At 59.5% G+C, this 57,046-nt stretch carries 55 protein-coding genes and 1 tRNA gene (2 of these 56 cut by a window edge); 40 read left to right on the top strand and 16 right to left on the bottom strand.

Annotation, left to right across the window (positions count from 1 at the left end):
* The 3 genes in view from AU074_RS28730 to AU074_RS28720 are tightly spaced (each overlapping or abutting the next) and all read right to left on the bottom strand, a layout consistent with a single transcriptional unit that may run on beyond the window.
* Positions 1-1,149: the 5' portion of an LTA synthase family protein gene (locus AU074_RS28730; protein ID WP_076017563.1), read on the bottom strand. It extends 870 nt beyond the left edge of the window; only the first 1,149 of its 2,019 coding nucleotides appear in the window; its start codon is at positions 1,147-1,149; its stop codon lies beyond the left edge, outside the window.
* A complete protein-coding gene (locus tag AU074_RS28725) occupies positions 1,149-1,748 on the bottom strand; it encodes a hypothetical protein (protein WP_076017562.1) in 600 nt (199 codons plus the stop codon). Before AU074_RS28725 ends, AU074_RS28730 begins: the two co-directional genes overlap by 1 nt.
* Entirely contained in the window at positions 1,748-3,016 is a 1,269-nt protein-coding gene (locus AU074_RS28720; RefSeq protein WP_076017734.1) for an exo-alpha-sialidase, read from the bottom strand. Before AU074_RS28720 ends, AU074_RS28725 begins: the two co-directional genes overlap by 1 nt.
* A 180-nt stretch (positions 3,017-3,196) precedes the next feature.
* On the opposite strand from AU074_RS28720, the gene AU074_RS28715 reads away from it, so the two are divergent.
* On the top strand, positions 3,197-3,859 hold the full coding sequence (locus AU074_RS28715; protein ID WP_076017561.1) for a response regulator: 663 nt from the start codon (positions 3,197-3,199) through the stop codon (positions 3,857-3,859).
* Positions 3,856-5,229 carry a sensor histidine kinase gene (locus AU074_RS28710; protein WP_076017560.1) on the top strand — a complete coding sequence of 458 codons (1,374 nt, stop codon included), beginning with the start codon at positions 3,856-3,858 and terminating at the stop codon, positions 5,227-5,229. The genes AU074_RS28715 and AU074_RS28710 overlap by 4 nt, the downstream gene beginning before the upstream one ends.
* 38 nt (positions 5,230-5,267) lie before the next feature.
* On the opposite strand, the gene AU074_RS28705 is transcribed toward AU074_RS28710, so the two are convergent.
* Genes AU074_RS28705 through AU074_RS28695 form a run of 3 tightly spaced genes read right to left on the bottom strand, consistent with a single transcriptional unit; the run spans position 5,268 to position 7,289 of the window.
* Positions 5,268-5,891: a DUF3916 domain-containing protein gene (locus AU074_RS28705; RefSeq protein WP_076017559.1), complete on the bottom strand. Its 624-nt coding sequence runs from the start codon at positions 5,889-5,891 to the stop codon at positions 5,268-5,270.
* 40 nt (positions 5,892-5,931) lie between these two features.
* Positions 5,932-6,156, bottom strand: a complete 225-nt coding sequence (locus AU074_RS28700; protein WP_076017558.1) for a hypothetical protein — start codon at positions 6,154-6,156, stop codon at positions 5,932-5,934.
* Positions 6,153-7,289: a colicin E3/pyocin S6 family cytotoxin gene (locus tag AU074_RS28695; RefSeq protein WP_076017557.1), complete on the bottom strand. Its 1,137-nt coding sequence runs from the start codon at positions 7,287-7,289 to the stop codon at positions 6,153-6,155. The genes AU074_RS28700 and AU074_RS28695 overlap by 4 nt, the downstream gene beginning before the upstream one ends.
* A gap of 255 nt (positions 7,290-7,544) precedes the next feature.
* Between AU074_RS28695 and AU074_RS28690 the strand changes: the two genes are divergently transcribed.
* Complete coding sequence (locus tag AU074_RS28690) at positions 7,545-9,299, top strand: hypothetical protein (protein WP_076017556.1); 1,755 nt, start codon at positions 7,545-7,547, stop codon at positions 9,297-9,299.
* 105 nt (positions 9,300-9,404) lie between these two features.
* Here the strand turns inward: AU074_RS28690 and AU074_RS28685 are convergent, their stop codons facing one another.
* Positions 9,405-9,773: a PH domain-containing protein gene (locus tag AU074_RS28685; RefSeq protein ID WP_003210321.1), complete on the bottom strand. Its 369-nt coding sequence runs from the start codon at positions 9,771-9,773 to the stop codon at positions 9,405-9,407.
* 157 nt (positions 9,774-9,930) lie between these two features.
* Here AU074_RS28685 and AU074_RS28680 point away from each other — a divergent pair, with 157 nt between their 5' ends.
* Positions 9,931-10,566 carry a LysE family translocator gene (locus AU074_RS28680; protein ID WP_076017555.1) on the top strand — a complete coding sequence of 212 codons (636 nt, stop codon included), beginning with the start codon at positions 9,931-9,933 and terminating at the stop codon, positions 10,564-10,566.
* Positions 10,567-10,574: 8 nt separating this feature from the next.
* Here AU074_RS28680 and AU074_RS28675 read toward each other — a convergent pair whose 3' ends face one another.
* Positions 10,575-10,904, bottom strand: a complete 330-nt coding sequence (locus tag AU074_RS28675; RefSeq protein ID WP_076017554.1) for a hypothetical protein — start codon at positions 10,902-10,904, stop codon at positions 10,575-10,577.
* A 94-nt stretch (positions 10,905-10,998) separates the two neighbouring features.
* Positions 10,999-11,083 (bottom strand) — tRNA-Leu (locus tag AU074_RS28670).
* 108 nt (positions 11,084-11,191) lie between these two features.
* Between AU074_RS28670 and queA the strand changes: the two genes are divergently transcribed.
* From queA to AU074_RS28640, 6 genes are all read left to right on the top strand, one after another.
* Complete coding sequence (gene queA / locus AU074_RS28665; RefSeq protein ID WP_008438293.1) at positions 11,192-12,241, top strand: tRNA preQ1(34) S-adenosylmethionine ribosyltransferase-isomerase QueA; 1,050 nt, start codon at positions 11,192-11,194, stop codon at positions 12,239-12,241.
* Positions 12,242-12,246: 5 nt separating this feature from the next.
* Positions 12,247-13,362, top strand: coding sequence for a tRNA guanosine(34) transglycosylase Tgt (tgt, locus tag AU074_RS28660; RefSeq protein ID WP_003210314.1), 1,116 nt, complete (start codon positions 12,247-12,249; stop codon positions 13,360-13,362).
* Positions 13,363-13,405: 43 nt separating this feature from the next.
* Complete coding sequence (yajC, locus tag AU074_RS28655; RefSeq protein WP_076017553.1) at positions 13,406-13,744, top strand: preprotein translocase subunit YajC; 339 nt, start codon at positions 13,406-13,408, stop codon at positions 13,742-13,744.
* A 62-nt stretch (positions 13,745-13,806) separates the two neighbouring features.
* A complete protein-coding gene (gene secD, locus AU074_RS28650) occupies positions 13,807-15,675 on the top strand; it encodes a protein translocase subunit SecD (RefSeq protein WP_076017552.1) in 1,869 nt (622 codons plus the stop codon).
* A 9-nt stretch (positions 15,676-15,684) separates the two neighbouring features.
* A complete protein-coding gene (gene secF / locus AU074_RS28645) occupies positions 15,685-16,599 on the top strand; it encodes a protein translocase subunit SecF (protein WP_003210311.1) in 915 nt (304 codons plus the stop codon).
* A 123-nt stretch (positions 16,600-16,722) separates the two neighbouring features.
* On the top strand, positions 16,723-17,271 hold the full coding sequence (locus tag AU074_RS28640) for a glycine zipper 2TM domain-containing protein (RefSeq protein ID WP_003210309.1): 549 nt from the start codon (positions 16,723-16,725) through the stop codon (positions 17,269-17,271).
* Positions 17,272-17,322: 51 nt separating this feature from the next.
* Here AU074_RS28640 and suhB read toward each other — a convergent pair whose 3' ends face one another.
* Positions 17,323-18,138, bottom strand: coding sequence for an inositol-phosphate phosphatase (gene suhB / locus AU074_RS28635; RefSeq protein WP_003175971.1), 816 nt, complete (start codon positions 18,136-18,138; stop codon positions 17,323-17,325).
* A 145-nt stretch (positions 18,139-18,283) separates the two neighbouring features.
* Here suhB and trmJ point away from each other — a divergent pair, with 145 nt between their 5' ends.
* The 21 genes from trmJ to AU074_RS28525 all read left to right on the top strand — a co-directional run bounded on the left by trmJ (position 18,284) and on the right by AU074_RS28525 (position 37,165).
* Positions 18,284-19,054, top strand: coding sequence for a tRNA (cytosine(32)/uridine(32)-2'-O)-methyltransferase TrmJ (gene trmJ, locus AU074_RS28630; protein ID WP_076017551.1), 771 nt, complete (start codon positions 18,284-18,286; stop codon positions 19,052-19,054).
* 2 nt (positions 19,055-19,056) lie between these two features.
* On the top strand, positions 19,057-19,842 hold the full coding sequence (cysE, locus tag AU074_RS28625; protein ID WP_076017550.1) for a serine O-acetyltransferase: 786 nt from the start codon (positions 19,057-19,059) through the stop codon (positions 19,840-19,842).
* A gap of 303 nt (positions 19,843-20,145) precedes the next feature.
* Complete coding sequence (gene iscR, locus AU074_RS28620; protein ID WP_003210305.1) at positions 20,146-20,637, top strand: Fe-S cluster assembly transcriptional regulator IscR; 492 nt, start codon at positions 20,146-20,148, stop codon at positions 20,635-20,637.
* A gap of 50 nt (positions 20,638-20,687) precedes the next feature.
* Positions 20,688-21,902, top strand: coding sequence for an IscS subfamily cysteine desulfurase (locus AU074_RS28615; RefSeq protein WP_076017549.1), 1,215 nt, complete (start codon positions 20,688-20,690; stop codon positions 21,900-21,902).
* Between the two features lie 102 nt (positions 21,903-22,004).
* The gene (gene iscU / locus AU074_RS28610; RefSeq protein WP_003209682.1) at positions 22,005-22,391 is read left to right on the top strand and encodes a Fe-S cluster assembly scaffold IscU; all 387 of its coding nucleotides are present in this window, start codon (positions 22,005-22,007) and stop codon (positions 22,389-22,391) included.
* Positions 22,392-22,419: 28 nt separating this feature from the next.
* On the top strand, positions 22,420-22,743 hold the full coding sequence (iscA, locus tag AU074_RS28605) for an iron-sulfur cluster assembly protein IscA (RefSeq protein ID WP_003209680.1): 324 nt from the start codon (positions 22,420-22,422) through the stop codon (positions 22,741-22,743).
* A gap of 8 nt (positions 22,744-22,751) precedes the next feature.
* Complete coding sequence (hscB, locus tag AU074_RS28600) at positions 22,752-23,273, top strand: co-chaperone HscB (protein ID WP_008438289.1); 522 nt, start codon at positions 22,752-22,754, stop codon at positions 23,271-23,273.
* 51 nt (positions 23,274-23,324) lie between these two features.
* Positions 23,325-25,187 carry a Fe-S protein assembly chaperone HscA gene (gene hscA / locus AU074_RS28595; protein ID WP_076017548.1) on the top strand — a complete coding sequence of 621 codons (1,863 nt, stop codon included), beginning with the start codon at positions 23,325-23,327 and terminating at the stop codon, positions 25,185-25,187.
* A 3-nt stretch (positions 25,188-25,190) separates the two neighbouring features.
* Positions 25,191-25,532, top strand: a complete 342-nt coding sequence (fdx, locus tag AU074_RS28590; RefSeq protein WP_076017547.1) for an ISC system 2Fe-2S type ferredoxin — start codon at positions 25,191-25,193, stop codon at positions 25,530-25,532.
* Positions 25,533-25,546: 14 nt separating this feature from the next.
* The gene (iscX, locus tag AU074_RS28585; RefSeq protein WP_076017546.1) at positions 25,547-25,747 is read left to right on the top strand and encodes a Fe-S cluster assembly protein IscX; all 201 of its coding nucleotides are present in this window, start codon (positions 25,547-25,549) and stop codon (positions 25,745-25,747) included.
* A gap of 91 nt (positions 25,748-25,838) precedes the next feature.
* Complete coding sequence (gene ndk, locus AU074_RS28580) at positions 25,839-26,264, top strand: nucleoside-diphosphate kinase (protein WP_003175956.1); 426 nt, start codon at positions 25,839-25,841, stop codon at positions 26,262-26,264.
* A 30-nt stretch (positions 26,265-26,294) separates the two neighbouring features.
* A complete protein-coding gene (gene rlmN / locus AU074_RS28575; protein ID WP_003209670.1) occupies positions 26,295-27,443 on the top strand; it encodes a 23S rRNA (adenine(2503)-C(2))-methyltransferase RlmN in 1,149 nt (382 codons plus the stop codon).
* 12 nt (positions 27,444-27,455) lie between these two features.
* Complete coding sequence (pilW, locus tag AU074_RS28570; RefSeq protein ID WP_076017545.1) at positions 27,456-28,214, top strand: type IV pilus biogenesis/stability protein PilW; 759 nt, start codon at positions 27,456-27,458, stop codon at positions 28,212-28,214.
* Complete coding sequence (locus AU074_RS28565; RefSeq protein ID WP_076017544.1) at positions 28,214-29,203, top strand: RodZ family helix-turn-helix domain-containing protein; 990 nt, start codon at positions 28,214-28,216, stop codon at positions 29,201-29,203. Before pilW ends, AU074_RS28565 begins: the two co-directional genes overlap by 1 nt.
* A gap of 4 nt (positions 29,204-29,207) precedes the next feature.
* Positions 29,208-30,317, top strand: a complete 1,110-nt coding sequence (gene ispG / locus AU074_RS28560; protein WP_017478664.1) for a flavodoxin-dependent (E)-4-hydroxy-3-methylbut-2-enyl-diphosphate synthase — start codon at positions 29,208-29,210, stop codon at positions 30,315-30,317.
* A gap of 21 nt (positions 30,318-30,338) precedes the next feature.
* Entirely contained in the window at positions 30,339-31,628 is a 1,290-nt protein-coding gene (hisS, locus tag AU074_RS28555; protein WP_076017543.1) for a histidine--tRNA ligase, read from the top strand.
* A gap of 40 nt (positions 31,629-31,668) precedes the next feature.
* The gene (locus AU074_RS28550; protein ID WP_010176862.1) at positions 31,669-32,310 is read left to right on the top strand and encodes a tetratricopeptide repeat protein; all 642 of its coding nucleotides are present in this window, start codon (positions 31,669-31,671) and stop codon (positions 32,308-32,310) included.
* Positions 32,303-33,454, top strand: coding sequence for an outer membrane protein assembly factor BamB (gene bamB / locus AU074_RS28545; protein WP_063032991.1), 1,152 nt, complete (start codon positions 32,303-32,305; stop codon positions 33,452-33,454). The genes AU074_RS28550 and bamB overlap by 8 nt, the downstream gene beginning before the upstream one ends.
* A 205-nt stretch (positions 33,455-33,659) precedes the next feature.
* Positions 33,660-35,129: a ribosome biogenesis GTPase Der gene (gene der / locus AU074_RS28535; protein WP_076017541.1), complete on the top strand. Its 1,470-nt coding sequence runs from the start codon at positions 33,660-33,662 to the stop codon at positions 35,127-35,129.
* A 108-nt stretch (positions 35,130-35,237) separates the two neighbouring features.
* Positions 35,238-36,386, top strand: a complete 1,149-nt coding sequence (locus tag AU074_RS28530) for a pyridoxal phosphate-dependent aminotransferase (protein WP_076017540.1) — start codon at positions 35,238-35,240, stop codon at positions 36,384-36,386.
* A complete protein-coding gene (locus AU074_RS28525; RefSeq protein ID WP_076017539.1) occupies positions 36,374-37,165 on the top strand; it encodes an amidohydrolase in 792 nt (263 codons plus the stop codon). Before AU074_RS28530 ends, AU074_RS28525 begins: the two co-directional genes overlap by 13 nt.
* Before the next feature lie 202 nt (positions 37,166-37,367).
* Here the strand turns inward: AU074_RS28525 and leuA are convergent, their stop codons facing one another.
* The 4 genes from leuA to AU074_RS28500 form a co-directional block, all read right to left on the bottom strand.
* Positions 37,368-39,047, bottom strand: a complete 1,680-nt coding sequence (leuA, locus tag AU074_RS28520) for a 2-isopropylmalate synthase (protein WP_076017538.1) — start codon at positions 39,045-39,047, stop codon at positions 37,368-37,370.
* Between the two features lie 320 nt (positions 39,048-39,367).
* Complete coding sequence (locus tag AU074_RS28510) at positions 39,368-40,189, bottom strand: peptidoglycan DD-metalloendopeptidase family protein (RefSeq protein WP_076017537.1); 822 nt, start codon at positions 40,187-40,189, stop codon at positions 39,368-39,370.
* 3 nt (positions 40,190-40,192) lie between these two features.
* Positions 40,193-41,572: an exodeoxyribonuclease VII large subunit gene (gene xseA / locus AU074_RS28505; protein ID WP_076017536.1), complete on the bottom strand. Its 1,380-nt coding sequence runs from the start codon at positions 41,570-41,572 to the stop codon at positions 40,193-40,195.
* Between the two features lie 10 nt (positions 41,573-41,582).
* Complete coding sequence (locus AU074_RS28500; protein WP_076017535.1) at positions 41,583-42,473, bottom strand: LysR family transcriptional regulator; 891 nt, start codon at positions 42,471-42,473, stop codon at positions 41,583-41,585.
* A 98-nt stretch (positions 42,474-42,571) separates the two neighbouring features.
* Here AU074_RS28500 and AU074_RS28495 point away from each other — a divergent pair, with 98 nt between their 5' ends.
* The 4 genes from AU074_RS28495 to guaA all read left to right on the top strand — a co-directional run bounded on the left by AU074_RS28495 (position 42,572) and on the right by guaA (position 47,429).
* On the top strand, positions 42,572-43,339 hold the full coding sequence (locus AU074_RS28495; RefSeq protein ID WP_076017534.1) for a sulfite exporter TauE/SafE family protein: 768 nt from the start codon (positions 42,572-42,574) through the stop codon (positions 43,337-43,339).
* A gap of 161 nt (positions 43,340-43,500) precedes the next feature.
* Positions 43,501-44,049, top strand: a complete 549-nt coding sequence (locus AU074_RS28490; protein WP_003209647.1) for a hypothetical protein — start codon at positions 43,501-43,503, stop codon at positions 44,047-44,049.
* Positions 44,050-44,299: 250 nt separating this feature from the next.
* Complete coding sequence (gene guaB / locus AU074_RS28485) at positions 44,300-45,769, top strand: IMP dehydrogenase (RefSeq protein ID WP_076017533.1); 1,470 nt, start codon at positions 44,300-44,302, stop codon at positions 45,767-45,769.
* An 82-nt stretch (positions 45,770-45,851) separates the two neighbouring features.
* Positions 45,852-47,429, top strand: coding sequence for a glutamine-hydrolyzing GMP synthase (gene guaA, locus AU074_RS28480; RefSeq protein WP_076017532.1), 1,578 nt, complete (start codon positions 45,852-45,854; stop codon positions 47,427-47,429).
* A gap of 235 nt (positions 47,430-47,664) precedes the next feature.
* Here guaA and treR read toward each other — a convergent pair whose 3' ends face one another.
* Complete coding sequence (treR, locus tag AU074_RS28475; protein WP_003209636.1) at positions 47,665-48,369, bottom strand: trehalose operon repressor; 705 nt, start codon at positions 48,367-48,369, stop codon at positions 47,665-47,667.
* A gap of 236 nt (positions 48,370-48,605) precedes the next feature.
* On the opposite strand from treR, the gene treP reads away from it, so the two are divergent.
* The 5 genes from treP (at position 48,606) to AU074_RS28450 (ending at position 56,102) form a co-directional block, all read left to right on the top strand.
* Positions 48,606-50,048: a PTS system trehalose-specific EIIBC component gene (gene treP / locus AU074_RS28470; RefSeq protein ID WP_076017531.1), complete on the top strand. Its 1,443-nt coding sequence runs from the start codon at positions 48,606-48,608 to the stop codon at positions 50,046-50,048.
* A gap of 118 nt (positions 50,049-50,166) precedes the next feature.
* Positions 50,167-51,813 carry an alpha,alpha-phosphotrehalase gene (gene treC / locus AU074_RS28465; RefSeq protein WP_076017530.1) on the top strand — a complete coding sequence of 549 codons (1,647 nt, stop codon included), beginning with the start codon at positions 50,167-50,169 and terminating at the stop codon, positions 51,811-51,813.
* 71 nt (positions 51,814-51,884) lie between these two features.
* Entirely contained in the window at positions 51,885-53,105 is a 1,221-nt protein-coding gene (locus tag AU074_RS28460) for a carbohydrate porin (protein WP_076017529.1), read from the top strand.
* Positions 53,106-53,266: 161 nt separating this feature from the next.
* Positions 53,267-55,798, top strand: coding sequence for a phosphoenolpyruvate--protein phosphotransferase (gene ptsP, locus AU074_RS28455; RefSeq protein ID WP_076017528.1), 2,532 nt, complete (start codon positions 53,267-53,269; stop codon positions 55,796-55,798).
* A 1-nt stretch (position 55,799) separates the two neighbouring features.
* Complete coding sequence (locus AU074_RS28450; protein WP_076017527.1) at positions 55,800-56,102, top strand: PTS transporter subunit EIIB; 303 nt, start codon at positions 55,800-55,802, stop codon at positions 56,100-56,102.
* Positions 56,103-56,241: 139 nt separating this feature from the next.
* On the opposite strand, the gene mltF is transcribed toward AU074_RS28450, so the two are convergent.
* Positions 56,242-57,046, bottom strand: the 3' portion of a protein-coding gene (gene mltF, locus AU074_RS28445; protein WP_076017526.1) for a membrane-bound lytic murein transglycosylase MltF. Its footprint extends 656 nt past the window's final position; only the last 805 of its 1,461 coding nucleotides appear in the window; the start codon falls outside the window, past its right edge — the gene reads right to left on this strand; its stop codon occupies positions 56,242-56,244.

Below are 57,046 nucleotides of genomic sequence, written 5' to 3'. Positions count from 1 at the left end.
GCCGCCGATCATGTAGAGCTTCTGATACTCCTCGAACGCATTGATCAAGGTGTGTTGCCGGGTGATCAACGGGTTGCGGGTCGCGGTCTCCTGGCGCGTGACGTCGGGCACGCCGGTGATGCTTGCCCATACGGTTTTGGCGGTGCCGGTGACGGGCACGTAGAAGTGTTTGAAGAACCAGCTGTCCTTCGCCAGCTTATCGAGGTTCGGCGTGGGGTTCAGCGGGTTGCCGTAGGCGCCCACAGCGCTGGTGCCGAGGGATTCGAGCATCACGAAAATCACGTTCGGCGGGCGCTCAGCCTTGAGCCGATAAGGCTGCACGGCTTGTTCGCGGGCGAAGCTCAATTGCTCGGGATCGGGTTGGCTGACACCCAGGTAATCGGCAACTTGCGGATAATGCTCGCGCACCCGCGCCTCATCGAATTGCGACTGGCCAACCTTGAGGGTGTCGTACAAAAACAGCACCGGGTTGAGGCCCACGGCGGCGATCTGGTTATTGCCGGAAAAGAACGCGTCGCTCCAGCGCAGGGGCACCGGGTTTTCGAGATTGAGGTTGGCGACGCGGCCGAGCAGGGCCAGCAAGATCGCAATCACGCCGAGGGTGGCCACGGATGCAATGGTCAGCTTGCCGATGGGTTTGCGTTCGTCATCCAGGGTGATGCGTTCAAGGCGAACCAGTGCATAGGTCCACAGGCCGACTGCGGTAAGCCAACTCAAGGTTATCCACAGCACCGGGTAGGTTTCCCACACCATCTGCTGGGAAATCTGCGCGTCTTCCAGATAACGCAGCACCGTGGCGTTGATGCGCACACCGAGGTAGGCGTAGTGGCCGAAGTCGATGATGTACACCAGCCCGACGATGCCCAATGCCAGCAGCAGATAACCCCGTGCCAGCCAGCGCAATGCCGGCACAGTCAGCAGGTTCCAGCGCGGTAGCCAGGCAAGCAGTGCCAGCGGTAACAGGATCAGCACCGCCAGGCGCAGGTCGAAACGCAGGCCGATGCCGAGGGTTTCCAGCAGTGCATCTTCCCGGAGATCGACTCCGGAAAACGCCAGTACAAACACCAGCCGCAGTGCGGCCAGCAACGCAAATACCAAACCGATCGCGCCCACGCCGTAGCGCAGGCGGCGCGAGTACAACCATCCCATCATTGACCTCTGTGCAGTTTTAAAAGAGGGCGCCAGGCAGCCAGCGCCAGCATCCACAACCCGGCCACCAGGCAGTAGCCCGTCAGCAGTGGGTCGATCAGATAGTCCCAGTAGTTTTCCGAGGCCTTGAGCCGCAGCGCAAAAGCCAAAGTGCCCGCCGCGAGCATCCACACGGCCAAGGTATTACGCAGCCAGAGCATCAACAGCGCTGCCATGCCGATCAGCACAATCATCGGCCGGGGATTGAAACCCCAGCGGTACGGATCGAAGTAGGTCAGGCCCATCGTCGCGGGGTACAGCGCCAGGCTGAGTGCGCCAAACAGCAGCAACAACTGGACCTTCTGCGGGCGCTGGAGCGGCTGCACCACGCCCAAACGGCACAGGCTGACCCACGCCAACAACACCAGGGTGCTGATGGCCAGGTCGTCGGTGAAGCTGCGCACATACGCCGCCAGCGGCAGTTCGTTGACCGGGATAAAACTTACCACCACCAACACCGGCAGCAACCACGGCCGCCAGGGCGCGGTCACGCGCAACAGGCTGAGCAGTACAAAACCCAACAACACAAAACTCAAATGCGCTTGCCATATAGAAAACATCACAGGCGCTCCGACAGCCAGGCTTCGTTGAAGCTGACATGTTTGATAAAGGTGTTATTCCACGAGTACACCAGGTGGTACATGCCGTCCGGGCTGCGGCTGAAGTACGGGTACTCGTATTCGAAATCGCAGCCACGGGGTTTGCACACCCGGTAATCCAGGCTGCTGAGGAAGCGTTGCTCCAGCGGCAGGCGCCGGGCACCGCTGGATTCGCGGAAGCCTTCGCCGATGATTTCTTTGTAGGCCGCGGGGGAGAACGGCTGCCCCAATGGGTCGGGGGATTGGTCCAGTTCCACCACCGTGCGCCAATGGTTGAGATTGGCATCGGTGCCGTACAGGCTGAGCTTGAAGCGGCCGTCCTGCAGGTCGTTGAGGGCCACCAGCAAACCGTCGCCTTCGGTGCTGACTGCCGCCAGCGAGGAGTTGGGATTGGAGGGCTCCAGCGGATAAGGCTCGCTCCAGGTTTGCCCGGCGTCTTCGGTGCGGCTGGCGAGCACGCGGTGATGGGTTTCGCCGGCGTAACGCAACATGGCGATGGCGCGCTGGCCGTCCTGCGGGACGATGGTCGGTTGCAGCGAGTTTTTCCCACGGCTGATACGGAATTTATCGATCACCGCACCGTCGGCGCTCAAGTACAGGTACTCGGCGAATTTGCCCATGAACTCGTGGTACACCGGCAGGCCGATGGAGCCGTCGGCATGGAACACCGGTGCGGCGCGCACCAGGGTGCTGATGTTGAAGAAAGGCGAGGTGATCAGTTGGCGAGGTGCCGACCAGTTTGTGCCGAGGTCGTCCGAGACCATCACATTGATCGCGCTGGTGGCCCAGCCGCCCACCGATACCGAGACGTAGAACATCCACAGGCGATTGTCCGGTGCCAGGGCGATCACCGGGTTGCCCAACTTACGGATGTAGCGGTGGGTGCCGTCGCGGGTGCTTTCGCGGGTGGCGAGTACTTGCTCCGGGCCCCATTCGGCGCTTTTCGCGTCAAAGCGCGCGGTGCGTACCTGCACATCGGCGGCACCTTCGCGGGAACCGGCAAACCACACGGCCATCAGGTCGCCGCCGGGCAGGGCAGTGACCGAGGAGGAGTGCACAAAGTCATTGAGCTGCGAGGAGACGAAGCGGCTGCTGTATTGTGGGGCGGCCGCCGCGGGGGACGTGTCCTTGCCAGCTTGGGCAAACGGCGCCAGCACGTGGGGCGGGTGACTGGTCCAGGCAGCTAGAAACACCAGTAGCAGACTGCAGATCGTTAAAGGCGCGCGTATCGAAAACGTGTCGGAAAAAGGCTTGTTGCGCACAGAAACACTCTCAACAGGCATAGGAGGTTTCACTGTGCAAAACCAACCTTAGCGAAAGCTTAGTTGGCAACGACCCGTAACATCTTTCCGGGAATAGACTTCGGCAGAACCCTGCATGATGCGGCCGGTTTCTACAGAGAATCTCTCATGCGCCTGCTGCTGGTAGAAGATGATCGTGCCCTCGCCCAAGGTATCCGCGTGGCCCTTAGCGCCGAAGGCTACACCCTGGACTGGCTGCAAGACGGCGTCAGTGCCCTGCACGCGTTGCGCAGCGAAAGCTTCGATCTGCTATTGCTCGACCTCGGCCTGCCGCGCCTTGACGGCCTCACACTGCTGCAAACCCTGCGCGCCGAGCAATATGACCTGCCGGTGATGATCCTCACCGCCCGCGACGACACCACCGAACGTATCGCCGGCCTGGATGCCGGCGCCGACGACTACCTGGTCAAACCCTTCGACGTCGAAGAGTTCAAGGCACGCGTCCGCGCCCTGTTGCGCCGCAGCCAGGGCCGCGCGCAGCCGTTGCTGGAGCATGCGGGCGTCAGCCTGGACCCGGCGACCCAGCAGGTCAGCTATCAGGGCCAGGACATTGTGGTCACGCCGATGGAATACCAACTGCTGCATCAACTGATGGTGCGCCCCGGCAAAGTCGTCACCCGCGAACGGCTGTCCCGCGCGCTTTATGGCTGGCAGGACCGCGTCGAAAGCAACACCCTCGAAGTCCTTATCCACAACCTGCGCAAAAAACTCTCCACCGAACTGATCCGCACCGTGCGCGGCGTTGGCTACGTGGTGGAACTCAAGGCATGAACTCGGTCCGCGCGCGCATCCTCATCCCGGTACTGGTGTTGATCCTGTTGGGCGATGGCCTGATCAGCTGGCTCGTCCTGCGGGACAGCCACCACGAAATCGAAGAAGTCTACGACGCCCAACTCGCCCAAAGTGCCCGTTTATTGCAAGGCGTATTGCGCCAGCGCGACCCCGGCGATGCCGACTTGGACCGCCTCTACCAGGCTTTCGACCAGGCCATGAGCCGCGTCGGCGAAGACGGCGCTGCGCACCCTTATGAAACTCGCCTGACCTTCCAGGTATGGCGCACCGATGGCCAACTGCTGGTGCGCTCCACCGACGCGCCGATCCTCAACACACCGCCCACCACCCTCGGGGCTCACGACCTGATGGAGAACGGCAACGACTGGTGCGCGTTCATGCTTGCCGACATGCAACAAGGCCTGCTGATCTGGGTGGGCGAGCGCGACGACATTCGCCAGGACGTGATCCAGCGCATCATTCGCCACACCCTCTGGCCGATCCTGATTGGCGTCCCGCTGCTGGCGGTGTTGATCTGGCTGACCATCGGCTGGGGCCTCAAGCCCCTTCGCGCCATGGCCCAGGCAATACGCGGGCGGGATAGCGAGACATTGCGCCCGCTGCAACTTGAACCGTTGCCGGCGGACCTGGAACCAATGCAAACCGCGCTGAACCGCCTGCTGGTGCAGGTGGATGAGTTGCTGGAGCGCGAGCGACGGTTTATTGCGGATGCGGCCCACGAGCTGCGCACGCCGTTGGCGATATTGCGCATCCATGCACAAAACGCCCAGAGCGCCGGGACATTGGAACAGCGTCAGGAAGCGCTGGATTTCCTGGTGAGTGGCGTGGACCGCGCGACTCGGGTCGGCAGTCAGTTGCTGACCATGGCGCGGATCGAGCCGCAGTTGAACAACACCGTTCGCGTTCGTGTGCCTCTGACGGAGTTGGTACGCGAAGAACTTGCGGAACTGACGCCCCTGGCGATGGAGAAGGGCGTTGAACTGGTGTTGGAAGGGGATGAGGAATGCTGGATTGAAACGGATCCGGTAGCGTTGGCGATTGCTTTGCAGAACCTGGTGACCAATGCGCTGAATTTCTCGCCGGCGGGGAGCGAGGTGCGGGTGTTGGTGCGGGGGACGGATTCGGGAGGGGTGCAGCTGTGTGTGGAGGATGCGGGGCCTGGGATTGATGAAGGGGAGATTGGGCGGTTGTTCGAGCGGTTTTATAGTCGCGGGAATGCGAATGGAGCGGGGTTGGGGCTGGCGATTGTGCAGATGATCGTGGGGAAGATTGGGGGGCGGTTGGAGTTGTATAACCGGGAGGTGGGTGGGTTGTGTGCGCGGTTGAGTTTTAGCGACAGGGCGGTTTGAAAAAGGCCGTCGTTAGCAGCACAGCTGTTAAGGCAAGACTATGTTGTCGTGCTGAATAAATGCGGATGCTCTGTCTGGAATGCTTTGAACGTCTTGTACTTCCAGCGATCGCCGCCTGGATCTTCATCCGATGAACTGACCTCGCCGAAATACCAATGCTCTGACTCAAACTGTTCTCCGTCCTCATCTTCGTGGGTGAAGTGAAAGCCCACCTCTTGTAGGCCTGGGGGGATGATCAATCCCCACTCGCTTGCAAGGCTTCTGCCCGTTATTCGGGTTTGGCGGAAGTAGTCGTAGTCGAAGGGCAGGGTGGAGCCGAGGTAGCGGTTTTTGTCGATGTAGACGCAGACTTCGCTTGAGAACATGTCGGGCACCAGAATGGCTGCCACGACCCAGCATTCAGGTGTGTCATCGGGCCGGGCTTGAATCAAGTGAGCGGCGGCGTTGATCAATTGTTGGGCGCAGTGTGCCTGGATCGCCGGGGTGGTTTGCTTGCCTTCGACCAGGGTTTCTATGACGGGAATTTTGAAGTTTTCAAACCCTCGCCTCACCGGGAAGTGTTCTAAAAACCAGCCTTCGAAATTGTCTGCCCATCGGCTGATTGCGCGCAGGCGCCTGGGGATGTTGCGGAGTTTTTTGTCTGACAGTGCAAGACGACGCATGAGCTATGACCTTCTGTTATTTCTAATGTTGAGATTGGTTTCACTCGTCACAGGCGAGGTAGAGCGACGCTTTTTTTGGAAAAACCTGTGAAGTGAGGTCTTCAATGTCTTTGATCTGTTTCGCTGTAAGCAGATAGTCGTAGAGGCCGTCACTCTCTGTTTGCCAGCCTATGATGGGTCGCAAATCTTCAGCTTTCACATTGAGGGGGATTTCAGCCGAGATTTCGTCGCTTCCAGTGGGTACCACATATATCAAGTGCCTCATGGCTCTATCCTTCGCGTGTCGTCTGCGTCTTTGGTTTGTTCGCCTGTTATCGGGTCGAATTCGCCCAAGTGTTTCCCTCGGTGGTTATATTTTTCGACCTTTCCTCGTTCGAAGTCCCATTCATAAATGTAGCTATTGGCCTCTTTCCATCGAGGCCTAAGTCCTCCGCCACCCTTTATTGGCGTCTTGGCTTTAGCACGAACAGTATTAGGAAAAGCGGGCAGGAATTTTGGTTTTGGGTGGTACATATGATCACCCGGCCGAACGCTAACAACCACATACAGCGGCCGAACCCCCGACTCCACCGGAAACACCAGAATAAAATCCCGATACTCCGGCGGATAAATCGGGTTCACCAAAATCTGTTTGGCCGCCTCAGTCGGCGGATAAATCCACATCACTGGTGCTTGCGGTGCAGCCTCCAATGCCGGTATGCCAAGGGTGTCGCCAGGATTAATGGCCGGCGTCCAAATCAGCTCCACACCCTCGCCAAGATCCGCAACGAACTGACTGTCACGACTCTGAAACTGCACCACATCGATCATCTGCCAGTCGGTATTTTTATCGGTGTAAAACCCATACCCCTTCAGCGTCCCATCGCCGCGTTGCTCGATATGCAAACGCATCCGCGAGCGGGCTTTTTGCAGGTGACGAAGTTGTTCTTCGCTATAGAGCGCACTGTCGCCAAGCTCCGACGGCCAGGCCAGCGCCACCAGCCCTGCAAGCAAACCCCCAGCGGCGGCACCTACCGCCGCAGCCGCGGATTCCAACACGGCTGTGCGCAATACAAGCTGGCCAAGCCCAGCGGGCAGGGCACTGCCACTGATCTTCCTGAGGGACACGCCGCCGTGGCTGTCGACCTCCCGTCCGCCTAACAGCGTGAAGTGGCCGTAGTCCTTGATCAGCTCAAGCGGCACATAACCGGTGGGGTTGTTGTAGCTGATGATCCCGTCGGGCAACTGGCACGACTTGGCGAATACATGGCCTGGAATCCTAGCGGGTTCAGGCGATGGCGGGGGAGGCGCTTCATACAAATCAATAAACGGTGAATACGGCACTCGCATCGGCTGCGGAGTCAGGATTCGCCGCTTCAGCTGCTCTTCTTCAGTAATTGGATACGCGCGCTCTGTCATGACGGCTCACTTCCCTGTGCAAGGAAGCGAGCCTATGAGAGCGGAGGCGAACCTGAAATTCCCGTTGTTCGATGGTGTGCGTGGGAAAACTCACTTTCTGAACGGGTGCTCACCTCCTAATCAGGTGTAGGAAGCTTCCAGTTCGTGTGCAGGCGTCGAAAAACCGGTGTGTCGATATGCTACGGTCGTGCGCCATAAACGATAGGGATAAGGCGAGTGCCTGCCCTCAGTGGAAATTGGACAGGACGCCAGTTGATGATTTATGAAGATGTAGACCCGCAACTACTCGCCTTTTTGCATAACCCTATGGCGAACACGACTGCCCTCCCGCCAGCTGGCAAACGCCTCACCTGGCGCAGTCGAATGATTTACAAAATACCCGCACTGCGTCGGCTGATTTGTCCCGAACAGGTTCAGGCAATACTCTGGGAAAAACTTAAGGCAAACCTGGAACAGGCTCGACAATCGCTGCCGCAGTATCTCTTCGAAGACAACACACCGCTCAACCCTAATACGGTGCACCGGTTCACAGATCAACTGGGCAGCTATTTCAGAATTGAGGTGGCGTCTGCAGGTCATGGTGCGTCATCAGCGCCGGGAAGTGATACGTACGCTGATTTTAGTAAGGCCTACACATGGGCGGCGCTTGAATATACGTGCAACAGGATTGCCGAAAACCTGCAGCTGCGAGCCGTACATAACTTATCCATCCTGAAGAATGCTAACTTGTGGTTGTGTTATTACCTGAGTGAAATCTATTTTCTTATGGGGCATGGACTTCTGACAGCCAGGTTGGTTGGCCGTACTCTCCATATTGTACCTACTGCTAAACTACAGCGACGGATCAAGGGATATTGGCTGGCGGAGGTTACTGAGGCTAATTCTAAAATCAGTGACACACGCACACTGTATGACATGGCGGAGCTGTTGCAGAAACATGGCCGTTTGACTCCGGCTTTGCGTGGGCTTTTGGTGGATCAGACTATCGATAAGTGCCTGTCTATACATTCGGAGTACTTGTCCGCCGCCATGACCCGGCATCCCAAGTATCATTACTTGCGAGAAATAGTCGATTTTGCCGTTCACCTGGAGCTGCGTGTGATGTCGGGCGAACGTACAACCGACGAAGCTTACCTGAGGACTATTGTCAGTCCTGCCACGGTGGATATGATCAACAGTGCCTTGGCCGGACGCGCACCAACGTTGGACTCCGCCAGCAGTTTCATAGAATACAAGGGCGGCATGTATGTGCGGGGAGCGCTAAACTTTAAGTATGGGTTGAGAAAGTTCGTCAGGTATTTGCTGGGTACGGCAACCGTCAACGGAAAAGAGGCGGACTTTGGCCAATTGCTCGGAGCCGGCTTCGAAAAAGACTACGTTTTAAATTACATTAAAAAACTTAATGACCCGCGCCTGGAAGTGTTTGGGGAGTTCAAGCCGGGCAATAATGCGAAAATCAAGGGGTATGATATTGATTTGATAGTTCGGGACGTGGAGGATGATATTTATTACTTTATTCAGGTTAAATATCAATTGTCGGAAATTCCAACCTATCTTTCGGAGCAGTGCCAGCTATTTCTAAATGCTAATTTTCGTACCGGATTCGTCAGACAGTTGGCCGTGCTCAGGGACACTCTTTCCGACGAAAGTATTCGCCAGAAACTGAGCCAGCATGGCTTGGCCGGTGCTCATGCGGGTAATAGTCACTTCGTGTTGTTGCACAATATCCCCTTCCTGAACTTTTATGAGCTGGATGGTATTTTCTTTTATGAGTGGAACCTGCTTCGGAATATTCTCCGTGATGGGCGGGTGCAGGTTCGAAAAGATCAACACATTACCGAAGAGCGAGTGTTGAGCAAGCCACGGATGCACCGGCCTCAGGAGATGGTAGACGCTTACTTCAACGAGTCGCAGAGCGGAAGGCAGATGATCGAGCACTATGATGTCTATTGCAGGGCTAATACGCGCTTTGTTTTCGATGAGCTGGACGTGATCTGCAAACTGTTATGAGGTCCAGTGGTTTGCCCCTGAGCAGGCGTGATTGTTTACGTCCAATCACGGGCAAGGCTGGCTCCTTCAATGGTTTTTTCAGGTAGTCCTGAGCAGGGTATTAGCTCAGAGCACATGCCTTGAAATCACCCTCGATATCTCAACAATCGACGTCTTCCCCGTGAACTCAAACTTCACTTTCCCCACCGCCGAAAAGTAAATCTCCAGCTCCGAATCCAGATCAAACGTCCCGGACGTTTCCACTGAATACGCGACGATGTTTTTGTACGGCAGGGAGGTGAAATCCTTCTTGCTGCCGGTAATCCCTTGCACGTTCACCGCGATGATGCGCTTGGTGGTGAACACCACCCCATCGCGCATGGCCTTGTAGGAATCGATGACCTGCTCATCATCCAGCAGCAGGGACGAAACGCGTTCGGCGTATTCGTTGTTTTGTTTGAGTTTGAAGAAGCCTTTGTTGTTGAAGTCGATCATTTGCCTTTCCTTGGGTGAGCGGTGCGGTAAACGTACGCGCCGGTGTATGACGTTTTGCTCGCGGATCTGTATCTAACGGCCTTCCTTTTATCGCCCTACCATGGCGCCAACAACCCGCAGGCCATTACAAAGTTTTACGTCGCCAAGGAGTTACACCATGCCCGAGATGTCCAGTCTGCTCGCCTACGGCCTGATTTCGCTCGGCATGGTACTGACGCCCGGCCCGAACATGATTTACCTCATTTCGCGGTCGATCTGCCAGGGCCGAATGGCCGGGCTGATTTCCCTGGGCGGCGTTGCATTGGGGTTTGTCGTTTATATGTTCTGCGCGGCATTGGGCATCACGGCGTTGGTGATGGCGGTTCCCTATGCCTACGACGCGCTGCGACTCGGCGGGGCGTTGTATCTGGTGTACCTGGCCTGGCAGGCAGTCAAACCAGGCGGCCGTTCGCCGTTCCAGATTCGCGACCTGCCCAAAGACAGCCCGCGCAAGCTGTTCATGATGGGCTTTGTCACCAACCTGCTGAACCCCAAAGTGGCGGTCATGTATTTGTCGTTGCTGCCTCAGTTTATCGACCCTGACGGCCACGCCAGTGTGCTCTCGCAATCCCTGGTATTGGGCTTTACGCAGATCATGATCAGCGTGAGCGTCAACGCGCTGATCGCCGTTATGGCGGGCTCGATTGCGGGGKTTTTCATCCGCAAACCCGTTTGGCAAACCGTGCAGCGCTGGTTGATGGGCTCGGTGCTGATGGGCCTGGCCGTGCGCATGGCGGTCGAAGGGCGACGCTGACTCGCGCGTTACAGAATGGCTTTCAGGTAATCCTTGAGTGCGTTGAGCGGAGCATTGAGTGCTTCGAGTGTCGTCGCTTGGCGCACATCCACCGCGAGCCGTTGCAGCTCGCGGCCCATCACGGTGTGTGCACCGCCCAGAGATTCGAGTGCCAATGCCAGGCACTCGTCGATTTTTTGCTGGATGGCCTTGATATCGCCCTTGCGCACCAGCAAGCCAAACACTTCCCGCTCATAGCCGTCCATGACCAGGTCGTCCCGCAGAATCGGGCTCGCGCCTTCGGTCTCATGCACCAGCTTGAGCGCAAAAAGCGCAACAGCTTCCAGCGTCAGTTCCATGGTCAAGGTTCCTCTTCTCTCGCGTTCGCCCGCCCATCATCACTTTCCTGCAGGCGAAAAAAAAGACCTTGAATTTCAAGGTCTTTTTTTAAGATGGTGCCCCGAGGGAGACTCGAACTCCCACTCCTTTCGAAAACGGATTTTGAATCCGCCGCGTCTACCAATTCCGCCATCAGGGCTCAATGGCGGCGAAGTATAGAGATGAGATTACCGTTGGTCAATCACGTTTCATGGTCAATTTTCACTATTTCCGCTAGACTTCCCGGCCCTGCTAGACGAACCCCATCATGCGCGTTGCTGACTTTACTTTTGAGCTCCCTGATTCGCTGATCGCTCGCCACCCTTTGGCCGAGCGTCGCGCCAGTCGACTGCTGACCCTGGACGGGGTCAGCGGTGCCCTCGCACACCGTCAATTCACTGATTTGCTTGAGCATTTACGCCCGGGCGACTTGATGGTTTTCAACAATACCCGGGTGATTCCGGCACGGCTGTTTGGCCAGAAAGCGTCCGGCGGCAAGCTGGAAATTCTGGTGGAGCGGGTGCTGGACAGCCATCGCGTGCTGGCCCATGTGCGCTCCAGCAAGTCGCCGAAACCGGGTTCGAAGATCCTTATCGATGGCGGTGGCGAAGCAGAAATGCTGGCCCGTCACGATGCGTTGTTCGAGCTGGGGTTTGCTGAGGAAGTGTTGCCGCTGCTCGAGCGTGTCGGCCACATGCCGCTGCCTCCTTATATAGACCGCCCCGACGAAGACTCGGACCGCGAGCGTTATCAGACGGTGTATTCCCAGCGACTGGGCGCGGTGGCTGCACCGACGGCGGGGCTGCATTTCGACCAGCCGCTGCTGGATGCGATTGCCGCCAAAGGCGTTGAAACGGCCTATGTGACCCTGCACGTGGGGGCCGGCACGTTTCAGCCGGTGCGTGTGGATAACATCGAAGACCACCATATGCACAGCGAGTGGCTGGAAGTCAGCCAGGACGTCGTGGATGCGGTTGAAGCGTGCAAGGCGCGCGGCGGGCGGGTGGTGGCGGTCGGTACGACCAGCGTGCGCTCGCTGGAAAGCGCGGCGCGCGATGGCGTGCTCAAGCCGTTCAGTGGCGACACAGACATCTTTATCTACCCGGGCCGGCCGTTTCATGTGGTCGATGCTCTGGTGACCAATTTCCATTTGCCGGAATCCACGCTGTTGATGCTGGTGTCGGCATTTGCCGGTTATCCCGAGACCATGGCCGCTTATCAAGCCGCCATCGATAACGGATACCGTTTTTTCAGCTACGGTGATGCGATGTTTATCACCCGTAATCCGGCGCCGCGCGGCCCAGAGGAACAATCATGAGTCGTATGTCGTTTGAATTGCTGGCCACGGATGGTAAAGCTCGCCGCGGCCGTTTGACTTTCCCTCGCGGTACCGTCGAGACCCCGGCTTTTATGCCGGTCGGTACCTACGGCACGGTAAAAGGCATGCTGCCGCGTGACATCGTCGCCACGGGCGCCGAGATCATCCTCGGCAACACCTTCCACCTGTGGCTGCGCCCGGGCACCGAAGTGATCAAGAAGCATGGCGACCTGCATGACTTCATGAAGTGGCAAGGCCCGATCCTCACTGACTCCGGTGGTTTCCAGGTGTTCAGCCTGGGCGCCATGCGCAAGATCAAGGAGGAGGGCGTGACCTTCGCCTCCCCGGTCGACGGCGCCAAAGTGTTCATGGGCCCGGAAGAGTCGATGCAGGTGCAACGTGACCTGGGCTCCGACATCGTGATGATTTTCGACGAGTGCACGCCGTACCCGGCCGATGAAGACGTCGCGCGGATTTCCATGGAACTGTCGTTGCGTTGGGCCCAGCGCTCGAAAAACGCCCATGGCGATAACACCGCTGCCCTGTTCGGTATCGTGCAGGGCGGCATGCATGAAAGCTTGCGCAAGCGCTCGCTCGAAGGCCTGGACAAGATCGGCTTCGACGGCCTGGCCATCGGCGGCCTGTCGGTGGGCGAGCCCAAGCACGAGATGATCAAGGTGCTGGATTACCTGCCGGGCCTGATGCCGGCTGACAAACCTCGTTACCTTATGGGCGTTGGCAAACCGGAGGATCTCGTAGAGGGTGTGCGCCGCGGTGTGGACATGTTCGATTGCGTGATGCCAACCCGTAATGCCCGCAATGGGCATCTGTTCATCGATACAGGCGTGCTGAAGATCCGTAACGCGTTCCATCGCCATGATGAATCGCCGCTGGATCCTACCTGTGACTGCTACACCTGCCAGAACTTCTCGCGCGCTTATCTGCACCATCTGGACAAGTGTGGGGAAATGCTGGGTAGCATGTTGAATACCATCCACAATTTGCGTCACTACCAAGTCCTGATGGCTGGTTTGCGCGAGGCTATTCAACAGGGTACATTGGCCGCCTTCGTCGATGCCTTCTATGCCAAGCGCGGGCTGCCTGTGCCGCCCTTGGACTGAGTTTTCCGACCCTAAGATTCACTATTTGCAACTGGAGTGCTAAATGAGCTTTTTTATCTCTAATGCCATGGCTGATGCCGCTGCACCGGCCGCTGCCGGCCCATTGGGCGGTGGTTTTGAGTGGATTTTCCTGGTCGGCTTCCTGGTCATCTTCTACCTGATGATCTGGCGTCCACAGGCCAAGCGCGCCAAAGAGCAGAAGAACCTGCTGGGCAGCTTGCAGAAAGGCGACGAAGTCGTGACCACTGGCGGCATCGCCGGCAAGATCACTAAAGTGTCCGACGCTTTCGTGGTCCTGGAAGTCTCCGACACCGTAGAAATGAAGTTCCAGAAGGGCGCCATCGCCGCCACGCTGCCAAAAGGCACGCTGAAAGCGATCTAAGTTCCAACCTTTACCAATCGACGGGGCGCGCAAGGCGCCCCGCGTTATAAGCGGGCGGCGTGATGCTGAACAAATACCCTCTGTGGAAATACGTACTGATCCTGGCGGTGCTGGCGATCGGTTTTATTTATTCCGCTCCCAATCTCTATCCTGATGACCCGGCGATCCAGATCACGGGTGCCAGCACTGCGTTGCAGGTCAATCAGGCTGATCTGGACCGCACGAGCAAAGCGCTCACCGACGCGGGCATCCAGGTTAAAGCGGCAACCTTGGCAGCTGACGGTAAGGGCGGTTTGTTGCGCCTGACCAAGCAAGAAGACCAATTGCCGGCCAAAGACGTTGTGCGCAAGGTCATGGGTGATGACTACGTCGTCGCGCTGAACCTGGCACAGACCACGCCAAAATGGCTGCGCGCGATTGGCGCGCACCCGATGAAGCTGGGTCTGGACTTGTCCGGTGGTGTGCACTTCCTGCTGGAAGTGGACATGGACAAGGCCCTCGACGCTCGCCTGAAAGTCTACGAAGGCGATGTGAAGAGCCTGCTGCGTAAAGAGCGCCTGCGTTATCGCAGCCTGCCGCAGCTCAACGGCGCCATCCAGCTGGGCTTTGCTGACGAAGCAACCCGCGAACAGGCCCGTGCACTGATCCGCAAGAACTTCAACGATTTCGACATTGTTCCGGCCGACCTCAATGGTCAGGCGGTACTGCGTCTGGCGATGACCCCGGCCAAGCTGGCGGAAATCCGTGAATACTCCATCAAGCAGAACTTGACCACGGTACGTAACCGCGTCAACGAGCTGGGTGTGGCCGAGCCGATCGTTCAGCGCCAGGGTGCCAACCGCATCGTGGTTGAACTGCCGGGCGTGCAGGACACTGCTGAAGCCAAGCGTATCCTGGGTAAAACAGCCAACCTTGAATTCCGCCTGGCGGCTGAGCCGGGTGCCACCCGCGCCACTGCCGAGGAATTCGAATTCCGTGAAGGTGGTCGCCCACCTGCGCTGATCGAGCGTGGCTTGATCATCACCGGTGACCAGGTAACCGACGCCAAGGCTGGTTTTGGCGAGCACGGCACGCCAGAAGTGAACATCCGTCTGGATGGTCATGGCGGCGAACTGATGAGCCGCGCAACCCGCAGCAACGTCGGTCGCAGCATGGCGGTGATCTTCATCGAACAGCGTCCTGTCACCACCTACACCAAGCAAGTGGTCGACGGCGTAGAGAAAGACGTACCGGTACAAACCTTTAAAGAAGAGAAGAAGATCATCAGCCTGGCGACCATCCAGTCGCCACTGGGTGCTCAGTTCCGCATCACTGGCCTGAACGGCCAGGGTGAGTCGTCTGAACTGGCGCTGCTGCTGCGTGCCGGTGGCCTGGCGGCCCCGATGTACTTCGCTGAAGAACGTACCATCGGCCCGAGCCTGGGTGCTGACAACATCACCAAGGGTATCGACGCTGCACTGTGGGGCATGCTGTTCGTCTCCTTGTTCATCATCGCCATCTACCGCTTCTTCGGCATCATCGCTACCGTCGCACTGGCGGGCAACATGGTGATGCTGTTGGCCCTGATGTCGCTGTTGGGTGCAACGCTGACCCTGCCAGGTATCGCCGGTATCGTACTCACCATGGGTATGGCGGTGGACGCCAACGTACTGATCTTCTCGCGTATTCGTGAAGAGATCGCTGCGGGCATGACCGTACAGCGGGCAATCAACGAAGGCTTCGGCCGGGCATTTACCGCGATTCTCGACTCCAACCTGACCACTCTGTTGGTCGGCGGGATTCTCTTTGCCATGGGCACCGGCCCGGTCAAAGGTTTTGCGGTGACCATGTCCCTCGGTATCTTTACCTCGATGTTCACGGCCATCATGGTGACCCGCGCAATGGTCAACCTGATCTTTGGCGGACGTGACTTCAAGAAGTTGTGGATTTAAGGGGCTGCCATGTTACGTACAATCAACTTCATGGGCGTTCGCAACGTTGCGTTCGGCTTCACCATGCTCCTTACCGTTCTGGCGTTGTTCAGCTGGTTCCATAAGGGCCTGAACTACGGTCTGGACTTCACCGGCGGTACGCTCATCGAGCTGACCTACGAGAAGCCGGCCGACGTTAGCCTGGTGCGCAACGAGCTGGTCAAGGCCGGCTATCACGAAGCCATCGTGCAGAGCTTTGGTGCAACCACTGACCTGCTGGTGCGTATGCCGGGCGAAGACCCGCAACTGGGTCACCAGGTAGCCGAGGCCTTGCAGAAGGTCGGTGGTGATAACCCTGCGTCGGTCAAGCGCGTCGAGTTCGTAGGCCCGCAAGTAGGTGAAGAGCTGCGCGACCAGGGCGGCCTCGGCATGCTGATGGCGCTGGTCGGCATCATGATCTATCTGGCTTTCCGCTTTCAGTGGAAGTTCGGTGTCGGCGCCATTGTGTCGCTGATCCACGACGTGATCGTGACCGTGGGTATCCTGGCGTACTTCCAGATCACCTTCGACCTGACTGTATTGGCGGCGGTGCTGGCGATCATTGGTTACTCCCTCAACGACACCATCGTGGTATTCGACCGGGTTCGTGAGAACTTCCGGGTACTGCGCAAGGCGACGTTGATCGAGAACATCAACATCTCCACCACTCAGACCCTGCTGCGCACCATGGCAACTTCGATCTCCACCTTGCTGGCGATTGCGGCATTGATGGTGTTCGGTGGTGACAACCTGTGGGGCTTCTCGCTGTCGCTGTTCATCGGCGTACTGGCGGGTACCTACTCGTCGATCTACATCGCCAACGTGGTACTGATCTGGCTGAACCTCAACAGCGAAGACCTGATCCCTCCTGCCAGCACCGGTAAGGAAGTCGACGACCGCCCTTGATGGGTAATTGTTGATCTGCTGTTACAAAAAAGGCGCGAGTATTGAACTCGCGCCTTTTTTTTTGCTCCAAGGCTGGGTATAGCGCGGATCGATCGGTCCGTTTGTGATGGTCAGGAGGTTCACGTGAACAAGTCGTTACTGGTTGGTGCGGTATTGGGTGCTGTCGGTGTGACTGCCGGGGGTGCTGTTGCCACCTACAGCCTGGTAAAAAGCGGCCCTGAGTATGCGCAAGTGCTGGCAGTGCAGCCGGTGAAAACCCAGATTAAAACCCCGCGTGAAGTCTGCAAGGACGTTGCCGTAACCCGGCAAAAGCCTGTGCAGGATCAGCACCAGATCGTCGGTACGGTGGTCGGTGCGCTGGCGGGCGGCCTGTTGGGTAATCAGGTCGGTGGCGGTAATGGCAAGAAGCTGGCCACGGTGGCCGGTGCGGTCGGTGGCGGTTATGCCGGTAACAAGGTTCAGGAAGGCATGCAGAACCGCGATACCTACACCACTACGCAAACCCGTTGTAACACCGTTAACGACATCAGCGACAAGGTTGTCGGGTACGACGTGCGTTACACCCTGGACGGCAAGGAAGGCTCCGTGCGCATGGATCGTGATCCAGGCAACCAGATCCCGGTCGACAAGGAAGGGCGCCTGGTTATCGGTCAGAACCAGCCGCAGCAGTAATTTCAGGTATAAAAAAAGCACCCCGAGGGGTGCTTTTTTGTGCCCGCTCGCTTAGCGCTTCAGCGAAGCCGGCAGGTGCGGCTGGATCGCCGTCAGTACTGCCTTGAAGCATTTGGTGTTGCCGGCAACTACGTGTCCCTTCTCCAGGAAGTCGTGACCGCCGGTGAAGTCGCTCACCAGGCCGCCCGCTTCTTGAATCAGCAGTGCGCCTGCAGCCATGTCCCACTCGGACAGGCCCGACTCCCAGAACGCGTCAAAACGACCGGCAGCGACATAAGCCAGGTCCAGGCTGGCTGCACCGGCGCGACGGATGCCGGCGGTCTGGCCAACCAGGGCGCGGAACATGCCCAGGTAGTTTTCCAGGTTGTCCATCTGGTCATCACGGAACGGAAAGCCGGTGCCCAGCAGGGCGCCGTCCAAGCTGGTGCGACCGCTGACACGCAGGCGGCGACCGTTCAGTTGGGCGCCACGGCCACGGCTGGCGGTGAATTCTTCCTGGCGGACCGGGTCCAGAACAACAGCGTGCTCCAGGCGGCCACGGTATTTGCAGGCAATGCTCACGGCAAAGTGCGGGATGCCGCGCAGGAAGTTGGTGGTGCCATCCAGTGGGTCGATGATCCACAGGTAGTCTTCGCCTTCGCCGCTACCTTTGTGCAGGCCGGTTTCTTCACCGAGGATGCCGTGGGTAGGGTAGGCCTTGCGCAGCGCGTCGATGATTTTCTGCTCGGCGGCGCGATCCACCTCGGATACGTAATCCTTGGCGTCTTTTTCGTCGACCTTGATGGTATCCAGGCGCTCGATGGAGCGGAAGATCAATTCACTGGCGCTGCGGGCGGCGCGCAGCGCGATATTCAGCATGGGCTGCATGGATGTGTCACCTAAGGTTGTTAAAGAAAGCCGAGCATTCTAGCAGAAACTTTCTTCAGGTGAAGGACGACGTTACCTTTCATGGCATAACCTTAGGCTGTTCTGTAAGATTTGCTCCCCTTTCCCGTGTCCGAGAGCGCCTCCCTTGCTGCAAAACATCCGTGTCGTCCTCGTCAATACCAGTCATCCCGGCAATATCGGCGGCGTGGCGCGAGCCATGAAGAACATGGGGCTGACGCGCCTGGTGCTGGTCGAGCCGCGTGTGTTTCCGCACCACGAGGCCGATGCCCGCGCGTCCGGTGCTAATGACATCCTCGAAAAAGCCCAGGTCGTTGCCACCCTGGAAGACGCCCTTGTCGGCTGCAACCTGGTGCTCGGCACCAGTGCTCGCGACCGTCGCATCCCCTGGCCGCTGCTGGATCCTCGCGAATGCGGGACCAAAGTCGTGGTAGAGGCCGCTGGCGGCGCTGAAATCGCCTTGGTGTTCGGCCGTGAAGATTCCGGCCTGACCAATGAGGAGCTGCAGCGATGTCATTATCACGTGCACATCCCATCAGACCCTGAGTTCAGTTCGCTGAACCTCGGGGCGGCGGTGCAGGTGTTGAGTTATGAAGTGCGCATGGCCTGGCTGGCCGCTGAAGGTCAGCCAAGCAAGGTTGAAAAAGACGAGGTTGCATCGACCAAGAGTGGCGAGCTGGCCACCATGGACGAGCTGGAGCGGTTCTATGAGCACCTGGAGCAAACCCTGGTGGCCATCGAATTCCTCGACCCGGAAAAACCACGGCACTTGATGGCGCGCCTGCGTCGGTTGTACGGACGCAGCTCGGTCAGCCGGGCGGAAATGAATATATTGCGTGGCATCCTCACGGAAACCCAGAAAGCGGCCCGTGGCGAGCTTCTTAAGCGGAAGGATTAAAAATGTTCGAGCGTTTGCGAGAAGATATCCAGAGTGTTTTCCACCGTGACCCGGCGGCGCGCAACGCCTTTGAAGTGCTGACCTGCTACCCGGGCATGCACGCGATCTGGATCCACCGCCTGTCCGGTGCCTTGTGGCATATGGGCTGGAAGTGGCTGGCGCGGCTGGTCTCCAACTTTGGCCGCTGGCTGACTGGGATTGAGATCCATCCGGGCGCCAAGGTCGGTCGTCGCTTCTTTATCGATCATGGCATGGGCATCGTTATTGGCGAGACCGCCGAGATCGGCGATGACGTGACCCTGTATCAGGGCGTGACCCTGGGCGGCACCACCTGGAACAAAGGCAAGCGCCACCCTACGCTGGAAGATGGCGTTGTAGTGGGGGCGGGCGCCAAAGTGCTCGGCCCGTTTACCGTCGGTGCGGGCGCCAAGGTCGGCTCCAACGCCGTGGTGACCAAGGCCGTACCGCCTGGCGCAACGGTTGTTGGCATTCCGGGGCGGATCATCGTCAAGCCGGAAGTCGGTGATGAACAGGAAGCCAAGCGCAAGGCCATGGCCGAGAAGATTGGCTTCGATGCCTATGGCGTCAGCGAAGACATGCCTGACCCGGTGGCGCGTGCTATCGGCCAGTTGTTGGATCACCTGCAAGCGGTGGATGGCAAGCTGGACGGTATGTGCGGTGCCCTGAAAGACCTTGGCAGCAACTACTGCGCCAAGGACTTGCCTGAGCTGCGCACCGAAGACTTTGCCGAGGTCAAGGACGAAGGTGCCGCCACCAAGGCGGGCTGAAGTCTCGCAATCACTGCAAAACCCATGTGGGAGCGGGCTTGCTCGCGAAAGCTGCGTGTCAGTCGCCGAATATATTGACTGATCCACCGCATTCGCGAGCAAGCCCGCTCCCACATTTTGACCTCCATTGGTCCCGCATGCCCGGCTTGGCCCTGTTCCCGCTGTTCCATCCCGCCCCATCCTGCTATGATTCGCGCGCCATTTTTGCGGGTAATCCTGACTAAAGTACTAGGTCTTATAGTTGACTTAAATACTCGGGAATCGCATACTTGCTCCCATTCTGAAACACCTTGGTACTTGTCCATGAGACTGACTACAAAAGGCCGATACGCGGTAACCGCCATGCTGGATCTGGCCTTGCACGCGCAAAATGGGCCGGTGTCCCTGGCCGATATCTCCGAGCGCCAAGGCATTTCCCTGTCCTACCTCGAGCAGTTGTTTGCCAAGTTGCGCCGCAGCAATCTGGTTTCCAGCGTTCGTGGTCCAGGCGGCGGCTATCAACTGTCCCGCGACATGCAGGGCATCCAGGTAGCCCAGGTGATCGATGCGGTGAATGAATCCGTCGATGCCACCAAATGCCAGGGCCTGGGTGATTGCCATGCCGGCGACACCTGCCTTACACACCACTTGTGGTGTGACCTGAGCCTGCAGATCCATGAGTTTTTGAGTGGTATCAGCTTGGCTGATCTTGTGACTCGCCGTGAGGTGCAAGAAGTAGCCCAGCGTCAGGACCAGCGCCGTTGCAACACCAAGGCGCCGCGTCTGGACAAGATTGAAGCGTCCGCCGTCGAGTGACAGCCGAAGAGCTAACGGCACGCCAGCCAGCCTGATTTAGGAGAAAGTCCATGAAATTGCCGATTTACCTTGATTACTCAGCGACCACCCCGGTTGATCCGCGTGTCGCGCAAAAGATGAGCGAATGCCTGCTGGTTGACGGAAACTTCGGTAACCCGGCGTCCCGTTCCCACGTTTTCGGCTGGAAAGCTGAAGAAGCAGTGGAAAACGCTCGTCGCCAGGTCGCTGACCTGGTGAATGCCGACCCGCGTGAAATCGTCTGGACCTCCGGTGCCACCGAGTCCGATAACCTGGCAATCAAGGGTGCGGCGCATTTCTACGCGACCAAAGGCAAACACCTGATCACCACCAAGATTGAGCACAAGGCTGTCCTCGACACCATGCGCCAACTGGAGCGTGAAGGTTTCGAGATCACCTACCTCGAGCCAACCACCGACGGTATCGTGACCCCTGCGATGATCGAAGCTGCGATGCGTGAAGACACCATCCTGGTTTCCGTGATCCACGTGAACAACGAAATCGGCACCATCAACGACATCGCCGCCATCGGCGAGCTGACCCGCTCCAAGGGCGTGTTGCTGCACGTCGACGCTGCTCAGTCCACCGGCAAGGTCGATATCGACCTGTCGAAACTGAAAGTCGACCTGATGTCGTTCTCTGCCCACAAGACCTACGGCCCTAAAGGCATTGGCGCGCTGTACGTAAGCCGCAAGCCTCGTGTGCGTATCGAAGCCACCATGCACGGCGGCGGTCACGAGCGTGGCATGCGTTCCGGCACCCTGGCGACCCACCAGATCGTTGGCATCGGCGAAGCGTTCCGTGTGGCCAAGGAAGACATGGCTGCTGAAAACGTGCGCATCAAGGCCTTGAGCGATCGTTTCTACAAGCAGGTCGAGCACCTTGAAGAGCTGTATGTCAACGGCAGCATGACCGCCCGTGTACCGCACAACCTGAATTTGAGCTTCAACTACGTCGAAGGCGAGTCGCTGATCATGGCGCTCAAGGATCTGGCGGTTTCGTCCGGTTCGGCCTGCACCTCGGCTTCCCTTGAGCCGTCCTACGTCCTGCGCGCCCTGGGCCGTAACGACGAACTGGCTCACAGCTCGATCCGCTTTACGTTCGGCCGTTTCACCACCGAAGAAGAAGTCGACTACGCCGCGCAGAAAGTCTGCGAGGCCGTCACCAAGCTGCGTACCTTGTCGCCTCTGTGGGACATGTACAAAGACGGTGTCGATATTTCCAAGATCGAGTGGGCGGCACACTAACTATAGAAGCCGCCACCCAAAAGGCTCTGTAAAGACGTGGCGGAAAACGCAGGCGTGTTTACAGGGTTCCAGAGCGGCCCTGATGAGTGAGGATTCAGTACCATGGCTTACAGCGAAAAGGTCATCGACCACTACGAAAACCCGCGCAACGTCGGCAAGATGAACGCGGAAGACCCTGATGTTGGCACCGGCATGGTCGGCGCTCCGGCGTGCGGCGACGTTATGCGCCTGCAGATCAAGGTCAACGAAGCTGGCGTTATCGAAGACGCCAAGTTCAAGACATACGGTTGCGGTTCGGCCATCGCCTCCAGCTCCCTGGCGACCGAATGGATGAAAGGCAAGACGCTGGATGAGGCTGTGACTATCAGCAACACCCAGTTGGCCGAAGAACTGGCCTTGCCGCCAGTGAAAATCCACTGCTCGGTACTCGCAGAAGACGCTATCAAGGCGGCTGTTCGCGACTACAAGCAGAAGAAAGGCTTGATCTAAGCAATTTGGCGACGAGTAAGGAGTCACGATGGCTATCAGCATGACAGAAGCGGCTGCGCAGCACATTCGCCGCTCCCTGAATGGGCGCGGTAAAGGTGAGGGGATTCGTCTGGGTGTTCGCACCACGGGCTGTTCCGGCCTTGCCTACGTGCTGGAGTTTGTCGACGAGGTGGTCGAGGAAGATCAGGTGTTCGAGAGTCACGGCGAAAAAGTGATTATCGACCCGAAAAGCCTGACTTACCTGGACGGCACCGAACTCGATTTCGTCAAGGAAGGGTTGAACGAAGGCTTCAAGTTCAACAACCCCAACGTACGCGGTGAATGTGGCTGCGGCGAAAGCTTCAACATCTGAGGCTGATCGTGGGTACTCCTTGTCATTTCGCTTTGTTCGAGCTGCAGCCGAGTTTTCGACTGGACCTTGAACAGCTTGCCACGCGCTACCGTGAACTGGCGCGTGGGGTGCATCCGGACCGTTTTGCTGACGCTTCCGAGCGTGAGCAACGCTTGGCGCTGGAGCAATCAGCCAGCCTCAACGAAGCCTATCAGACGCTCAAGAACCCTCCCAAACGCGCGCGCTACCTGCTCGCCATGGGCGGTCGCGAGCTGCCGCTTGAAGTCACGGTCCAGGACCCTGATTTCCTGATGCAGCAGATGCAATGGCGCGAGGAGCTTGAAGAACTGCAGGACGAGGCTGATCTGGCCGGAGTCGCAGTGTTCAAGCGCCGTCTGAAAGTGGCCCAGGATGAACTCAACGAAAGCTTCGCAGCCTGTTGGGATGATGCAGCGCAACGTGAACAGGCCGAACGCCTGATGCGGCGCATGCAGTTCCTCGACAAGCTCACCTACGAAGTGCGCCAGTTAGAAGAGCGCCTCGACGATTAACCCAGTGCCGCCCAGGTTGCACGCCTGATATACAGATAAGTCCTGATTACCATGGCCCTACTGCAGATCGCCGAACCCGGTCAAAGTCCTCAACCGCACCAGCGTCGCCTGGCGGTCGGGATTGACTTGGGCACTACCAATTCGCTGGTCGCTGCATTGCGCAGCGGTCTTTCCGAGCCGCTGCCCGACGCGGATGGCCAAGTCATCCTGCCGTCTGCCGTGCGCTATCACGCTGACCGTACCGAAGTGGGCGAGTCGGCCAAGCTGGCGGCGTCTGCCGACCCGCTGAACACCGTGCTGTCGGTCAAGCGCTTGATGGGTCGTGGTCTTTCCGACGTCAAGCAACTGGGCGACCAACTGCCGTACCGCTTTGTCGGCGGCGAATCCCATATGCCGTTCATCGACACCATCCAGGGCCCGAAAAGCCCGGTGGAAGTGTCGGCCGATATCCTTAAAGTGCTACGCCAGCGTGCGGAAACCACCTTGGGCGGCGAACTGGTGGGTGCGGTGATTACTGTTCCTGCGTATTTCGATGATGCTCAGCGCCAAGCCACCAAGGATGCGGCGAAACTTGCCGGCCTGAACGTGTTGCGCCTGCTCAACGAGCCGACTGCAGCGGCTGTGGCTTACGGCCTGGACCAGCACGCCGAAGGCCTGGTGGCTATTTACGACCTGGGCGGCGGTACCTTTGATATTTCGATTCTGCGCCTGACCGGCGGTGTCTTCGAAGTGTTGGCTACCGGTGGCGACACTGCCCTGGGTGGCGATGACTTCGATCACGCCATTGCTGGCTGGATCATCACCAGCGCGGGCTTGTCTGCCGACCTGGATCCGGGCGCGCAACGTAACCTGCTGCAAACCGCCTGTGCCGCCAAAGAGGCACTGACTGAAGCTGCGTCGGTTGAAGTTTCCTACGGTAGCTGGTCGGCCCAACTGACCCGCGAAGCGTTCGATTCGTTGATCGAGCCGATGGTCGCCCGCAGCCTGAAAGCCTGCCGTCGCGCGGTGCGTGACTCCGGTATTGAGCTGGAAGACGTCGCCGCCGTGGTGATGGTGGGTGGCTCGACCCGTGTGCCACGTGTCCGCGAAGCCGTTGCCGAAGCCTTTGGCCGCCAGCCGCTGACTGAAATCGACCCGGATCAAGTGGTGGCCATTGGTGCTGCGATCCAGGCTGACACCCTCGCTGGTAACAAGCGCGATGGTGGCGAACTGCTTCTGCTCGACGTTATTCCGTTGTCCCTGGGGTTGGAAACCATGGGCGGCTTGATGGAGAAGGTGATTCCACGCAACACCACCATTCCCGTTGCCCGCGCTCAGGACTTCACCACGTACAAAGATGGCCAGACGGCCATGATGATTCATGTGCTTCAAGGCGAGCGTGAGCTGATCAGCGACTGCCGTTCCCTGGCGCGCTTCGAATTGCGCGGCATTCCGGCGATGGTGGCCGGTGCAGCGAAGATTCGCGTGACCTTCCAGGTCGACGCCGACGGCTTGCTCAGCGTTGCCGCTCGCGAATTGGCCTCCGGCGTTGAAGCCAGCATCCAGGTCAAGCCGTCCTACGGCCTGACCGACGGCGAAATCGCCAAGATGCTCAAGGATTCGTTCCAGTACGCCGGTGACGACAAAGTCGCCCGCGTGCTGCGTGAGCAGCAAGTCGACGCCCAGCGCCTGCTCGAAGCCGTGCAGGGCGCCCTTGAAGCTGACGGCGAGCGTCTGCTGGATGCCGAAGAGCGCATGGTTATCGACCTGCAAATGCAGGAACTGGCTGAATTTATGAAAGGCACCGATGGTTACGCCATCGAGCAACAGACCAAGCGCCTGTCGCAAGTGACCGATGCCTTTGCCGCCCGTCGCATGGACCAGACGGTGAAAGCCGCCCTGGCGGGCCGCAACTTGAATGAACTTGAGGATTAACTGATGCCGCAGATCATTTTTCTGCCACACGCCGAGCATTGCCCGGACGGTATGGTTGTGGAGGCTGAGACCGGCAAGTCCATTCTCGAAGTCGCTCACGACCACCACATCGAGATCGAAAGCGCCTGCGGCGGCGTCAACGCCTGTACCACTTGCCATTGCATCATCCGCGAAGGTTTCAATAGCCTCGAAGAGGCTGATGAGCTGGAAGAGGACTATCTTGATAGGGCGTGGGGCCTTGAGCCGACGTCGCGCTTGAGCTGTCAGGCAAAAGTGGGAACAGAAGACCTCACCGTCGAGATTCCGAAATATTCGCTCAACCATGCCGCTGAAGCGCCGCACTGATTCAAGGAAGTGTCATGAGTCTTAAATGGGTTGATGTACAAGAAATCGCTATCCTGCTGGCCGATGGTCACCCGGACGTGAACCCTTATTCGCTGAACTTTGTAGCTTTGCGTGACATGGTCATGGCCTTGCCAGGGTTCGAAGATGACCGGGAACGCGGCGGTGAAAAGGTGCTTGAAGCTATTCAGACTGCCTGGAAAGAAGAGCAGGACTGAAGCCTCCCTTACGCAGTTAGGCAATACCCAAGAACCCGCGTATAATTCGCGGGTTTAATTTTTCGCAAATTACCGTTTCTGGAGTTACACCATGGCTGTTCAACGTACTTTCTCCATCATCAAGCCTGACGCTGTTGCAAAAAACGTCATCGGCGAGATCACCACTCGTTTCGAAAAAGCCGGCCTGAAGGTTGTAGCTTCGAAACTCAAGCAACTGTCCAAAGCTGAAGCTGAAGGCTTCTACGCTGAGCACAGCGCTCGTGGTTTCTTCGGCGACCTGGTTGCCTTCATGATCTCCGGCCCTGTTGTTGTTCAGGTTCTGGAAGGCGAAAACGCTATCGCTCTGAACCGTGAGCTGATGGGCGCTACCAACCCTAAAGAAGCTGCTGCCGGCACCATCCGTGCTGACTTCGCTGAATCGATCGACGCCAACGCCGTTCACGGTTCGGACTCCGAAGCCGCTGCTGCCCGCGAAATCTCCTACTTTTTCGCTGCTACTGAAGTAACCGCTCGCTAAGCATTGGCTTAAAAGAGCGAAGGTGAATCCATGACTACATTGACTGCAAAAACCAACCTGCTGGGTCTGACTCAACAGGAAATGGAAAAATTCTTCGACTCAATCGGGGAGAAGCGTTTTCGTGCCGCTCAGGTAATGAAGTGGATTCACCATCTTGGCGTCGATGATTTCGACGCCATGACGAACGTCAGCAAGGCCCTGCGCGACAAGCTCAAGGCCATTGCCGAAGTTCGCGGCCCCGAAGTGGTCAGCGAAGACATTTCCACCGACGGTACCCGTAAATGGGTGGTGCGCGTGGCGTCCGGCAGCTGCGTCGAGACCGTGTACATTCCCCAGGGCAAGCGCGGCACTCTGTGCGTTTCGTCCCAGGCAGGCTGTGCCCTGGACTGCAGTTTCTGCTCCACCGGCAAGCAAGGTTTCAACAGCAACCTCACCGCCGCCGAAGTCATCGGCCAGGTGTGGATTGCCAATAAATCGTTCGGCAGCATCCCGGCAACCGCCGACCGTGCCATCACCAACGTGGTGATGATGGGCATGGGCGAGCCGCTGCTGAACTTCGACAACGTTGTTGCGGCCATGCATTTGATGATGGACGACCTGGGCTACGGCATTTCCAAGCGCCGTGTGACCCTGTCGACCTCCGGCGTGGTACCGATGATCGATGAGCTGGCCAAGCACATCGACGTCTCCCTGGCGTTGTCGCTGCACGCACCGAATGACGCATTGCGTAACCAATTGGTGCCGATCAACAAGAAGTATCCGCTTAAGATGCTGCTCGAATCTTGCCAGCGTTATATGGCGACCTTGGGTGAGAAACGTGTGTTGACCATCGAGTACACCATGCTCAAGGACATCAACGACAAGGTCGAGCACGCGGTCGAGATGATCGAGTTGCTCAAGAATGTACCGTGCAAGATCAACCTGATTCCGTTTAACCCGTTTCCCCATTCTGGCTACGAGCGGCCGAGCAACAACGCCATCCGCCGTTTCCAGGATCAACTGCACCATGCAGGCTTCAATGTCACCGTACGCACTACACGCGGCGAAGACATCGATGCGGCATGTGGCCAATTGGTAGGACAGGTGCTGGATCGCACCCGTCGCAGCGAACGTTATATTGCCGTGCGTGAACTGAGTGCCGCCGACGATATGCCGCAAAGCGCCGCGACTCGAACCTGAGAGAGGATCTCTATGCCCTTGCGCCTTGCGCTGCTTTTGCTTGTTGCCAGCCTCGCGGCTGGCTGTGTTTCATCGGGCCATGACAGCCCGCTGCAAACCGGCAAGGGCCGTGACGAGGCGCGTGCTGCCTATGTGCAGTTGGGCTTGGGGTACTTGCAGCAAGGAATGGCCGAACGGGCCAAGGTGCCGCTGAAGAAGGCCCTCGAGCTGGATGGCAGCGACGCCGACGCCAATGCTGCGTTGGCCTTGGTGTTCCAGGCCCAGGCCGAGCCTGAATTGGCCGATCAATATTTCCACAAGGCCCTGGCCTCACGTCCTGGCGACCCAAGACTGCTGAATAACTACGGCAGTTTTTTGTTTGCGCAGAAACGTTATGACCAGGCGTCCGAATATTTCCAGCAGGCTGCGGCCGATACCCTTTATCCTGAGCGCTCGCGGGTTTTCGAGAACCTTGGGGTGACCTCAATGCTTCTCGGCCAGCGCGACACCGCCCGCCAGCAACTGGAAAAAGCCCTGCACCTGAACCAGCGCCAGCCACGAGCCTTGCTCGAAATGGCTGAGTTGTCCTTCGAAGACAGGCATTATGTGCCGGCACGTGACTATTACGAGCGTTTTAGCCTGCTGAGCGGGCAAAATGCACGTAGTCTATTGCTCGGTGTGCGCCTGGCGACGGTTCATGAAGAACGCGACAAGGCCGCACGTTTTGGCCAGCAACTCGAACGACTCTATCCCGGTACGCCGGAATATCAGCAATACCTGTCGGAGCAATGATGAAAGCGGCGCACCCGGAAGTTGTAGCAGCTAATCGTGGAAACCCAGGCGAGACCTTGCGTCAGGCCCGCGAAAGCAATGGTTGGTCGCTTGCAGAAGTGGCCCTCAAGCTCAATTTGACCACGACTTCATTGGGCAACCTTGAAGCTGGCGCGTTCGACAAGCTGCCAGGGCATACCTTCGCCCGCGGCTATATCCGCGCCTACGCCAAGTTGCTCGGTATTGACCAGGCCGCATTGGTCCAGCAATTCGACCAGATCACCGGTACCGATTCCCAGGGCAGCAATGTCCATGGCCTGGGCCGCATTGAAGAGCCTGTGCGTGTTTCCCACACCATTTTGCGAATTGTCAGCCTGTTGCTGCTGATCGCCGTGATCGGCGGTGGTTTTGTATGGTGGCAGGACCAGACCTCCCAACGCGGCAAGGACCTGTCCAGCAACGCTATGGAGCACGTCGAAGTCGAAAGCGCCGACGGCACCACCCAGATTCATCCATTGGACGAACCGGAAGACCAGGCCGTGGCCGAGGGCCAGGCGGCACCTGAGGCAGAGCCTGGCGCCGAGCAGCCTGCTCCGGAAGCGGGTACTGCCCCGGCAGTGACCCCGGTGGCCCCGGCCCCGGCTCCTGCCGTTGCCGCCACGCCAACTGCTCCAGCGCACACCCCGGTGGTACCGGCGCAGGCTCCGGCGCCAACCGCTCCGGCTGCCCCGGCGGTTTCCGCGCCAACCACCCCGGCGCTGATCGCCGGTGATGGCCGAGTACAAATTACCTACGTCGCTGACTGCTGGACGCAAGTCTCCGATGGCAACGGCAAGGTGCTGTTCAGTGGTCTGAAGCGTAAGGGAGATACACTTGACCAGGGCGGCAAGCCTCCTTTGACGCTGCGTCTGGGCTATGCCCGTGGCGCGCAAGTGGCCTACAACGGCCAGCCTGTGGACGTGGCGCCGTTCACCAGTGGCGAGACTGCTCGCCTGAAGTTGGGACAATAAAGTCATGCACGGCGAATCTCCAATCAAACGTCGCGTATCGCGCAAGATCTGGGTCGGCTCGGTGCCGGTGGGCGGCGATGCCCCCATCGCAGTACAGAGCATGACCAACAGCGACACCAATGATGTGGCGGCCACTGTCGCCCAGATCAATCGCCTGGAAGCGGCGGGCGTCGACATCGTGCGGGTTTCCGTACCGGACATGGACGCTGCCGAAGCCTTTGGCCGCATCAAGCAACTGGTCAAGGTGCCGCTGGTCGCCGATATCCACTTCGACTACAAGATCGCTTTGCGCGTGGCCGAACTGGGCGTCGATTGCCTGCGGATCAACCCGGGCAACATCGGTCGTGAAGACCGGGTTCGCGCCGTGGTGGATGCCGCCCGTGATCGCGGGATTCCAATCCGCATCGGCGTCAACGCCGGTTCCCTGGAAAAAGACCTGCAAAAGAAATACGGCGAGCCGACGCCGGCCGCCCTGGTCGAGTCCGCGTTGCGCCACGTTGAACACCTTGAGCGCCTGAATTTCCAGGACTTCAAGGTCAGCGTAAAGGCTTCCGACGTGTTCATGGCGGTAGAAGCGTACCGCCTGCTGGCCAAGGAAATCGTCCAGCCACTGCACCTGGGTATCACCGAAGCCGGCGGTTTACGCTCAGGCACAGTGAAATCTGCGGTGGGTCTCGGTATGCTGCTGGCCGACGGGATTGGCGATACTATTCGCATCTCCCTCGCGGCAGACCCGGTAGAGGAAGTGAAAGTCGGTTACGACATTCTCAAATCCCTGCATTTGCGTTCCCGTGGCATCAACTTCATTGCCTGCCCGAGCTGCTCGCGGCAGAACTTCGACGTGGTGAAAACCATGAACGAACTGGAAGTACGCCTCGAAGATCTGCTGGTGCCGCTGGATGTTGCAGTGATTGGTTGCGTGGTCAACGGGCCGGGTGAGGCTAAAGAAGCCCATGTGGGCCTGACCGGCGGTACGCCAAACCTGATTTACATCGACGGCAAGCCGTCGCAGAAACTGACGAATGACAATCTGGTGGATGAGCTGGAACGGCTGATTCGCCAGAAAGCGGCCGAAAAGGTCGCGGCTGACGCAGCGCTGATCGCGCGCGGCTAAGAACGAATTTAAGGATTAGATGTGAGCAAGTCTCTGCAAGCCATTCGTGGCATGAACGACATCCTGCCTGAGCAGACGCCCCTGTGGCGCTACTTCGAGGGCACTGTCGCGCGCCTGCTGGATAACTACGGTTACAAGCAGATCCGCATGCCGATCGTCGAGTTCACCGAGCTGTTCAAGCGCTCCATCGGTGAAGTGACCGACATCGTCGAAAAAGAGATGTACACCTTCGAAGACCGCAACGGCGACTCCCTGACCCTGCGTCCGGAAGGCACTGCCGCGTGCGTGCGTGCAGTGCTCGAGCATGGCCTTACCGGCGGTGGCCAGCCGCAGAAGCTCTGGTACATCGGCCCGATGTTCCGCCACGAGCGTCCGCAGAAAGGCCGTTACCGCCAGTTCCACCAGATTGGCCTCGAAGTGTTCAACCTCGACGGTCCGGACATCGACGCCGAGCTGATCGTGCTGACCTGGCGCCTGTGGGGCATGCTGGGTATTCGCGACGCGGTCAAGCTTGAGCTCAACAGCCTGGGCACCAGCGAATCCAGGGGCCGCTACCGCGAAGCCCTGGTGGAATTCCTGTCGGGCCACCTGGACAAGCTGGACGAAGACAGCCAGCGTCGCCTGAAAACCAACCCGCTGCGGGTACTGGACACCAAGAACGCCGAGACCCAGGCCGTACTCGTGGACGCGCCGAAAATGGCCGACTACCTGGACGACGAGTCCCGCATCCACTTCGAGGGCCTCAAGGCTCGTCTGGATGCAGCCGGTATTCCATACGTCATCAATCCGAAACTGGTGCGTGGCCTCGATTACTACAGCAAGACCGTGTTCGAGTGGGTCACTGACAAGCTCGGCGCCCAGGGCACCGTGTGTGCCGGTGGCCGTTACGACGGCCTGGTCGAGCAGATGGGCGGCAAGCCGACCACTGGTGTTGGTTTCGCCATGGGCATCGAGCGGCTGATCCTGCTGCTGGAAACTCTGGAGCAGGTCCCCGAAGAAATCTCCCGTCAGGTGGACGTGTACTTCTGTGCCTTCGGCGAGGCGGCCGAACTGGCTGCCCTGGCCCTGAGCGAGAAGCTGCGCGACCAACTGCCGAACCTGCGCCTGCAAGTCAATGCCGGCGCCGGCAGCTTCAAAAGCCAGTTCAAGAAAGCCGACAAAAGCGGTGCGTTGTATGCACTGATCCTGGGTGATGATGAATTGGCCCAGCAAGTGGTAAGTTTCAAACCCCTGCGTGGTCAGGGTGAACAACAAAGCATTGCCTTTGATGCGCTTGCAGCGCACCTGGCCACCTGCATCGTGCAGGGTTGAAGCTGTCAAACAGCCGATTTAGCGATTAAGGAGTATTGGGGTGTCGAGTACTGATGATGACCAGCTGGCCGAGTTCAAAGACTGGTGGCAGCGCAACGGCAAGCCCCTGGTCACTGGCGGTTTGCTGGCTTTAGTAGTGGTGTTCGGCTGGCAAGCCTGGCACAAGTATCAGGCTAACCAGTCGCAAGGCGCCTCGATTATCTATCAGCAATTGCTGGAAACCACGCTGACGCCCAACGGCAAGCCTGACCTCGCCCAAGTGGCAGACCTGGCCGGCAAGCTGAAGAGCGAATTTGGCGGTAGCACATACGCGCAATACGGCAGCCTGTTCGTCGCAAAAGTTGCGGTCGACAACGGCAAGCTGGATGACGCAGCCTCCGAGCTGAAAGCCATCACCGACAAGCCGGCCAACCCGACACTGGGTGAAATCGCACGTCAGCGTCTGGCTCAGGTACTCGCGGCACAGAACAAGGCCGACGACGCACTGAAACTGCTCGACGGCGATGCTGACAAGGCATTCCTGGCTACTCGTGAAGAGCTCAAGGGCGACCTGCTGGTCCAATTGGGTCGTACCGACGAAGCCAATGCTGCGTACCAAAAAGCCAAGGCGGCGCTGTCTGATGAAGCGGCGGTCGGTGGCTTACAAATCAAGCTCGACGACTTGGCCAAAGGGGATGCGTGACGTGATCCGTTGGAAACATGCAGCATTGCTGGCTCTGGCCGTTTTGGCCGCGGGTTGCAGCAGCAACAGCAAAAAAGAACTGCCTCCGGCCGAGCTGACCAGCTTCAAGGAAGAAGTGGTCCTGCAAAAGCAATGGAGCCGCTCCATTGGTGACGGTCAGGGCGATCTCTACAACCTGATGGTTCCGGCTATCGACGGTGACACCATCTTCGCTGCTGACTCCACCGGCGTTGTGGTCTCCATGGATCGCATGAACGGCGACGTCAAATGGAAGAAAGATCTCGAACTGCCTGTGTCCGGCGCCGTAGGCGTGGGTTCCGGCATGGTGCTGCTCGGCACGCTGAAAGGCGATGTGGTGGCGCTGGACGAGAGCACCGGTGAAGAGAAATGGCGCGCTCGCGTGACCAGTGAAGTGCTCTCGCCACCGGCTACCAACGGTGACATCGTTGTCGTGCAAACCCAGGATGACCGTGTGATCGGCCTCGACGCCGCCACCGGTAACCAGCGCTGGTTGTACGACAGCACGCCGGCGGTTCTGACCTTGCGCGGTACCAGCGGTCCGGTTGTGACCAGCAACCTCGCACTGGCAGGCCTGTCGACCGGTAAAGTGGTCGCCCTGGACACCCAGAACGGCGTACCGGCCTGGGAAACCCGGGTTGCTATTCCTCAGGGTCGTTCGGAACTGGACCGCGTAGTGGACATCGACGGTGGCTTGCTGCTGTCGGGTGATACCCTTTACGTCGCCACTTACCAGGGCCGTGTTGCGGCGCTGGACGTGCAGAGCGGCCGGATCAACTGGCAGCGTGATGCTTCCAGCTACGCCGGTGTCGCCCAAGGGTTTGGCAGCGTCTACGTAAGCCTGGCGTCTGGCACGGTTGAAAGTGTCGACGAGCGTTCCACCACTGCATTGTGGAGCAACGACTCCCTGGCTCGCCGTCAGTTGTCGGCACCGGAAGTGTTCTCCAGCTACGTAGCGGTAGGCGACTTTGAAGGCTACCTGCACCTGCTGAGCCAGGTGGACGGTCGCTTCGTCGGTCGCGAACGTATCGACAGCGACGGCCTGCGTGCTCGTCCGCTGGTAGTGGGTAACATGCTTTACGTGTATGGCAACAGCGGCAAACTGGAAGCGCTGACCATCAAGTAAGAACTATGCTTGGGGGGCTAACCCTCAGGCAGCTTCACCTGTAGGAGCAAGCTTGCTCGCGAAAATCGTCAACGATAACGCGAGCAGTCTGGATAAACGCGGTGCCTTTGCGTTTTTCGCGAGCAAGCTCGCTCCTACAGTCGAGCACCAGCCGCTGCCTTGCAGCGGCTTTTGTATTTTCTGAAATAACGAAGTGGAGAGCCGCATGGTTCCCGTAATCGCCCTGGTGGGCCGACCTAACGTCGGCAAGTCCACCTTGTTCAACCGCCTGACCAGGACTCGCGACGCTATCGTCGGCGACTTGTCCGGTCTGACCCGTGATCGCCAATACGGTGAGGCAAAGTGGCAAGGGCGCTCCTACATTATTGTCGACACCGGTGGTATCTCCGGTGACGAGCATGGCATGGACGAAAAGATGGCCGAGCAGTCGCTGCTGGCCATTGAAGAAGCCGACGTCGTGTTGTTCCTGGTGGACGCCCGCGCGGGCTACACCGCTGCTGACCAGATGATTGGCGAGCACCTGCGCAAGCGCAACAAGCGTTCCTATCTGGTCGCCAACAAGATCGACAACATCGATCCTGAGGCGGCCCGTGCCGAATTCAGCCCGATGGGCCTGGGTGATGCGATCCCGGTTGCCGGTGCCCATGGTCGCGGCATCACCCAGATGCTGGAAATCGCCCTCAGCACCTTTCCCAAGGATGACGACGAGGAAGAAGAGGGCGAAGAAGAGATCGTTGCCGAAGGCGAGGAAGCCAAGCGCATTCCTGGCCCAAGCGAAAAAGACGGTATCAAGATCGCGATCATCGGCCGTCCGAACGTCGGCAAGTCGACGCTGGTCAACCGTATGCTCGGTGAAGATCGGGTAATCGTCTACGACGAGCCCGGCACCACCCGCGACAGTATCTACATCCCGTTCGAGCGTAACGACGAGAAGTACACGCTGATCGACACCGCCGGTGTGCGCAAGCGCGGCAAGATCCACGAAGAAGTTGAAAAGTTCTCCGTGGTGAAAACCCTGCAGGCGATCAAAGACGCCAACGTGGTGATCTTCGTCATGGACGCCCGCGAAGGCGTGGTAGACCACGACCTGAACTTGCTGGGCTTTGCCCTGGAAGCCGGTCGCGCCTTGGTGATCGCTATCAACAAGTGGGACGGCATGACGCCGAGCGAGCGCGATTTCGTCAAGATCGAGCTGCAGCGTCGCCTGTTCTTCGTCGAGTTTGCCGATATCCACTTTATCTCGGCACTGCACGGTACCGGCGTGGGCAACCTCTACGCTTCGGTGCAGAACTCGTTCAAGTCCGCGGTTACTCGCTGGCCGACCAACCGCCTGACCCAGATTCTGGAAGATGCGGTCAGCGAGCACGCGCCGCCGATGGTCAACAACCGTCGGATCAAGCTGCGTTACGCTCACTTGGGTGGTGCCAACCCGCCGATTATCGTGATCCACGGTAACCAGCTGGAGAAGGTGCCGAAGTCCTACGTGCGTTACCTGGAAAACACCTATCGCCGTGTCTTGAAACTGGTCGGTACGCCGATCCGTATCGAGTTCAAGGGTGGCGAGAACCCGTACGAAGGTAACAAGAACAGCCTCACCGACCGCCAGGTCAACAAAAAGCGCCGGATGATGACGCACCACAAGAAAGCCGACAAAAAGCGCCGCGACAAGCGCTGATCCTGATCGGTTGAAAAAGGGCTCTTTAAGAGCCCTTTTTTGTGCCTGGCGGTTGACCCTTCGCGGCATGCAGCTTAAAACTTGGGGCTCACCGCAAGGGGCGCACCGATGATCACCAGTAAGCTGCCGAATGTCGGCACCACCATCTTCACCACCATGTCGCAACTCGCCGCCGAAACCGGTGCGCTCAACCTGTCCCAAGGCTTTCCCGACTTCAATGGGCCTCAGGGTTTGCTCGATGCGGTGGGCAAGCACATTGCCCTTGGCCATAACCAATACGCGCCCATGACCGGCCTGCCGGTGCTGCGTCAGCAAGTGGCGGCCAAGATCGCCCGCAGCTATGGCGCCACGGTGAATGCCGACAGCGAAGTGACCATCACCCCTGGCGCCACTGAGGCGATCTTCTGCGCGATCCAGGCGGTGATCCGCAGTGGTGATGAGGTGATCGTGTTCGATCCGGCCTACGACAGCTATGAGCCCTCGGTTGAGCTGGCAGGCGGTCGCTGCATACATGTGCAGTTGGGCCTGGATAACTTCTCCCTCGACTTCGAACAGATCAAGGCGGCGCTGTCCCCGCGCACCCGCATGATCATCCTCAACACCCCGCACAACCCTACGGGTGCCCTGATCAGCCGTGCCGAGCTGGACCAGTTGGCCGAGTTGATCCGCGACCGCGACATCTACCTGGTCAGCGACGAGGTCTACGAGCACCTGGTATTCGACGGGGTGCGCCACGTCAGCGTGCTGGCCCACGAAGAGCTGTACCAGCGCGCCTTCGTGGTCAGCTCCTTCGGCAAGACCTACCACGTCACCGGCTGGAAAACCGGCTATGTGGTCGCGCCACCGGCCCTCAGTGCCGAGCTGCGCAAGGTGCATCAATATGTCAACTTTTGCGGCGTGACCCCGTTGCAGTACGCTTTGGCAGACTTCATGGCCGAACACCCGGAACACGTAGAGCAATTGCCGGCTTTCTATCAAGCCAAGCGCGACCTGTTCTGCGACCTGCTGGAACCGTCGCGTTTCAGCTTTACCCGGGTGGCCGGTACTTACTTCCAACTGGTGGATTACTCACAGATTCGCCCGGACCTGGATGACGTCGCCATGTCGCTATGGATGACCCGCGAACATGGCGTGGCGACCATTCCGGTCTCGGTGTTCTACCAGAACCCACCGCAGGGCCAGCGCCTGGTGCGACTGTGCTTTGCCAAACGCGAGGAGACGCTGCGCCAAGCAGCCGAGAAACTATGCGTGATCTGAGTGCACTGCCAAACCTGAACATTGCCCTGGTGCAAACCACCCTGGCCTGGCACGACCGCCAGGCCAACCTGGAGCATTTCGAACTGCTGCTGGACCAGGCTGAGGGCGCCGACCTGATCGTGTTGCCGGAGATGTTCACCACCGGTTTCTCGATGGAATCGGAAACCCTCGCCGAGCCCGAAAACGGCCCCACTCATCAATGGCTGCAGGTCCAGGCGAAGAAGTACAACGCGGTAATCACCGGCAGCGTGATCATCCAGGCCGCCGACGGCAGCCACCGCAATCGCCTGCTGTGGGCGCGCCCGGATGGCGAGGTGCTGCACTACGATAAGCGTCACCTGTTCCGCATGGCCGGTGAGCACGATCACTACACCCCCGGCGAGCGCCAGGTGCAGTTCGAACTCAAGGGCTGGCGGATTCGTCCGTTGATTTGCTACGACCTGCGCTTCCCGGTGTGGAGCCGTGACGCCCGTGACACGGACCTGCTGCTGTACACCGCGAACTGGCCGGGTGCTCGGCGCCAGCACTGGAACCGCTTGTTGCCGGCACGGGCCATTGAAAACCTGTGCTACGTGGCGGCAGTAAATCGGGTTGGCACGGACGGGAAGGGTTTTGCCTACACCGGCGACAGCCAGGTCGTGGACTTCCAGGGAGAAAGCCTGCTGAGCGCAGGGGAGGCGGACGGGGTGTTCCAAGTGTGCCTGGACGCAGCGGAATTGGCGGATTACCGCACACGCTTCCCGGCGAACCTGGATGCGGACAGCTTTGAGTTTGTCTAAAGGACCTCCATCGCCTGGGAGATCGCTATCGCGGGCAAGCCCGGCTCCCACATTTGATCTGAATCGTCTGGAGGAATGCATACCCCTGTGGGAGCCGGGCTTGCCCGCGATGAGGCCCTGACAGTCACCACAAATTTCGAACTCCATAAAAAAGGCCCCTGGATTCTCATCCCGGGGCCTTTTGCATTTCAGCGGTCAGTGTTTACGCCGCTTTCGCTTCCAGCTGGCTCAACGAGCGGTTCAGCGCACTGAACACCGCCTTGAAGCTCGCCGTGGTGATGTTCTCATCAATGCCCACGCCGTGCACCGGACGCTCACCGTTCACTCGCAGCTCAATGTAAGCAGCGGCCTTGGCATTGGTGCCGGCTCCAATCGCGTGTTCGTTGTAGTCCATGATCTCAACACCAATCGGCAGGCCGGCCACCAGCGCTTCCAGGGCGCCGTTGCCTTTGCCATGCCAGCGCAGGTTGGTTTCGCCCTGGCCTTTGCCGGAGACTTCAACTTCCACCGAGCTGTTGCCGTTCTCTTCCTGCAAGCGATGGCTGACCAGCGCGTAAGGAATGTTGGCCTGCAGGTATTCACGCTGCAACAAGCTGTAGATCTGCGAGGCGGTCATCTCCAGGCCCACGCGGTCGGTTTCGGCCTGTACCACCTGGCTGAACTCGATCTGCATGCGGCGCGGCAAGCTGATGCCGTATTCCTGCTCCAGCAGGTAGGCGATGCCGCCTTTGCCCGACTGGCTGTTGACGCGAATCACTGCCTCGTAGCTGCGGCCGATGTCCGCCGGGTCGATCGGCAAGTACGGCACTTCCCACAGGGTATCGTCTTTCTGCTGGGTGAAGCCCTTGCGGATCGCGTCCTGGTGGGAGCCGGAGAACGCGGTGTGAACCAGGTCGCCGACGTACGGGTGACGCGGGTGCACCGGGATCTGGTTGCACTCTTCGACGACCTTGCGGATGCCGTCGATATCGGAGAAGTCCAGCTGAGGGTCGAGGCCCTGGGTGTACATGTTCAACGCCACGGTCACCAGGTCGACGTTACCGGTACGTTCGCCGTTGCCGAACAGGCAGCCTTCGACACGGTCGGCGCCGGCCATCAGGCCCAATTCGGTAGCGGCCACGCCAGTGCCACGGTCGTTGTGGGTGTGCAGGCTGATGATCACGCTGTCACGACGGTTGATATGGCGACCGAACCACTCGATCTGGTCGGCATAGATGTTCGGGGTGGCGCATTCAACGGTAGCTGGCAGGTTGAGAATCACCTTGTGCTCAGGGGTCGGGTTCCAGACCTCGATCACCGCGTCACAGACTTCCTTGGCGAACTCCAGCTCAGTGGCGCTGAAGGTCTCTGGCGAGTATTCGAAGGTCCACTGGGTTTCCGGCTGCTGGGCTGCGTATTTGACGAACAGCTTGGCCGCGTTGACCGCGATGGCCTTGATGCCGTCCTTGTCCTGGTTGAACACAATGCGGCGGAACGACGGCGAGGTGGCGTTGTACAAGTGAACGATGGCTTTCTTCGCCCCGCGCAGGGACTCGAAGGTGCGTGCGATCAAGTCTTCACGGCCCTGGGTCAGCACCTGGATGGTGGTGTCCTCGGGGATGTGATTGTCTTCGATCAGGGTACGCACGAAGTCGAAGTCGGTTTGCGACGCGGCCGGGAAGGAGGCTTCGATTTCCTTCACACCGACGGCGACCAAGGTCTTCCAGAAGCGCAGCTTTTTCACCGCGTCCATCGGCTCGATCAGCGACTGGTTGCCGTCGCGCAAGTCGGAACTGCACCAGATCGGCGCGGCGGTAATGGTCTTCGACGGCCAGGTGCGGTCCGGGATATCAATGGTCGGGAACGCGCGGTACTTCGAAGACGGGTCTTTGAGCATGCTCATCGGGAAATCCTTTGTTTAGGGGCCGAGAAGAGGCGGCCTGCCGTAAAACTGTTATTGGGAATAAAGCAGAAGACGAGGCAGATCGATTCAGCCTGGCAGTCGTGCGCTGACGAGGCACAGGCTGCGGTGCTGGCGGAGCTGAATGAGGGTGTGAGAGGTTTTCATAGGTCCAACCCTAACCGCCGGGGTGAAAGATGGCAAGCAGTCGAAAAAAATTGAGAGAAGTTCTTCTATCGGCTAAGAAAACGAGATTTTATGGTTGATAATTGCGCGCAGGGTTGTTTTGTTTGCGCCCCCGTTGCCGGGTGCGCAATTGAACGTCAGGGCTGAAACGCGCCGATAAAGATCGCCGGATCCACCCGTGCGTCGTTCAGGCTGATGTTCCAATGCATATGCGGCCCGGTCGCCCGGCCGGTGGAACCGACCTTGCCCACTACCGCACCACGGGCCAGTTGCTGGCCAACGCTCACATCAATCTTCGACATATGGCAGAACATGCTGATAAAGCCCTGGCCATGGTCGACAAACACGGTGTTGCCGTTGAAGAAGTAGTTACCGGTCAGAATCACCTTGCCCGCCGCCGGGGTCTTGATCGGCGTTCCGGCGCCCACGGCAAAGTCCAGGCCCGAATGCGGATTACGCTCCTCGCCATTGAAGAAACGTCGTACGCCGAACTTGCTCGACAGCGGCCCGTTCACCGGCTTGTCCAGCAGCAGGTTGCTCGGCGTGTTCGGGCTGAAGCTGCGATAGGCCTTGAGCTGGACCGCCAGCTCGCCCTCGATGCGTTTGAGCTGCGCCGGGTCCGGGTTCACCTGGCTTTTGTTCTTCAGGGTGATGTGCTGCTCGGGGTATTTCTTGAACCCCACGACAAACGGCAGGTTCTGCGCACCGCTGGTGATTCGTTGGGTGCCGGGTTTGACCGTCAGCGGGATACCGACAATCGCCAGCCAGTTGTTCTGTTCCTTCACCACCAGCACTGGCCGGTTCAGGTAGGTGGCTTTGGGCGCCGTCGCCGAAGTGCCGAGGTCGACCACTGCGACGCCACCGGGTACCGGCTTGTTCAGCAAGCGAGTGATGTAGCTATCGGCATGGGCATTGAAGGTCAGGCACAACAGCATCAACAAACTTAAAAAGCGTGGCATCAATCAATCCAGTAACGAGAGGGTGACGGGCGTCAGGTGGTTGTCTTCCACCCGCACTTGCAATTGGCCTTCACCGAGGCGCGCGGTCAGGCGCTGGCCGGTGTGGGTTTGCGCGGCGTTGCGTATTGCCTGGCCGCGCTCGTCGAGCAGGATGCTGTAGCCGCGTCCGAGAGTAGCCAGCGGGCTGACCACGTGCAGCGTTTGCACCTGGCTTTGCAGTTGCAGGCGACGGGCCTTGAGGCCTTCGCGCATGGCGCGGGGCAGGCGTTCGGCGAGGCTGTCCAGGCGTTGGCGCAGCAGCGTCAATTGACGGCCAGGATGCTGGCCGGCGAGGCGGGTTTCGAGGCGGATCAGCCGTTCGCGACGGGTGTTGAGGCTGCGTTCGAAGGCACGGCGCAGGCGCATGTCCAGGTCGTCGAGGCGCTGGGCTTGCTGGCGCAGGCGTTCGCCCGGGTGACGCAGGCGACGGGCCATGCCTTCCAGGCGCAGGCGGTCGTGGGTCAGGCGGTTGCGCATCAGCATCACCAGGCGGCGGTGCAGATTCTCTACTTGGCGAGCCAGGTGACTGGAGTCCGGCGCTAACAGCTCGGCAGCGGCGGAGGGGGTAGGGGCGCGTACGTCGGCGACAAAGTCGCTGATCGACACATCGGTCTCATGGCCAACGGCGCTGACGATGGGCGTCACGCAGGCGTCCACGGCACGCGCCACGGCTTCTTCGTTGAAGCACCAGAGGTCTTCCAGCGAGCCGCCGCCACGGGCCAGGATCAGCGCGTCGAAGCCACGTGCATCGGCCAGCTTCAGCGCGCGGACGATCTGCGCCACGGCTTCACGACCTTGCACGGCTGTCGGGATCAGCGTCAGTTCCACGTTGGGCGCCCGGCGGCGGAACACGCTGATGATGTCGCGAATCACCGCGCCGGTGGGCGAGCTGATAATCCCGATGCGTCGTGGGTGTGCGGGCAGCGGCACCTTGCGCTCGGCACTGAACAGGCCTTCGGCGCTAAGTTTTTCCTTCAGCGCGTCGAAGGCCAGGCGCAGTGCGCCGTCACCGGCCGGCTCCACCGTGTCGAGAATCAGCTGATAGTCGCCACGGCCCTCAAACAGCGAGACCTTGCCCCGTACCTTCACCGCCAGGCCGTCTTTCAACGCCTGGCGCACCCGTGCGGCATTCTGCCGGAACAGCGCACAACGCACTTGGGCGCCGCTGTCCTTGAGGGTGAAGTATACGTGGCCGGAGGCCGGGCGGGCGAGGTTGGAGATCTCGCCTTCAACCCAGATATTGGTGAACACGTCTTCCAGCAACACCCGCGCACGGCCGTTGAGCTGGCTGACAGTCAGGACTTCGCGGTCCAGGCCCAGACGGGCAAAGGGATCTTTAATCATGGGCGGCAGTTTATAGGCATTCGTGCAGGGTTTGACAGAACTGCTCCACCAGCGCGCTCGGCGTTTGCTGGCAGGCGAGGGCGACAGTGCTTTGGCAATCGGGATCGGCCAGGGGCAGAAACTGAATGCTGGCCGGCGCAATGTCCTGCATCGACTCCGGCAGCAGGGCAATCCCGAATCCGGCCTGGATCAGCTGCAATTGCGTGGTCTTGCGCGACATCACTCGGGCGGCCTTGGGGAAAAATCCTGCACGCATGCACAACTCGGCTGACAGGTAACTCAGCCCACCGCGCTGGGGGTGAGGGATAGAGATAAACGCTTCGTTCTTCAGTTGCGCCAAATCGATACCGGATGTGTGCCCGGCCAACCGGTGATTCGGCGGCACGGCCAGCAACAGCCGCTCGCTATATAACGGCACGATGCGCACGCCTTCGCGCTGGCGCAACACCGGCAAGCGCAACAGCCCGATCTCCAGCCGACCGTCGGCGATTTCTTCCAGCTGGGCTTCGGAGGACAGTTTGACGATGTCCATCGACACGCCCGGGCATTGCTCCAGCCAGGCACCGATGCCGCGCAGCAGGCGGCCACTCATCGGCACCGTGCTCGAATGGCTCATCCGCAGCGTGCCGAGTTGGCCATTGCCCACTTGCGTCGCCATTTCACTGGCTTTGAGCAGTTCGCCCAGCAGGTTGCGTGCCCGTGGGTAAAACGCCTCGCCCGCAGCCGTTAGCCGTGGCTGGCGTGCGGTGCGTTCGAACAAGGGCGTTTGCAGCAGGTTTTCCAGCTCCTTAATCTGCCGGCTGAGGGCCGATTGCGCTACAAACAGCCGCTCGGCCGCCGCGCTGAAGCTGCCGCTCTCGGCGATTTCGACGAAGTAACGCAACTGCCGGGTAGAAATCACAAGTCATGCCTTTTCGAGATGGGTAACGAGCTTTGAAGATATTAGTCGCAACCCTGGCTAATGGCTAAAGTGATGGCATCTCCAATAAGGAATACGTCATGAGCCCGGTCGAACTGTTGAGTCATTGGTCGTTTGGCGGTGTTGACTGGCTGGTGATCGGCGTGGCGATTGCCCTGGCCTATATCGTATTTGGTATCGCCGGTTTTGGTACTGCGCTGGTGGCGGGGCCGATCCTGATTCTGTTCATGCCGCTGTCGAAGATCATCCCGTTGCTGGTGCTGCTGGATTTTGTCGCGGCCTTTGGCAACCTCCTGCAATCGCGGCGGGATGTGGTGAAACCGGAATTGCTGAGGCTGCTGCCGTGCATGGCGATTGGCTGCACCCTGGGGGTGATCTTCCTGCTCAACCTGCACTCCGATTTATTGCTGCTGTTGATGGGGCTGTTTATCAGTGCCTATGCGATCTACAGCCTGGCGGTGAAGGCCAAACCCACGCAACTGGCGGCCGGTTGGGCGATTCCCATGGGCGTTGTGGGCGGGTTGTTCGGGGCGTTGTTCGGCAGCGGCGGCTTTTTATATGCGATCTACCTCAACAGCCGTTTGCCCAAGGATGGCGCGCGGGCGACCCAGAGTGCCTTGATCAGTTGCAGCACGGTGGTGCGCCTGAGCCTGTTTTTGATCGCGGGCGTGTATGCCGAGCTACCCTTGTTGATGTTGGCGGTGTGCCTGTTGCCGGCCATGGCGCTAGGGCTGTGGGCGGGCCGGAGGCTGACCCTGCGCATGTCCCGCGAGGCGTTCGTGCGGTTGGTGACCTGGCTGGTGCTGGCCAGCGGCATTGCACTGATTGCCCGTTACTTGAGTACTTGACCTGTGGGTGTCAGGGATTAAGCTGCCGGGCTTTAGGGCCTCTTCGCGAGCAAGCCCGCTCCCACATTCGACTGCATTTATCCTGTAGGAACGCGGTCGAATGTGGGAGCGGGCTTGCTCGCGAAGGCGTCAGAAGCCACACCGCAGGACACCCAGGCACCATGAACTCCCAAAGCATCCTTGTCCCCAAGATCTCCACCTTGCCCGTCCACGAACCCCGCGCCCGGGCGATTGTGCGCTGGCTGGTGCGCAAGAACATCGTCAAGGAAGAACTCACCACCTGCGGGCGCACCGGCAACCGCATGGGCTACGCCCTGGCCGACGGTGCCCGCGCCGTGGTGCTGCATCCCGATGCGCTGCCGTTCAACGAGCCGATCAACGGCCTGGAGATCATCTACAAGCGCTGCATCTACACCCCGGCCAAGGGCTTTCTCGAAGAAGCCGGCTGCCCCGAATGCCTCAAGGAAGTCGGCGAAGCACTGTTCGAAAGCCTGGAAGACTGGATGCCCGGCCACACCGATAACTTCACCTGCCCGCTGTGTGGGCATGAAGACGACATCAATGGCTTCCTGTTCCTGCAGGAATGCGGCTTTTCCAACCTGGGATTTATCTTCAATAACTGGGCGGAGGCGGGGTTCAAGCAGAGTTTTATCGACGAATTTGCCGACTGGCTGGACCAGAAGATGAGTTGGGTCAAAGTCGAACTTTAATCCGATGTGATCGTTCCCACGCTCCCGCGTGGGAACGCTTCCCGTGACGCTCCGCGTCGCCCTGGCATGCAGCGCCTGCAGGACGCGGAGCGCCCAAAGCGGCATTCCCACGCAGAGCGTGGGAACGATCAGTGTTGAAAAAATCATCCATCTATCAGTATTACCAAGTTTGTCAGAGTTTTACATTGAACCCGAGGGGGTGTCTGACTATAATGGCGCGCTTCCATTTTCCCGCTCGGGAGCCCCCGCGATGCTGCGTATCAGCCAAGAAGCTCTGACATTCGACGACATTCTCCTAGTGCCCGGTTATTCCGAGGTGCTTCCTAACGAAGTCAGTCTCAAGACCCGCCTAACCCGTGGCATCGAGCTGAATATTCCTCTGGTTTCCGCTGCCATGGACACCGTCACCGAAGCCCGTTTGGCAATTGCCATGGCTCAGGAAGGCGGCATCGGCATCATCCACAAGAACATGACCATCGAGCAGCAAGCTGCCGAAGTTCGCAAGGTCAAGCGTTACGAAGCCGGTGTGGTCAAGGACCCGATCACCATCGAGGCCGATGCCACCGTTCGTGACCTGTTCGACCTGACCCGCCTGCACAACATCTCCGGCGTTCCGGTACTGCACGATGGCGACCTGGTCGGCATCGTCACTTCCCGTGACGTGCGTTTCGAGAACCGTCTTGAAATCACCGTCCGCGAAGTGATGACGCCTAAAGAGCGCCTGGTCACTGTCATGGAAGGCGCGGACAAGGACGACGCTCGTGAGCTGTTGCACAAGCACCGCATTGAACGCGTACTGATCGTCGACGACAAATTCGCCCTTAAGGGCATGATGACCGTCAACGACATCGAAAAAGCCAAGGCTTACCCGCTGGCCAGCAAGGATGACCAAGGTCGTCTGCGCGTAGGCGCTGCGGTCGGTACCGGTAAAGACACCGGTGACCGTGTAGCGGCCCTGGTGGCTGCCGGTGTTGACGTGGTGGTGGTCGACACTGCCCACGGTCACTCCAAAGGCGTGATCGACCGCGTTCGCTGGGTCAAACAGAACTTCCCTGACGTGCAAGTGATCGGCGGCAACATTGCCACCGGCGCTGCCGCCAAGGCCCTGGCCGAAGCCGGTGCTGATGCAGTCAAGGTCGGTATCGGCCCTGGTTCGATCTGCACCACCCGTATCGTGGCCGGTGTAGGCGTGCCGCAAATCAGCGCCATCGCCAACGTCGCCGCTGCCCTTGAAGGCACTGGCGTACCGTTGATCGCCGACGGCGGCATCCGTTTCTCCGGTGACCTGTCCAAGGCCATCGTAGCGGGTGCTTCCTGCGTGATGATGGGCTCGATGTTCGCCGGTACTGAAGAAGCACCAGGCGAGATCGAACTGTTCCAGGGTCGTTCGTACAAGGCTTACCGTGGCATGGGTTCCCTGGGCGCCATGTCCCAGGCTCAAGGCTCTTCCGACCGTTACTTCCAGGACTCCTCCGCGGGCGCCGAGAAGCTGGTACCGGAAGGCATTGAAGGGCGTGTTCCGTACAAGGGCACCCTGAGCGCCATCATCCATCAACTGATGGGCGGCCTGCGTTCCTCGATGGGCTACACCGGCAGCGCCGACATCGAAGAAATGCGCACCAAGCCTGAGTTCGTGCGGATCACCGGTGCCGGTATGGCCGAGTCCCACGTCCACGACGTACAGATCACCAAGGAAGCGCCAAACTACCGCGTAGGTTGATGCTTCCAGCAAATAGTTAAGTAACCGGGGCTGTCTTATTCAGCCCCGAGTTGTTTCTGATTCATTAGACGAGACTGATCTCATGGCCCTCGACATTCACGCCCACCGCATCCTGATCCTCGACTTCGGTTCCCAGTACACCCAGCTGATCGCCCGCCGCGTGCGTGAAATCGGCGTGTACTGCGAACTGCATCCGTTCGACATGGACGACGAAGCGATTCGCGAATTCGCTCCAAAAGGCGTCATTCTCGCCGGCGGCCCCGAGTCCGTGCACGAAGCCAACAGCCCGCGTTGCCCACAGGCCGTATTTGACCTGGGCGTGCCGGTCTTCGGTATCTGCTACGGCATGCAGACCATGGCCGAGCAACTGGGCGGCAAGGTTGAAGGTTCCGAGCTGCGTGAATTCGGTTACGCCCGTGTCGACGTAGTCGGCAAGAGCCGCCTGCTGGACGGTATCGAAGACCACATCGACGCCGACGGCCTGTTCGGCCTCGACGTGTGGATGAGCCACGGTGACAAGGTCACCAAGATGCCGCAAGACTTCCACATCCTGGCCAGCACCCCGAGCTGCCCGATCGCCGGTATGTTCAACGACGAGCGCGGCTACTACGGTGTGCAGTTCCACCCGGAAGTGACCCACACCAAGCAAGGCGGCCGCATCCTTTCGCGCTTCATCCTCGACATTTGCGGCTGTGAAGCGCTGTGGACCCCGTCGAAAATCGCTGAAGACGCCATCGCCAACATCCGTGCCCAGGTCGGCACCGACAACGTCCTGCTGGGCCTGTCCGGCGGCGTTGACTCCTCCGTGGTTGCAGCCCTGCTGCACAAGGCCATCGGCGACCAACTGACCTGCGTCTTCGTCGACAACGGCCTGCTGCGCCTGCACGAAGGTGAGCAAGTGATGGCCATGTTCGCCGAGAACATGGGCGTCAAGGTGATTCGCGCCAACGCTGAGGAGCAGTTCCTGAACAACCTGGCTGGCGAGTCCGACCCGGAGAAGAAGCGCAAGATCATCGGTCGCACCTTCATCGACGTATTCGATGCCCAGTCCAACAGCCTGGACAACATCAAGTACCTCGCCCAAGGCACCATCTACCCGGACGTGATCGAGTCGGCTGGCGCCAAGAGCGGCAAGGCCCACGTGATCAAGTCCCACCACAACGTGGGCGGCCTGCCTGAGGAAATGAACCTCAAGCTGGTAGAACCACTGCGCGAACTGTTCAAGGACGAAGTCCGTCGTCTGGGCCTGGAATTGGGCCTGCCGTACGACATGGTCTACCGCCACCCATTCCCGGGCCCGGGCCTGGGCGTGCGGATCCTCGGTGAAGTGAAGAAAGAATACGCCGACCTGCTGCGTCGCGCCGACCACATCTTCATCGAAGAGCTGCGCAAGGCCGACTGGTACCACAAGGTCAGCCAGGCATTCGTGGTGTTCCAGCCAGTCAAGTCGGTTGGTGTCGTAGGCGATGGTCGTCGTTACGCCTGGGTTGTTGCCCTGCGTGCAGTGGAAACCATCGACTTCATGACCGCCCGTTGGGCACACCTGCCGTACGAGCTGCTGGAGACTGTCAGCGGTCGTATCATCAATGAGATCGAAGGTATTTCGCGCGTTACGTATGACGTGTCGAGCAAGCCGCCGGCGACGATTGAGTGGGAATGATCCTGCCGTAGCAGGTGAGCGCTGAATATCAAAACCCCGGCCTGGTGCCGGGGTTTTGTGTTTGTGGGGTAGGCGCTTTTAATCGAGAGCTGCAAATGATCGTTTATGCGAGTTGCATCGTATGCGATGCATTTTTACGCAATTACCTTTTTATGCACTGTATAGGATGCATTTGGATAGAGATGAGTTGGGAGTCCTGATCAACAATCAATGAGTCACCCAATTCTTTGTTCACTCACCGCCGCGCAATATCCGAAAAGTAAAACTTATCCAGCGTATGCCGCGACTCGGTGTACTCGAACTGCCTTCCATCCTGCAAAAACGTCTGGTTGCTCACCACGATCACATGGCTCTGACCTTCGAGGTCCAGGTGTGTCTGATCGTCCTTCCCCCGCGGCAGCGCTTCGATGGTGCGCTGCGCATAGCTGATTTGCAGCTGCAGCGTCTGCTCGATAAACGCATAGATCGACTGCTCGGCAATCTCCCGGTCCAGCCCCGGAATCAGGTCGGCGACGAAGTGATTGATGTCGAGGATCACCCGCTTGCCGTCGATCCGCCGTACCCGTTTGACCCGGGTTATCAGGCTGCCGGCTTCGGCTTCGATGTGTTGCATCAGCGGGCCTTCCAGGGGGAATTGGCTGAACTCCACCACTTCGGTGCTGACGTCATCACCGAGGGCGGCATGGGTCTCGCGAAAGCTGACGATGCCGCCGAGCTGGAATTCGATGGGGTTGGGCGACAGTACGAATGTGCCCTTGCCATGGATCTTTTGCGCGAACCCGCGCTCCTGCAATTGCTCGATCGCTCGGCGCACCGTGCCACGGCTGGCCTGGTAGGCGTCCATCAGTTCGGTTTCGGAGGGCAGGCGCGTGCCGCGTTGCAGGCGTTCGGTGGTGATGCTGGCAAGCAGATCGGTATAGATCTGGTTGTATTTGCTCATGGGGGAGGGCTCTGTGCCGCGTTGGCGTTCAAGGCAGGAACCTTAGTGGCAGCGATGGGGTTTGTCCATGCAACCCATTGTAGAACTCGGAAATTTCTGACTTAAAAAACAGAAAATTAATCATTTTCAAACTCGTACATACGAGTTATTGCTTTAACTCGTACAGACGAGTACTTTTGGCTTCGGCGTGCTGCCTATGACCGCCCCAATAAAAAAAACCAAAGTGGATACCAAGCATGAGCCACGACTATCCGAATATTGCCCGCGAGATTCTCAAGAACCTCGGTGGCAGCGACAACCTTGAGCAAGCTGCCCACTGCGTGACCCGCCTGCGCCTGGCCCTCAAGGACCCGAGCCTGGCGAACAGCGGCGCTCTGAACCAGGTCGACCTGGTCAAGGGTTCGTTCTTCACCGGCGGCCTGTTCCAGATCGTGATCGGCCCCGGCGAAGTGGAAAAGGTCTACGCCGCCCTGCGTGAGCAAACGGGCCTCGCCGCGTCGACCATCGCGGACGTGAAACAGAAAAGCGCCGACAAGATAAACCCGATGCAGCGCCTGGTGCGGGTGTTCTCCGACGTGTTCATGCCGATTTTGCCGGCACTGATCATTGCCGGCTTGCTCATGGGGGTGAACAACCTGATGGGCGCCAAGGGCATGTTCATCGCGGACAAGACCCTGCTCGATGCCTATCCGAACCTGGATGGCCTGTGGAGCCTGATCAACCTGATGGCCAACACCTCGTTCGTGTTCCTGCCGGCGCTGGTGGGCTGGTCGGCGGCCAAGCGTTTTGGTGGCAGTGAAATCCTCGGCATCGTCCTCGGCCTGATGCTGGTGCACCCCGATTTGCTCAATGCCTGGAACTACGGCAAGGCGGTCGCCGGCCTTGATGGCGCGAGCCTGCCGTACTTCGATATTTTCGGCTGGTTCAAAATCGAGAAGGTCGGTTATCAGGGGCAAATCTTGCCGATCCTGCTGGCCGCCTACGTGATGAGCGTGATTGAAAAATGGCTGCGGGCACGGGTGCCGAATGCCATCCAATTGCTGGTGGTACCGATCACTACCATCGTTGTCACCGGTGTGCTGGCGCTGGCGATCATCGGCCCGGTGACCCGTCACCTCGGCATCCTGATCACCGAAGGCGTGGTCACTCTGTTTGACCTGGCGCCCATGGTCGGCGGCGCCATTTTCGGCCTGCTGTACGCACCGCTGGTGATCACCGGCATGCACCACATGTTCCTCGCCGTGGACCTGCAACTGATCTCCACTCAGGGCGGCACCTTTATCTGGCCGATGATCGTCATGTCCAACCTGGCCCAGGGCAGCGCGGCGCTCGGCGTGTTCTACATGAGCCGCAATGCGCGGGATAAAAGCATGGCCTCCACCTCGGCCATTTCCGCTTACTTCGGTATCACTGAGCCGGCGATGTTCGGGGTCAACCTGCGCTTCAAGTTTCCGTTCTACGCCGCCCTGACCGGCTCGGCGCTGGGCAGTATTTTCCTCTCGCTGAACAAGGTCCAGGCCTCGGCCATTGGCGTGGGTGGCTTGCCCGGGTTCATCTCGATCATCCCGCAATACATCCCAAGTTTTGTCATCGGCATGGCCGTCGCGATTGTCGTGCCGTTTGTTTTGACCTGTGTGCTGAGCATGAAGATCGTGCGCCCTGGCTACCGCGTCGCCTGATCTACCGCTTTCGCGAGCAAGCCCGCTCCCACATTTTGAATGCGTTCCCCTGTGGGAGCCGGGCTTGCCCGCGATGAGGCTCTCAAGGCCAGCACATAACTTATTGAAGGAACCCACCATGCAAAACTGGCAACACTCGGTGATCTACCAGATCTACCCAAAAAGCTTCCATAGCCACGCGGGTAACGCCACCGGTGACCTGCTGGGCATCGTGGACAAGCTCGATTACCTGAAATGGCTGGGCGTCGACTGCCTGTGGATCACCCCGTTCCTGCGCTCGCCCCAGCGCGACAACGGCTACGACATCAGCGACTACTACGCCATCGACCCGAGCTACGGGACCATGGCCGATTGCGACCTGCTGATCAGCGAAGCCGCCAAGCGCGGGATCACGCTGATGCTCGACATCGTGGTCAACCACACCTCCATCGAACACGAGTGGTTCCAGCAGGCCCGCAGCAGTCTCGACAACCCGTACCGCGACTTCTACATCTGGCGCGACCAGCCGAACAACTGGGAATCCAAGTTCGGCGGTTCGGCCTGGGAATACGAGGCGCAAACCGGCCAGTACTTCCTGCACCTGTTCGACCACACCCAGGCCGACCTGAATTGGGACAACCCCAAGGTGCGCGCCGAAGTGTTCAAGCTGATGCGCTTCTGGCGCGACAAGGGCGTGGGCGGTTTCCGCCTGGACGTGATCAACCTGATCTCCAAGCCGGCAGATTTCCCGGAAGACAACAGCGACGGTCGACGCTTCTACACCGACGGCCCGAACGTCCACGAATACCTGCAGGAAATGCACCGCGAAGTGTTCGAAGGGCATGACCTGATCAACGTCGGCGAGATGTCGTCCACCAGCCTTGAGCACTGCATTCGTTATTCGAATCCGCAGTACAAAGAGCTGTCGATGACCTTCAACTTTCACCACCTGAAAGTCGATTATCCGAACCTGCAAAAGTGGGTCGCGGCCGACTTCGACTTCCTGCAACTCAAGCAGATTCTGTCCGACTGGCAACTCGGCATGCAGGCCGGTGGCGGCTGGAATGCGCTGTTCTGGTGTAACCACGACCAGCCGCGAGTGGTCTCGCGTTTTGGTGATGACGGCGAACACCGCGTGGTCTCGGCGAAGATGCTCGCCACTGCATTGCACTTCCTCCAGGGCACGCCTTTTGTGTACCAGGGCGAAGAGCTGGGGATGACCAATCCGGGCTTCGACACCATCGACCAATACCGAGATGTCGAGACCCTGAACATCTACCGGCTCAAGCGCGAGGCGGGTGAATCCGAGGCGTCGAGCATGGCGGCGATCATGCAGAAATCCCGCGACAACGGCCGCACACCGATGCAATGGAATGCCGAGCAAAACGCCGGCTTCAGCCGTGGCGAACCGTGGATTGGCATCCCGGCCAACGCGGCGCAGATCAACGTACAAAGCCAGCTGGATGACCCGCAATCGGTGCTGCATCACTACCGCGCGCTGATCGAACTGCGTCGGCACGAGCCGCTGATTCAGGAAGGTGTTTATCGCCAACTGCTGCCGCAGCACACCCAAGTCTGGGCGTACCTGCGTGAGGGCCACGGCGAACGCTTGCTGGTACTCAACAATTTCTACGGCACACCGTGCCAGATCGAATTGCCCGATGGCCTGCTGACGGCGGCGAGTGAGCAACGCCTGCTGATCAGCAACTACAACGACTGCCCACAGCGTTCGAGCCAGGTCTCGCTACGCCCGTATGAATCGTTTGTGCTGCACCTCAAGGACTGAGACCCGCTTTACCCCCGGCGTGGGAGAGCCGGGGTGCTTTAAAAAACATAATAAAAATATCGGAGTGCTTCATGAAAACAACAATAAAGCTGGGCCTCGTTGCATCCTGCCTGACCTTGCCGATGGCAGCTCAGGCGTTGGAATTCGCCGGCTACTTGCGTAGCGGTGCGGGGACTTCAACCGGCAGTGGCAAGCAGCAATGCTTCCAGTTGCCGGGTGCACAATCCAAGTACCGTCTGGGCAACGAGTGCGAGCAGTACGCCGAACTCGAGTTGCGCCAGGACCTGCTGACCCTCGACGACGGCTCGGTGTTCAGCGTCGATGCCATGGCCTCGCTGTACAACAAGTACGACCGGGCGCTGAAGTTCCAGGGTGAAGACAACGGCTCGGCACGCATGCCGCAGATGTATGCGCAGTGGTCGAACATCCCCAGCCTCAACGGCGGTTCGCTGTGGGCCGGCCGGCGCTACTACAAACGAAATGACATCCATATCTCCGACTTTTACTACTGGAACCAGAGCGCCACAGGCGGCGGTATCGAGGACGTGAAAATCGGCGACCTGAAGTACAGCTATGCACTGTCCCGCAAGGACAACCTGTACCAGAAGGAATACGCCACCCGTCACGACTTCAACGTGGCCGGCTTCAAGACCAACCCGGGCGGCGAGCTGGAACTGGGCTTGAGCTACATCGAAAAGGCCGGTGGCCGCGACACCAACAGCGGCTGGGCCATCACTGCCCAACATGTGCAGAAACCCTTCCTTGGCGGGCGCAACAAGTTCGCTTTGCAGTACGGCGAAGGTCCCGGCACCGGCCTCGGCTACACCGGCGATACGTTCCTCGATAAAAGCAGCAAGAGCTACCGTGCGGTGGAGTTCTTCGACTGGCAAGTGACCTCGCGTTTTGGCGGGCAGATCGAGGCCGTCTACCAGAAGGATATTCGCCCGGGCAGCCAGGACCAGACCTGGATGTCGCTGGGCGTGCGCCCTACCTATGCGATCTCCGAACAGTTCAAGCTGGTCACCGAACTCGGTCATGATCAGGTCGAGGCTACTGGAGGCACGCGCAAGCTGAGCAAATTTACCTTCGCCCCGACCTGGTCGCCCAAAGGCCCGGATTTTTGGGCGCGGCCGGAAGTGCGGTTGTACTACACCTACGCGACCTGGAATGAAGCGGCCAAGCGTGCGGCCAATGAACTGGCGGCAGGTTCGGCGTTGTCCGACACCGGCAGCTACGGCACGGCGCGGCATGGTTCCAACGTTGGTGTGCAAGTCGAATATTGGTGGAAGTAGCAGATTCTCTGTAGGAGCGAGCTTGCTCGCGAAGGTCGTCAACGATAACGCGTGCATCCTGGATAAACGCGGTGCCTACGGGTTTTTCGCGAGCAAGCTCGCTCCTACAGAAAACAACATCCGCCCAATGATTTTTACAGAACAAAACAGCAGGTGAAGTCATGACCACAACTCAACCCCTGGAATTGCTGGCGCCCTTGTCCGGGGTGCTGCTCGCCCTGGACCAGGTGCCGGATCCGGTGTTCTCCAGTCGCCTGATCGGCGATGGCCTGTGCATCGATCCGACCTCGCAGACCCTCTGCGCGCCGCTGGCCGGGGTGATCAGCAATATCCAGGACAGTGGTCATGCGGTGAGTGTCACCGACGACAACGGCGTTCAGGTGCTGATGCACATCGGCCTGGACACCGTGAATCTCGCGGGCAAGGGTTTCACCCGACTGGTCGAGGAAGGCCAGCGGGTGGAAGCCGGGCAACCGTTGATTGAATTCGATGCCGACTACGTGGCCCTCAACGCCCGTAGTTTGCTGACCCTGATGCTGGTGGTCAGTGGCGAGCCCTTCAAACTGCTGACGCCCGAGCAGGGTTTGGTCGATGTGGGGCAACCGCTGCTGCGGGTAACCCCGCAAGTCGCTGCTGATGAGGCGAAAGACGAGGAGGGCGAAGCCCTGTTCTCCAAACCGCTGACGCTGCCGAACGCCAACGGCCTGCATGCGCGCCCGGCAGCGGTGCTGGCGCAGGCGGCCAAAGGTTTCAAGGCGAGTATTTACCTGCACAAGCAAACCGAGAGCGCCAACGCCAAGTCGCTGGTGCGGATCATGGCGTTGCAGACGGTGCAGGGCGACAGCTTGCAAGTCAGCGCGGTAGGTGAGGACGCCGAAGCGGCGATCCAGGCGCTGGTGACCTTGCTGGCGGAAGGTTGTGGGGAAGCCGTCGCGGCTCATCAACCTGCCGCCGAACCCGTGACGCCTGATTCATCGGCGACCTTGCTGCGCGGTGTGTGCGCCTCGCCGGGTTCGGCGTTTGGCCAAGTCGTGCAGGTTAAAGAGCTGGCGCTGACCATCGTCGAAGCCGGTAAGGGCGAAGCGCTGGAGCGTGCCGTCCTGACGCAGGCCCTGAGTGACGCGAATCTGGCCCTGCAAACCTTGCAGGAAAAGGCCGTCGGTACCGCCCAGTCCGAGATCTTCCGCGCCCATCAGGAATTGCTGGACGACCCGGCCCTGCTGGAACAGACCCGCGACCTGCTGGACCAGGGCAAAAGCGCGGCCTTCGCCTGGAACAGCGCCACCGAAGCCACCGCCACTCTTTTTCAGGGCCTGGGCAATGCCTTGCTTGCCGAGCGTGCTGCCGACCTGGCAGACGTTGGCCAGCGGGTGCTGAAACTGATCCTCGGCGTTCAGGACCGCGCCTGGGATTTGCCGGAGCAGGCGATCCTGATTGCCGAGCAACTGACCCCGTCACAAACAGCCAGCCTCGACACCCGCAAGGTATTGGGCTTCGTCACGGTGGGCGGCGGCGCTACGAGCCATGTCGCCATCCTTGCCCGCGCTCTTGGCTTGCCGGCCATCTGCGGCGTGCCGACGCAGGTGTTGGAGTTGGTCAACGGCAAACAAGTGCTGCTGGATGCCGACAAGGGCGAGTTGCACCTGAACCCGGACCTGGCGGAGATCGAGCAGCTGCAAGTCACCCGCCAACAGCAAGTGCTGCGCCGTCAGCGGGAAGTGGAGCAGGCTTCGTTGCCCGCCACTACCCGCGACGGTCATCACGTCGAAGTGACGGCCAACGTCGCGTCATTGCAGGAGGTGGAGCAGGCGCTGTCCCTGGGGGGCGAAGGTGTCGGTTTGCTGCGTTCCGAATTCCTCTACCTGGACCGCAACCGCGCACCGAGCCCCGAAGAACAGGCGGGCACCTACAGCGCCATCGCCCGCGCGTTGGGCCCCGAGCGCAATCTGGTGGTGCGCACCCTGGACGTCGGTGGCGACAAGCCGCTGGTCTATGTGCCGATGGACAGCGAGACCAATCCATTCCTCGGCCTGCGCGGGATTCGCCTGTGCCTGGAGCGCCCGGAACTGCTGCGCGAACAATTCCGCGCGATCCTCGCCAGCGCCGGTTTCGCCCGCCTGCATATCATGTTGCCGATGGTCAGCCTGCTCTCGGAGTTGCGCCTGGCGCGGCAGATTCTTGAAGAGGAAGCCCTGGCTTTGGGGCTGACGGAATTGCCGAAGCTGGGAATTATGATCGAAGTACCGTCGGCGGCGTTGATGGCCGACCTGTTTGCGCCGGAGGTGGATTTCTTCTCCATCGGCACCAACGACCTGACCCAATACACCCTGGCCATGGACCGTGATCACCCGCGCCTTGCCAGCCAGGCCGACAGCTTTCACCCGGCGGTGCTGCGCCTGATAGCCACCACCGTCAAGGCGGCCCATGCTCATGGCAAGTGGGTGGGGGTGTGTGGCGCGTTGGCGTCTGAAGCGCTGGCGGTGCCGGTGCTGATCGGGTTGGGGGTGGATGAGTTGTCGGTCAGCGTGCCGTTGATCCCGACCATCAAGGCCACCGTGCGCGAGCTGGACCTGGCCGACTGCCAATCCATCGCCCGACAGGTGCTCGGCCTGGAAGAAGCGGCGCAGGTACGCGAGGCGTTGCGCCTGTACCACGCGGCTACCGTTGAAACCTCATTGGTTGTGGAGAACTGACATGTTCGAGAAATTTCAGCGGGCGTTCTGGAAGGCCCTGACGCCGGATCTGGTTCTTGAAACGCCACAGGCGGTTGTTGCGCCAGCGGGCGAAACAGCGCTGGCGCCGGCGGTGCTGAATGCGCTGGGCGGGGCGGAGAATCTCACGTCGCAGCAGCGGGTGGCATTGACCCGGGTGCGGGTGCAATTGAAGGATGCGGGGCGGTTGGATGCGCAGGCGTTGAAGGCAGCGGGTGTGCCGGGCGTGATGGTGTTGGCGGGCGGGGTGGTGCACCTGATCACCGGCCTGAACACCGCTCTATAAATCAACGGAGATCAAATGTGGGAGCGGGCTTGCTCGCGAAGGCGGTGTGTCAGTCAATACATGTGCTGGCTGAACCACCGCCTTCGCGAGCAAGCCCGCTCCCACATTGGTTTTGTGGTGTTTGGAGAATCGGGGGGGATTAGAGCGGCGGGGTTTCGTCGGTCGGCTTGGTCTTGTCCACACCCGGCACATGCAGGTTGCCTTCCACCACCTGATTGCCTTCCAACTGCGGCTGCGTCACCCACGTCAGGATGTCGTAGTAGCGCCGGATGTTCGCCACAAAGTGCACGGGCTCACCGCCACGGGCATAGCCATAACGGGTCTTGCTGTACCACTGCTTCTGCGACAGGCGTGGCAGCATCTTCTTCACGTCCAGCCACTTGTTCGGGCTCAGGCCTTCTTTCTCGGCCAGCTTGCGCGCGTCATCCAGGTGACCGGTGCCGACGTTGTACGCTGCCAGGGCAAACCAGGTGCGGTCCGGCTCGGCAATCTTGTCGTCCAGTTCATCCTTGATCTTGGCCAGGTACTTGGCGCCGCCCATGATGCTCTGCTTGGCGTCCAAACGGTTGGACACGCCCATGGCTTGCGCAGTGTTCTGGGTCAGCATCATCAGGCCGCGCACGCCGGTCTTGGAGGTGACCGCCGGCTGCCAGAGTGATTCCTGATAACCAATGGCCGCCAACAGGCGCCAGTCGACCTTTTCTTCCTTGGCGTAGGCGCGGAAGTGTTTCTCGTATTTGGGCAGGCGCTGCTGCAGATGCTGGGCGAAGGTGTAGGCGCCGACGTAGCCGAGTACATCGACGTGCCCGTAATAGCGGTCTTTCAGGCGTTGCAGGGTGCCGTTCTTTTCAACCTTGTCGAGGTAGCTGTTGACCTCGTTGAGCAGGCTGTTGTCATCACCCGCGGCCACGGCCCACGCCTGGTTGCTGGCATCACCAAGGTCA

Origin of the sequence: Pseudomonas sp. ATCC PTA-122608, from assembly GCF_001952855.1 — a bacterium.
Classification (GTDB): domain Bacteria; phylum Pseudomonadota; class Gammaproteobacteria; order Pseudomonadales; family Pseudomonadaceae; genus Aquipseudomonas.
Note: the sequence above shows the minus strand (reverse complement) of the source record. Positions and strands in the feature narration are given on the sequence as shown.

Excerpts from the sequence above, each read along its gene's own strand:
- AU074_RS28725 (WP_076017562.1), bottom strand. The coding sequence starts at position 1,748 with ATGTTTTCTATATGGCAAGCGCATTTGAGTTTTGTGTTGTTGGGTTTT.
- AU074_RS28715 (WP_076017561.1), top strand. The coding sequence starts at position 3,197 with ATGCGCCTGCTGCTGGTAGAAGATGATCGTGCCCTCGCCCAAGGTATC.
- AU074_RS28710 (WP_076017560.1), top strand. The coding sequence starts at position 3,856 with ATGAACTCGGTCCGCGCGCGCATCCTCATCCCGGTACTGGTGTTGATC.
- AU074_RS28705 (WP_076017559.1), bottom strand. The coding sequence starts at position 5,891 with ATGCGTCGTCTTGCACTGTCAGACAAAAAACTCCGCAACATCCCCAGG.
- AU074_RS28700 (WP_076017558.1), bottom strand. The coding sequence starts at position 6,156 with ATGAGGCACTTGATATATGTGGTACCCACTGGAAGCGACGAAATCTCG.
- AU074_RS28695 (WP_076017557.1), bottom strand. The coding sequence starts at position 7,289 with ATGACAGAGCGCGCGTATCCAATTACTGAAGAAGAGCAGCTGAAGCGG.
- AU074_RS28690 (WP_076017556.1), top strand. The coding sequence starts at position 7,545 with ATGATTTATGAAGATGTAGACCCGCAACTACTCGCCTTTTTGCATAAC.
- AU074_RS28685 (WP_003210321.1), bottom strand. The coding sequence starts at position 9,773 with ATGATCGACTTCAACAACAAAGGCTTCTTCAAACTCAAACAAAACAAC.
- AU074_RS28675 (WP_076017554.1), bottom strand. The coding sequence starts at position 10,904 with ATGGAACTGACGCTGGAAGCTGTTGCGCTTTTTGCGCTCAAGCTGGTG.
- queA (WP_008438293.1), top strand. The coding sequence starts at position 11,192 with ATGCGCGTTGCTGACTTTACTTTTGAGCTCCCTGATTCGCTGATCGCT.
- tgt (WP_003210314.1), top strand. The coding sequence starts at position 12,247 with ATGTCGTTTGAATTGCTGGCCACGGATGGTAAAGCTCGCCGCGGCCGT.
- yajC (WP_076017553.1), top strand. The coding sequence starts at position 13,406 with ATGAGCTTTTTTATCTCTAATGCCATGGCTGATGCCGCTGCACCGGCC.
- secD (WP_076017552.1), top strand. The coding sequence starts at position 13,807 with ATGCTGAACAAATACCCTCTGTGGAAATACGTACTGATCCTGGCGGTG.
- secF (WP_003210311.1), top strand. The coding sequence starts at position 15,685 with ATGTTACGTACAATCAACTTCATGGGCGTTCGCAACGTTGCGTTCGGC.
- suhB (WP_003175971.1), bottom strand. The coding sequence starts at position 18,138 with ATGCAGCCCATGCTGAATATCGCGCTGCGCGCCGCCCGCAGCGCCAGT.
- cysE (WP_076017550.1), top strand. The coding sequence starts at position 19,057 with ATGTTCGAGCGTTTGCGAGAAGATATCCAGAGTGTTTTCCACCGTGAC.
- iscR (WP_003210305.1), top strand. The coding sequence starts at position 20,146 with ATGAGACTGACTACAAAAGGCCGATACGCGGTAACCGCCATGCTGGAT.
- AU074_RS28615 (WP_076017549.1), top strand. The coding sequence starts at position 20,688 with ATGAAATTGCCGATTTACCTTGATTACTCAGCGACCACCCCGGTTGAT.
- iscU (WP_003209682.1), top strand. The coding sequence starts at position 22,005 with ATGGCTTACAGCGAAAAGGTCATCGACCACTACGAAAACCCGCGCAAC.
- iscA (WP_003209680.1), top strand. The coding sequence starts at position 22,420 with ATGGCTATCAGCATGACAGAAGCGGCTGCGCAGCACATTCGCCGCTCC.
- hscA (WP_076017548.1), top strand. The coding sequence starts at position 23,325 with ATGGCCCTACTGCAGATCGCCGAACCCGGTCAAAGTCCTCAACCGCAC.
- fdx (WP_076017547.1), top strand. The coding sequence starts at position 25,191 with ATGCCGCAGATCATTTTTCTGCCACACGCCGAGCATTGCCCGGACGGT.
- iscX (WP_076017546.1), top strand. The coding sequence starts at position 25,547 with ATGAGTCTTAAATGGGTTGATGTACAAGAAATCGCTATCCTGCTGGCC.
- ndk (WP_003175956.1), top strand. The coding sequence starts at position 25,839 with ATGGCTGTTCAACGTACTTTCTCCATCATCAAGCCTGACGCTGTTGCA.
- rlmN (WP_003209670.1), top strand. The coding sequence starts at position 26,295 with ATGACTACATTGACTGCAAAAACCAACCTGCTGGGTCTGACTCAACAG.
- pilW (WP_076017545.1), top strand. The coding sequence starts at position 27,456 with ATGCCCTTGCGCCTTGCGCTGCTTTTGCTTGTTGCCAGCCTCGCGGCT.
- AU074_RS28565 (WP_076017544.1), top strand. The coding sequence starts at position 28,214 with ATGAAAGCGGCGCACCCGGAAGTTGTAGCAGCTAATCGTGGAAACCCA.
- ispG (WP_017478664.1), top strand. The coding sequence starts at position 29,208 with ATGCACGGCGAATCTCCAATCAAACGTCGCGTATCGCGCAAGATCTGG.
- bamB (WP_063032991.1), top strand. The coding sequence starts at position 32,303 with ATGCGTGACGTGATCCGTTGGAAACATGCAGCATTGCTGGCTCTGGCC.
- der (WP_076017541.1), top strand. The coding sequence starts at position 33,660 with ATGGTTCCCGTAATCGCCCTGGTGGGCCGACCTAACGTCGGCAAGTCC.
- AU074_RS28530 (WP_076017540.1), top strand. The coding sequence starts at position 35,238 with ATGATCACCAGTAAGCTGCCGAATGTCGGCACCACCATCTTCACCACC.
- AU074_RS28525 (WP_076017539.1), top strand. The coding sequence starts at position 36,374 with ATGCGTGATCTGAGTGCACTGCCAAACCTGAACATTGCCCTGGTGCAA.
- leuA (WP_076017538.1), bottom strand. The coding sequence starts at position 39,047 with ATGAGCATGCTCAAAGACCCGTCTTCGAAGTACCGCGCGTTCCCGACC.
- AU074_RS28510 (WP_076017537.1), bottom strand. The coding sequence starts at position 40,189 with ATGCCACGCTTTTTAAGTTTGTTGATGCTGTTGTGCCTGACCTTCAAT.
- xseA (WP_076017536.1), bottom strand. The coding sequence starts at position 41,572 with ATGATTAAAGATCCCTTTGCCCGTCTGGGCCTGGACCGCGAAGTCCTG.
- AU074_RS28495 (WP_076017534.1), top strand. The coding sequence starts at position 42,572 with ATGAGCCCGGTCGAACTGTTGAGTCATTGGTCGTTTGGCGGTGTTGAC.
- AU074_RS28490 (WP_003209647.1), top strand. The coding sequence starts at position 43,501 with ATGAACTCCCAAAGCATCCTTGTCCCCAAGATCTCCACCTTGCCCGTC.
- guaB (WP_076017533.1), top strand. The coding sequence starts at position 44,300 with ATGCTGCGTATCAGCCAAGAAGCTCTGACATTCGACGACATTCTCCTA.
- guaA (WP_076017532.1), top strand. The coding sequence starts at position 45,852 with ATGGCCCTCGACATTCACGCCCACCGCATCCTGATCCTCGACTTCGGT.
- treR (WP_003209636.1), bottom strand. The coding sequence starts at position 48,369 with ATGAGCAAATACAACCAGATCTATACCGATCTGCTTGCCAGCATCACC.
- treP (WP_076017531.1), top strand. The coding sequence starts at position 48,606 with ATGAGCCACGACTATCCGAATATTGCCCGCGAGATTCTCAAGAACCTC.
- treC (WP_076017530.1), top strand. The coding sequence starts at position 50,167 with ATGCAAAACTGGCAACACTCGGTGATCTACCAGATCTACCCAAAAAGC.
- AU074_RS28460 (WP_076017529.1), top strand. The coding sequence starts at position 51,885 with ATGAAAACAACAATAAAGCTGGGCCTCGTTGCATCCTGCCTGACCTTG.
- ptsP (WP_076017528.1), top strand. The coding sequence starts at position 53,267 with ATGACCACAACTCAACCCCTGGAATTGCTGGCGCCCTTGTCCGGGGTG.
- AU074_RS28450 (WP_076017527.1), top strand. The coding sequence starts at position 55,800 with ATGTTCGAGAAATTTCAGCGGGCGTTCTGGAAGGCCCTGACGCCGGAT.